Here is a 42,510-nt window from a genome sequence, read left to right on the forward strand (position 1 = left end):
AATGAAGCTATGGCCTGGTAGATCGTTAACGATTACCCCGGATAGGGGTAAAGAGTTTGCCAAAGTTCAATGTTTAACTGATAAGTTTGGTACGCCCTTCTACTTTCCCGATCCTCACTCTCCTTGGCAACGAGGAACTAACGAAAATACTAACGGCTTGCTTCGCGAATATTTGCCAAAAGGAACTGACCTTGATTCAATTACTGACCGCCGGATACAAGCATATGCAGAACAAATGAATAATCGTCCCCGTAAATGTCTCGGATGGAAAACGCCTTATGAAATATTCTTTAATGTAGTGTTGCACTTAATTTGACAATTCAAGTTTCAAATAAAGGGTGTGGAGATGAATCTATCATTTTAGAATTTTGTTATACCATTAGTAGATTTAACTTAGACCATTTATGATATAATGCTTTTGACCGTGAAGTTGTATACAGTTATTCTATGTAAAAACAATGATGATTGATTTGACGGTTAAAAATTAGTAAAATGGGTTTATAGAGGGTTGGGTTGATGAGAACGAACGATATAACGTCTCTTCCAGATGTGATTATCCCATTATTTCATGTTGATTCTGTTCAGCGCAATGCGAAGTTTGCATCAGGAGATTTCATGCCATCGTGTGAGGATGGAAAATGGTGTGGTAAGGGAATGTACTTCTGGGACAATTTATCCAATGTGAAGTATTGGATTAGAGATAAGCATCGCTAACATCCTAAATTAACGGTGGGTGTAGCAAAAGCATCTTTGGTTTGCTCACGAAGTGATGTTTTAGACTTGACAGATGAAGACACGAGTAAAAAGCTGAAGTCAACTGCTATTTTATATGCAAAAAAGTATGGAGTCACAATCAATATTAAAAATAATGGAAACGTCATTAATTTTATTCATGATGTCATTTGTCGAGAAAATAAGATAGCAAGCGCTGACGAGAAACAACCTATTTTTTCTGTCGTGAAAGTCGCTGGTTATTATAAAAACATTGATAAAGATGGCTTAGTGGCTTCCAACGAGAATTATAAGAAGATTTCAGCTACTGCACATATGAAGCTTATATATGCTGTAAGGGAATCCGCTTTGTTACAGAGGCGAAAAGTTATCAATCTAGCGGAGGAGGAAATTACAAATGTCTTTTAATTTTGACTTAAACAAAATTAAAAATTCTAAGGTAAAATTAAGCGATTCGGATATTAAGGATTTAAGACATCTATATAACGATGATTCACTTAACTGGGAACCCCCGTTTACTATGGATGGTTTTTATTTTTTGGATCCAACCGTAAATATGTTCGATGATTCTTGGAATCTTGTTAAAGACGATGTCAAAACAATATCTTTTCAGTTTGATGTCTCGCAAGAAGACATGAAAGTTAATGTCACAAATGGAAGTTTAAAGTTTGTGGCCAATAAAGATGGGAGCATAGCGGCATAATGGCAGTGATTGACTTCAAAAACTATAGAATCATCAAAATGTATTATGAGAGAAATAAAAGCTTTAAAAATATTGACAATGGAAAAAACACAATTTCACCTCAATTTTCTGTTCATATCAATGATTCAAGTAAAGATAAAGTAATCATTAAATTGTCAGTCAAAATTGATGAAAACAATTTTCCATTTAAACTTGAAGTTTCATTAGAAGGCATGTTTGCGTATAATTCTGATGAGGATGCAACTAATATTGGAAAAGAAGTGTTCTTTTCTAGAAATGCTGTTGCAATCCTATTTCCATATTTGCGTAGTTGTGTGTCGTCCCTTACCAATCTATCAAACGAAAATCGTGCCTTAATTTTACCTACTATGAATATCGTGGAGCTTTTAAAAAAACAGGGTAATTTAAAATAAACTTTTAAAAAAATTAAGCCCATCTCGTCAATTTGGGGTGGGCTTTTTAACAAAAATAAAGGTTATGTGGCAGTTATGTGGCAAGTATGTCCTGTAACACTATTAGTGTCGCTATTTGTCGTTACTACCCTTAAGTAATTCATTGCTTGGTGTATTGTTCCAAAGCTGTGTATCGACATTGTCGGTACGCAGCTTTTTTTGTGCACCTTTGTTGTGTGAAGTTCAATTAATTGGCATAATAGACAGCGAGTACATATTCAAAATGAAATGATGGTGGAACAATGATGAAACGTATCAAAGAATTCATCAACAAGCGAATGACCCTGATCAAACTGATCTTTGTTTTTTCAGTTCTGATTTTTGTCATTCGACAATTGGCTAAGATTATCCGCGAAGTTAACGGTGATCAGTTCAAAACGGTCCTCGCAAGCCAAAGTCGGGGGGCTTTACTGATAATGCTGGTGGCTGGCTTTATTTCCATTTTACCGATGCTGGTGTACGACTATTCAATCGTTCAATTCCTACCAACTAAGTTTTCGCCGGGCTACATCGTGAAGAGCGGCTGGGTGGTGAACACCTTTACCAATCTGTTGGGTTTTGGCGGTTTGTTAGGTGCCAGTTTGCGTGCTCACTTCTATGGTAAAGGGGCAACTCGAAAACAAATTCTCTATGCGATTTCAAAGGTTGCCTTATTCCTCATATCAGGATTATCTTTACTATGTTTTGTTTCACTCATCATGATCTTTGGCTTTGGAATTGGAACGGAATTTGCCCACTACTGGCTTTGGCTATTAGGCGGTGCCGTTTATTTCCCGACCATTATGATTTTTACCAAAGTGACCAATTCTCAGTTTTTTAGTGATCTTTCCATTAAGCAGGAACTGGTGATGACCGCCGGCTCGTTTCTTGAGTGGGGGAGTGCCCTTGGATTCTTCGTTTTAATCGGCTATCTCATGGATCTACCCGTTGACCTGCGATTGGTCGTTCCCATTTTTGTCGTCGCTAACGTTGCTGGGGTCGTTTCAATGATTCCCGGCGGCTTGGGGTCTTTTGATATCTTTGTCATTATCGGCCTCGGCTTCATTGGCGTTTCCCGTAGTGATGGACTGGTCTGGATCCTGCTATACCGACTGTTTTACTACCTGTTGCCTTTCATTGTTGGAACAGGGTTATTCATCCATGATACCGGTTCAAAACTCAATACATTTCTTGATGATCTGCCACGACTGTTTGTGCAGCGAATTGCCCAAATCTTCTTGAGTGGGTTTATGTATTTTTCCGGCATTATGATGTTACTCTTTGCGACAGTTCCGAACGTGGTGGTTGTCAACAAACTATACGTTAAACTACTACCATATTCGATTTTTTTCGTCAGCCACATTATGAATATCATTGTGGCGTTTCTGTTGATTGGTCTGGCGAGCGGCATTTGGACGCGAACCAAAAGAGCTTTTGCACCGACGGTATTCGTGCTGATTATTTCAATATTTAATACTTGGTTCAACGAAGCGTTTACTTGGCGGATGGTTTTACTTTTCGTTATTATTTTGGTTACGCTCTGGCTTTCGAAGACGGTTCTTTATCGGGATCGAATGGCTAACTCGTGGGGAGTCCTCCTGTTCAACAGTTCGATTTTTATCATCACCTTTGTTATTTACACACTGATTGGGATTGCGGCTAACAAAAATTCTCCTTTGCATTTTGATAAAGCCTATCTCTTTCCTTCTGCAGGAGCCTGGATCGTTGGATTTATCGGCTTATTGATCGCCTTAGCGGTTCTTGTGGCAATGAATGCCTATCTCACTGCCGGTCACCCAAAATGGCTGACAGAGCAGTTTGATGCCGATCGAGTTAATGCAGTCATTGATAAGTTTGGTGGCAACGAGGACAGCCACTTGGCTTTCTTACGCGACAAGCAAATTTATTTCTACACGAAAGATGGGCAAGATCAAGTTTTCTTCATGTTCAAAAAAGTGGCCGACAAGTTACTAATTATGGGCGAACCTGTTGGTAACCGCGCCCAATTTTCCGAGGCAATTGATAATTTTGTCAAACAAGCTGACAAATCCGATCTCAAACTCGTCTTTTATGAGATTGACGAAGAATTGACGATGAGCCTTCACGAAACTGGCTTTGATTTCATCAAGACTGGCGAAGACGGCTTAGTCGATTTGGATCAATTCACCCTTAGCGGCAAAAGACATCGAGGAGAACGTGCCTTGATGCATAAGTTTGAGCGAGAAGGCTACCAGTTTGAAATTCTGCAGCCACCATTTTCTGATGAGCTGATGGGGACCTTAAGACAAATTTCTGATGAATGGTTGGCCAACAAATCTGAAAAAGGCTTCTCCCTCGGCTTTTTTGACGACTACTATCTCCAGCAGGCACCAATTGCGGTCATGAAAGACAGCGCAGGCAAAATAGTGGCATTTGCCAACTTGATGCCTGACGGTAACAAAATGGTGACCTCAATTGATTTGATGCGGTCGGCTGATGATGCACCATCAGGTATCATGGACGGTATTTTGATTAATCTGTACGAGATGTCTCACGATAAAGGCTACAAATACTTTGATTTAGGGATGTCACCATTTTCAAACGTCGGGACTTCACGGTTTAGTTTCACACAGGAACGGATTGTTCACCTGATTTATCAGTATGGCTATAAACTCTATAGCTTTGAGGGGCTTCGATCCTATAAAGATAAGTATGTCGATAAGTGGGAGTCAAAATATATTGCCTATTATCGGCGGAGTGGACTGGTGTATGCCGTTTTGCAGATTATCCTGGTTGTTAATCAACCGAGAAATAAAAAGCCAGCGGGACTCTCGAAAGCACTTTGGTACATTATGGATGCCAATCAACCTAAATAAGCTTTAACGCTGTCATTAACCAATCGGCATCAGTTTAATCCAAAAAGTAGTGGTAATCAATGGAAGCTGGAACGTTATTCAAAAATGACGTTCCAGCTTTTTGTGTCGAATGGAGTACTAACGATTTTTCATTTGAAAAATGTTTACTGAAATTTACCTTGATGTAAAAGGCTTTGTTCGAAAACGATTGAAGCGTTTTCACCAAAACGATTGAACATTCACGAATCCTTCGATAATATCGGAATGATTCAAGCAGGACAAGGATTCTGAATTGTACCTTATAAGTGAGAAAATTGTGAAAGTTAAGGTTGACAACGCTGCCAAAATGAGTTAAATTTTGGTTAGTAAAGTTTACTAAAAATATATGCAGAGGGATGAAATTTATGATTTCTGATGACGTACAAAAGTTGTTTAACGACAAGTTTGGTTATGATTCAAGCAAAGTATTCTTCTCACCTGGTCGAATTAACCTGATCGGTGAACACACTGATTATAACGGTGGCCACGTATTTCCTTGTGCCATTAGCATGGGCATTTACGCTGCTTATGGCGAACGCCAAGATAACAAGATCCGCATGTTCTCAGGTAACGTTCCCGATGTTGGAATTGTTGAGTTATCGTTGGATAATTTAGCATACCGTAAAGAAGACGGCTGGACAAACTATCCAAAGGGCATGCTCGTTCAGATTCTCGAACACGGTTATAAGATTGGCCATGGTTTTGATCTCGCTGTTTATGGTAATCTTCCAGATGGTGCCGGACTATCTTCATCAGCATCTATTGAATTGTTAACTGCAGAAATTGTTAATGATGTCTTTTCACTGGGGATCGACGAACTTGACCTGGTTAAATATGGTCAACTGGTTGAAAATAAATATATCGGTGTTAATTCCGGTATCATGGACCAATTTGCTATTGGGATGGGGAAGAAGGATCAAGCAATTCTTCTGGACACCAATACCCTGCAGTACGATTACGTGCCCGCCAAATTGGGAGACCGGGTCATTGTGATCATGAATACCAAGAAACACCGTGAGCTCCAAGATTCCAAATATAACGAGCGCCGTGCTGAATGTGAAGAGGCTTTGAAGCGTCTCCAGGTGGGATTGTCAATTAAATCTCTTGGTGATTTGAGTGAAAGTGAATTCGACGAAAATAGTTACCTGATCAACGACGATGTCTTGATTCGTCGTGCCCGTCACGCGGTATTCGAAAATCAACGAACCCTTCAGGCAAAGGATGCTTTGGTCAATAATGACTTGAAGACCTTTGGTAAATTAGTCAATGCATCTCACGTTTCACTGCATTATGATTATGAAGTAACCGGTAAGGAACTGGATACGTTAGCTGAAACTGCCTGGAAGCAGCCAGGAGTTGTCGGAGCCCGAATGACCGGTGCCGGATTTGGCGGCTGTGCCATTGCGATTGTTGACCGTGATCAGGTTGATGCCTTCACCAAGAACGTTGGCGAAGTTTATGAGAAAGAGATTGGCCATCCTGCAGAATTCTACATTGCAGAAATTTCAGATGGTCCTAAAGAGATTAAGTAACGAATTGATTAGAAGGAGGATATTTAAATGGCAATTTTAGTACTAGGTGGAGCAGGTTATATTGGTTCTCACACTGTTGATCGATTGATTGAAAATGGTTATGACGTTGCGGTGGTTGATAATTTGGTGACCGGACATAAGGCGGCTATTAACTCGAAAGCCCGTTTTTATGAAGGCGATGTGCGCGATAAAGATTTCATGAACCGGGTCTTCGATAAAGAAGACATTGAAGGTGTGATCCACTTTGCCGCATTCTCCGTGGTTCCTGAATCCATGGAAAAGCCATTGAAGTACTTTGATAACAATACCGGCGGCATGATTAGCTTACTTGAGGTTATGAACGCTCACAATGTTAAAAAGATTGTCTTCTCATCGACTGCCGCTACTTATGGTGAACCAAAGCAGATTCCCATTAAGGAAACTGATCCCCAAGTACCAACCAACCCATATGGTGAAAGTAAGTTGGCAATGGAAAAGATCATGCATTGGAGTGACGTGGCATACGGCATCAAGTTTGTCGCTCTTCGCTACTTCAACGTTGCTGGCGCCAAGCCGGACGGTTCAATTGGCGAAGATCACCATCCTGAAACCCACTTGGTTCCAATCATTTTACAAGTTGCCGCGGGTGAACGTGATGAGTTGACGATCTTCGGTGATGATTACGATACGCCTGATGGCACCAACGTCAGAGACTACGTCCACGTGCTCGATTTGGCCGACGCTCATATCTTGGCGTTGAAATATCTGCAAGTAGGTCATGATAGCGATGCCTTTAACTTGGGCTCATCAACCGGATTCTCCAACAAACAAATGCTGGACGCCGCTCGTGATGTGACTGGCAAGCCAATTCCTGCCAAAATGGGTCCACGTCGTGCAGGCGATCCAAGTACTTTGATTGCAGCAAGTGATAAAGCTCGCAAGATTCTTGGCTGGAAGCCACAGTTTGATGATGTTCACGAAATCATTAAGACCGCCTGGAACTGGAAAGAAACCCATCCAAAGGGTTATGACGATCGGAAAGGAAATCAGTAATTATGAGCCAATCAGCAGTTGAAAAGTTTGTCGATTTAATTATCAAATCTGATTCACCCTATTCAGATGTTGACCGGATTTATGTGACCAACCTGATTTTCAGACTGATCGGTGACGGCTTCGGAGAACTGACGGCAGATTCCTCAGCCGTTGACTTAGCCAACGATCTTGTGGATCTGGCAATCGAACACAGCAAAGTCGAGGACTCGATTACCAACCGAGAAATTCTCGAAGACCAGTTAATGGATCTATTAACACCAATCCCATCGACTTTGAATCATATTTTTTGGAATAAATATCAACAATCTCCAGATCAGGCAACTGATTATTTCTATCACATGAGTCAGGATAATGATTACATCAAGACGCGTGCCATCACCAAAAATATTTCATACGAAACTAAGACGGATTACGGTAATCTGGAAATTACGATCAATTTGTCCAAGCCGGAGAAGGATCCTAAGGCGATTGCTGCGGCTGGTCGGGCAAAGTCGACAAGTTATCCAGTGGGACCACTAGCTATCGAAAATGAAGGCTATTTGGGCAGACTGGGTTATCCTGCAAGAAGTAATCACCGCGTTATTCGAATGATGATCAACGGCGAGCCATGGGGATTCCAGTATTCACCCTATGCATACTTCGGTGAGCATGCGATTTTCCTTAACCAAAAGCATGTGCCAATGTCAATTGACCAGCGGACTTTCGTCAACTTAACCGACATTATTAAGCAGTTCCCACATTATTTTGTGGGTAGCAACGCTGATTTACCAATTGTCGGTGGTTCCTTATTGGCTCAAGATCATTATCAGGGCGGCCGGCATACATTTCCAATGATGAAGGCCAAGATTGATCGCCCAGTTGATTTGGGGATTGATGGTTTGTCGGCAGGAATCGTCAAATGGCCAATGGCAACCATCCGCCTGTTAAGCAAGGACGCGGACAAAGTTGTTAATGCTGCTAATAAAATTGCTGAAACTTGGAAGGATTACTCTGATGAGTCGGTTGACATTCGCGCCTACACTGACGGCACTCGCCATCATACGGTGACCCCGATTGCCCGAATGAATAATGGCCAGTTTGAAATGGACATTGTTTTGCGGGACAACCAAACGTCTAAGGCCTACCCAGACGGCATTTTCCATCCGCATCAAGATGTGCAACACATTAAGAAGGAAAATATCGGTTTGATTGAAGTCATGGGACGGGCCATTTTACCTGCTCGTTTGAAGACTGAAATGAAAGAAGTCGAAAAATATGTCTTGGGTGAGGATAATCAAATTGCTGACTATCATCAACCTTGGGCAGATGAATTGATGAAACGCGATCACTTTACTAAGGACAATGTTGAAGCCGTTGTCGACGAAGAAGTTGGCAAAGCCTTTGGCAGAGTTCTGGAAGATGCCGGCGTCTACAAGTGGAACGACGAAGGCCAAGCAGCCTTTGACCGCTTCATTGATCAACTTAAATAATCCGGAATAGGGTGGGAGAGATACTTAGATGTATTTCCGGCCCTATTTTTTTACCCAAATTTTCTCGAGATAGCCGTGGAGGAAAGGTTGTGGTGGATTTTCCATCTGTTCGCTAACCCATCCTGATATTTTGTTTCAGTGATTATTTTTTGATAAAATGGAAGCGGAACCATATTTAAGCTGAAAATCATTAGGAGGCAACTATGAAATTTATTGTATATAACGTTCGCGATGATGAAATACCATTTATTGAGAAGGGGGGGAAGGATCACGGAATTGAGGTAAAATATACCACCACAACCTTAAATCAAGAGACGGTTGAAGAAGCAGCCGGCTTTGATGGTATTTCCTGCCTTCAAACGATTCAATATTCAGCTGAATTATTTGAATCATTCAGTCGCTTAGGAATGAAGTATCTGTCACTCAGAAACGTTGGTGTGGATAACATTGATTTACCAGCAGCCAAAGCCAATGGTGTGAAAATTACCAATGTACCGGCCTACAGTCCTGAAAGTATTGCTGAATTTGCCGTTATGATGTCACTGTACCTATCCAGAAAAGTGGGCTATATGCGCCAACAGTTGGATCAAAAACATGAATTTCATTTTTCACCTGACTTCATGGGTCGGCTGATCAGCGAACAAACCGTTGGCGTTGTTGGTACTGGTCGAATTGGCCAAGCGGCAATCAAATTGTTCCAAGGACTGGGGGCAAAGGTAATTGCCTATGACAAGTACCCGCAGAAAAACGTGGACAACTCATTTGTATACACCAAGAGTTTGGAACAAATCTACCAAGAGAGTGATATTATCTCAATTCATATGCCGGCAACTGACGACAATTACCACCAGTTTAACCATGAAGTGTTTGAGCAAATGAAAGACACAGCTATTCTGATTAATACTGCCCGTGGATCCATTGTCGATACCGATGATCTGACTTTTGCGCTGCAAAGCGGTGAAATTGCCGGTGCCGGGATTGATACAATTGAAAATGAATCTGCAGATCTTCAGGACTCAAGGTCGACCAAGAAAGTCAGTGATCCTGACGTTTTGAAAATGTCGATGATGCCAAACGTCTTAATCACCCCACATTCGGCTTTCCATACCAGTGAAGCGGTGAAAAATATGATTGATATCTCACTGGGGAATCTTGAAACGATGGTTACTGGTGAGACACCTAAGGATTTAGTGGATTAGTTATTATCATCTAAAACCAAAATAGAGCTGATGCATTCCGAATGGATGCATCAGCTCTATTTGCGTTGCTTTGATGTTGCTTAGCTACAAGCGAAAGTTAAATATCGTAATCTGAATCCTTCATCGACTCCACGTTCCCTAATAGGTAGCCGTTACCAACCTGTGAGAAAAAGTCGTGGTTAGCGGTTGATGTTGAAATCCCATTCATGACCACTGGATTAACGTCTTCCGCAGTGTCTGGGAAGAGTGGGCCCTGACCCAGATTCATCAATGCTTTATTCGCATTGTAACGGATGAAAGTTAGCACGTCTTCTGTCCAGCCGGTTTGATCGTACAGGATATGAGTGTACTTTTCTTCATTCCCATACAACTTGTACAAGAAATCATAGATCCAGTTCTTCATGTCTTCCTGCTTTTCCTTTGGCAATTGGTTATAGCCAATTTGGAATTTATACCCGATATAGGTTCCATGGACCGATTCGTCACGAAGAATCAATTTGATGATTTCAGCCACATTAGGAATCTTGTTATGGCCCAGGTACCAGAGTGGGGTGTAGAAGCCAGAATAGAACAGGAAAGTCTCCAAGAAAACACTAGCAACCTTTTTCTTCAGTGGATCAGGTTCATTGGCGTAGATGTCTCGAATTTTGAGCGCTTTATTCTGTAGGAATTCCTCGCTATCACTCCAGTCAAAGATTTCGTCAATTTGATCAGGGGTGTTCAGCGTTGAAAAGATTGATGAATAGCTCTTTGCATGGACGGATTCCATAAATTGGATATTATTCAAAACAGCCGTTTCATGTTGGGTTTGAACGTCTTTACGTAAAGATGCCATTCCTTCTTGGGACTGTAAGGTATCCAGTAAAGTTAAGCCGCCAAAGACGTGGCCAACGACCCACTGGTGATCTTGGTCCAAAGTCCGCCAGTCGGATAAGTCGTTTGACAAAGGGATTCGGGTATCCAACCAAAATTGCTCGGTCAATTTTTCCCAAGTGGCCTTGTCAATTTGGTCGTCAATAGCGTTCCAGTTAATTGCTTGATAATTCTCAGTCATGAATTTCTCCTTTAAATAACGCAGCTTTCACATTCGTTGGAACCAACTTCTTGTTGATCATCGGTGAAAGTTCGAATGTAGTAAATTGATTTGACACCTTTTTTGTATGCGTAGTTTCTCAAGATATTGAGATCACGAGTAGTCATCTTGTCTGTCCGACCATTCTTCCACTCATACAAGCCTTCAGGGATGGTTGAACGCATAAAGAGGGTCAGTGCCATTCCCTGATCAATATGCTGCTGTGCGGCTGCATAGATGTCAATCACTTTGCGCATGTCCATGTCATATGCTGAGGTGTAGTAAGGCATGGTGTCATTTGAAAGATATGGTGCTGGATAATAAATCTTACCAATCTTTGATTCCTGACGCTCTTCAATTCGGTTGATGATCGGATGAAGGCTGGCCGTCGTGTCATTAATGTAAGAAATTGAGCCATTTGGTGCAACCGCCAAACGGTTTTGATGGTATAAACCATCTTTCATGACCGATTCCTTGAGGCTTTCCCAGTCTTCCTTAGTCGGAATCCAGTCGTCTTTGAATAAGGCTTTCACTTCAGCAGATTTTGGTGCAAATGAACCGTCCAAGTATTTGTCAAAATAGCTGCCATCGGCGTATTTGCTGTTTTCGAAGTTGACAAAAGTTTCGTTGCGTTCCTTAGCGATCTTGTTAGATGCAACTAAGCTCCAATAGTTCAACAGCATGAAGTAAACACTGGTAAATTCAATGGATTCAGGTGACCCGTAGTACATATGGTGTTTGGCCAAGAAGCTGTGCAGGCCCATGCCGCCAAGCCCAATCGAATGGGATTCTTTATTTCCCTTTTGAATTGAAGGAACAACATCGATGTTGGAATGGTCAGTGACGAACGTTAATGCGCGAACCATGCTTTCAACTGAATGGCCAAAATCATCGCCGGCCATCATATTGTTAATGTTGGTTGATCCCAAGTTACATGAAATGTCTTTGCCCATTTTGATATAGTGCTGTTGGTTGTCAACGGTTGACGGCGTTTGAACCTGGAGGATTTCCGAGCATAGGTTGCTCATCACGATTCTGCCGGCAATTGGATTTGAACGGTTGGCCGTGTCAATATTGATGACGTATGGGTACCCGGATTCTTGCTGCAGCTTGCTGATTTCAGTTTCGAGATCCCGAGCCTTGATCTTTTTCTTCGAGATCTTGTCGTTGGCAACCAGGTTGTCGTATTCTTTGGTGATGTCCACGTAAGAAAATGGCACACCGTACTCGCGTTCAACATCGTATGGGCTGAACAAGTACATATCGGCGTCGGCTTTAATCAATTGGTAGAACTTGTCTGGAACTGTGACTCCCAGTGACAAGGTCTTTAGACGAATTTTTTCATCGGCGTTTTCCTTCTTGGCACCCAAAAATTCAATGATATCGGGGTGGAAGACCGAAAGGTAAACGACGCCGGCGCCTTGACGTTGGCCCAATTGGTTAGAGTAAGAAAAGCTGTCCTCAAGAAGTTTCATAACGGGAACGACACCAGAGGCAGCACCCTCAATATGCTTGATCGGGGCATCGGCTTCACGGAGATTGGAAAGGTTAATCCCAACGCCACCGCCAATTCTTGACAGCTGAAGGGCAGAGTTAATTGTTCGGCCAATGGTATTCATGTCATCGGTGGTTTGAATCAGGAAACAAGAAACAAATTCGCCACGGTTTTCCCGGCCAGCGTTCAAAAAGCTTGGTGTGGCGGGTTGGTAGCGCTGATGAACAATTTCGTCGGCTAAATCCATTGCCAACTGTTCGTCACCGTCAGCAAAGAAGAGGGCGTTGGCTGCGACGCGGTCCAAGAAACTCTCCAAGTACAGATCGTTGTCGTCTGTTTTGAGTGCATATTGGGCATAGAACTTGTAGGCTGCCATAAATGACTTAAAATGGAAATCCTGGTCATTTAAATATTGATATAACTTTTCAATGAATGATGGCTGATATTTGTGAACAAACTCGGCTTCATAATAATTATTTTTGATCAGATAATCGAATCGATCCTGTAAACTGTCAAATTTCATTAAGTTTGGCTGGACGTTTTCTTTTAAAAAGGCTTCTAAAGCTTGCTTATCCTTTTGAAGTGGAATCTGGCCGTTGACAGGGATGTTAATCTCGTTGTTCAAGTCGAAGTAGGTAACATCCTTAAGGTTGTGAAGTGACATATTTAGTACCACGCTTTCTTATAATTGCGAATAAAAGGGGCGAGACCTTTGTGGTTTCGCACGCTAATCTAAAATCAATATGTTAGAATGGATGAAGACAATTAGCCGGCAATCGATTGAAGCTGATCAGGTCGAAAGCCACTGAATGCTTGCTTACCATCAACATCGACAACGGGAACTGCCATGAAACCTCGTTGCTTCAGGTAATCAATATATTGTGGTTGCTCATTGATGTTGTGTTCCTCGAATTGAACATTGTGTTCTGAAAGGTAACGTTTTGTCATTTTGCATTGCATGCAGTTGTTTTTTGAATATAGCGTAATTTTAGCCATCTTTAACACTTCCCCTGTTTCGTTAAAATTTAATTTATGATTCAAGTTTACACTAAATAGTGTGAAATGCAACGATTAAAACACAATATATTGTGACAAAACTAATTGTAAGCACCAAATATTGATGATGAATATAAAAGGCTATTTAGGAGAATTTTATGACAGAACAATCATTTTATTATTCAAAGAATCCAAACGTTGAATCTGATCCGGTGACATGGAACTTTGCGTTACTTGGAAACAACTTAGTGTTCACTTCAGATAACGGTGTGTTTTCTAAACATACGGTGGACTATGGTAGTCGGGTATTAGTCAATAATATTGATTATGACCGCATTCCACAAGGCAAGCTACTAGATATGGGAACTGGCTACGGGCCAATTGGGATTTCAATTGCCAAAGCCTTTCCAGATCGTCAAATCGATATGGTTGACGTCAATCAAGTGGCCTTGGAACTTGCTAAAAAAAACGCAGCTGCCAATCGAGTTGACAACGTTCGTGTGTTTGCCAGCAATATCTATGAATCAATTACTGAAAAGTATGCGGCCATTATCACCAACCCACCGGTAAGAGCGGGTAAAAAGGTGGTTGATGAAATGCTTTCTGGCGCAGTCGATCATTTGGTTGCTAACGGAACCTTGACGGTCGTTCTCCAAAAAAAGCAGGGAGCGCCGTCCGCTAAAAAGCTTATGACTCAATTGTTTGGTAACTGTGAGATTTTGAAACGTGATAAAGGGTACTACATTCTTCAAAGCATTCAGAAATTGTGAGGGTTCAAAATGTTTCAAGCAGATAGCCGCTTCATGCAGGCCGCGATGGTCGAAGCACAAAAAGCATATTTGATCGGCGAGGTGCCAATTGGGGCCGTTGTGGTTCATAATGGGGCAATTGTCGGCCGCGGTCATAACTTGCGCGAGCATTTAAATGACGGCACTGCCCACGCTGAAATTTTAGCGATTGAGGAAGCTTGTCAAGCCCTGCACAGTTGGCGGCTGATTGACTGCAGTCTTTACGTGACCATCGAGCCGTGCTTGATGTGTGCCGGCGCGATTATTAATTCCCGGATCGATAATGTCTGTTTTGGTTCACGGGATCCTAAAGCCGGTGCCACTAAAAGTTTGTACGCAGTGCTGGAGGATTCACGATTGAATCACCAGGTCAACGTTGTTGAGGGGCTGCTTGGCAATGAGGCGTCACAGATTATGAAAGACTTCTTCAAGGCGGCCCGCAAGAAAAGAAAGAATAGGGCTGGCAATTCTTAGTCATTTAAGTTATGATAGATATTGCCGCAAGGCCCTGAGGCAAGGGTCGGGTTACGAACTGTGTCAGGTCCGGAAGGAAGCAGCACTAAGTATCATCAACCTTGTGCCTCTTGTACATAGAACTTTTGCTCTCAGCAACTTTGCTGGGAGTATTTTTTTGGAGAAAATTTTTGGAAGTCAATGGGTCGTTGATTGCACTCTTGCCTGATTCATCATATAATTATTTAGACGTTTCAATGGACGATTTTAAGAGTTTGGCATTCTATTTTGGAGGATTTGGTAATGAGCTATCAGGCATTGTATCGGGTTTGGCGGCCGCAGAGATTTGATGAAATCGTCGGCCAGTCGATTATCACTAGAACGTTAAAAAATGCGCTAATTACTAAACAGACGAGTCATGCCTATTTGTTTACCGGTCCACGGGGAACAGGAAAAACTTCGGCAGCCAAAATCTTTGCCAAAGCAGTGAACTGTCATTATTTAAAGGACGGCGAACCCTGCAACCAATGTGTGACTTGTAAGGCGATTAATGAGGGTAGCTTGAATGATGTCATCGAAATTGATGCGGCTTCTAACAATGGGGTCGAAGAAATCCGGGACATCCGGGATAAAGCGAAGTACGCGCCGACGCAAGCCGATTACAAAGTCTATATCATCGACGAAGTCCATATGCTCTCAACGGGGGCATTTAACGCTCTGTTAAAGACACTCGAAGAGCCGCCTGCTAACGTGATTTTTATTTTGGCGACGACTGAGCCGCACAAAATTCCGGCAACAATCATTTCGAGAACCCAAAAGTTTGATTTTAAGCGAATTAAACCACAGGATATTTTGGAACGCATGGCATATATCCTTGACCAGAAAGAGGTTGAGTATGATGACAAAGCGCTGAAGTTAATCGCCAAGGCCGCTGAAGGCGGGATGCGGGATGCCTTAAGCATTCTTGACCAGGCAATGTCTTATGGTGATAATAAAATTACTTACGAGAACGCCCTGCTGGTAACGGGTAGCGTGACCAATGAATTATTGACTACCTATATGCAGCAGGTTATTAATAAGGACACTAAGAGTGCCTTGATCACGATTCAAAAGATATTGGATGAAGGTAAAGACGCCAGTCGATTTATTGAAGATTTGACTAGTTACTGCCAAGATATTCTCTTATATCAGCAGGATCCTGGAATCGTTGAGGAAATGGAATTAGGCATTATTGACGATCAGTTTAAGACCTTGAGCGGCCAAATCAGTGATCAAAAAATTTATCAGATGATCAACGAACTGAACGACATTTCTAATTCGTTGCGATTTACCGCTCACCCCGATGTTTATCTGGAGGTTTTAACGGTTAAGATTACCCATTTGGACCCCACAGATCAGTCCAATCAAGCCTCGATGCCGCAGCCAAAGAGGGCTGTTTCGGCGGCTTCTACTCCGGAAGTTAATGCGGAGATTCAGGAGCTGACCCAACAAGTCGCTAAACTAAAGGCGGAAGTTGACGAATTAAGGCAAGGTTCGACGGCTCAGCCAACGCCAATTAGTACACCAGAGCCTGCTAAAGCAAGCGAGTCGCACTCAATGGACAACCATATTGAGCTGGCTAAGATCTACCCAATCCTTGGTAAGGCAACCCGAAAACAACTGAATCAGTTTAAATCGGTTTGGCCGGACTTGATGGATGCCTTGTCGGTGCCACAACGGTCAGTGATGCACGTATCATCGCCGGTTGCTGCCAGTGCTGGTGGGGTAATTGTGGCCTTTCAATACGCATTTTTGTACCAGAAGGCCCAGGCAGACACGGATTTAAAGGATGCCCTTGAAAATAATTTGGATCGCATTGTGGGAAAAGCTCCCCAAATTGTATTTGTCCCCGAAAACCAATGGCCCGATATTCGCCGTGAATATTTGACCAGCCACAAAGATCAGTTGAAAAAGACTGGCTCTCAGACAAAGGAAACAACTGACCCAAAAGCTGACGCGGCTGATGACGATTCTGAAGAAACACCCCAACCGGAAACGGACAGTCAACCAGTCGTAAAGAAAGCCGCCGAACTTTTTGGGACTGACATTTTAGATATTAAAGACGATTAATTGGAGGAAAAGACAATGATGAACGGTATGAACATGAATAAGATGATGAAGCAAATGAAGAAGATGCAAAAACAGCTGGGCGAAGAGCAGGAGAATCTTAAACAGCAAGAATTTAAGGGCGCTGCCCCTGATAGCATGGTTGAAGTGACTTTTGGCGGCGACAAAAAGATGAAAGATATCCAAATTAAACCCGAAGCGATTGATCCAGACGACCCCGAAATGCTGGGCGATCTGATTTTAGCAGCTGTCAATGATGGCCTTTCAAAGGTTGATAAGGCGACTGAAAGTACCATGGGTAAGTACACCAAAGGGATTCCAGGAATGTAGTCCGTAGAAAAAGGGGAAAGTATGCAATATCCTGAAGCAATTGCAAAATTAATTGATAGTTACATGAAATTACCGGGAATCGGCAGTAAGACCGCCACGCGACTTGCCTTTTATACTGTCGATATGAATGAAGATGATGTCAAAGCCTTTTCAAAGGCATTGGTTGCCACTAAGGATGATCTCCATTATTGTTCAATTTGTGGTAATCTAACCGATGAAGATCCCTGTGAAATCTGCCGCGACAAAACGCGTGATCAATCAACGATTTTAGTGGTTGAAGAGCCTAAAGATGTGATGGTCATGGAAAAGGTTCAAGAATATCATGGCCTCTACCATGTTCTGCACGGTGTCCTGTCGCCAATCGAAGGTAAGGGACCGGAAGACCTTAATATTAGTTCACTAATCAAACGACTTCAGCAAAACCAGGCGGTTAAAGAAGTGATTGTCGCAACTAATGCCACCCCAGAGGGCGAAGCAACTGCGATGTATTTGAGTAAATTAATTAAACCCGCTGGGATTAAAGTTACCCGTTTGGCCCATGGATTATCCGTCGGATCTGATATCGAATATGCTGATGAAGTCACGTTGTTTAAGGCAGTTCAAGGACGGACTGAAATTTAATTGGACAAGGTGGGATTTTTTCGAATGTTTTTTAGTCGATTAAGACGTCAAAATGTTAAACGCGAATATGACGATCGCTTGTTGGAACTCATTAACAGTCTGAAAGAAGAATGGGATCACGCTGCCCAAACACAAGAGGCGGTTGCTGACAGTGACATGGAAATGGAACAGGAAACGGCGTTGGCCCGTCAAAAATATTTCTTCATATATAGAGAGGCCCGAGTTCGAAAGATTAAGAATGATCAGATACAGCCATCAGTTATCAGCTATGATCACGACAATTTTGAATGATGGCAGCTACCTGACTGTGTGCTGATTAGACAGACAAATTAATATCAAGTACAATTAATCTAAATTAAAAGTGAGGAATTGTTTTGAGTGGTAAGTTTATATCCTTTGAGGGGCCGGACGGCGCAGGCAAAACTTCGGTGATGAATCGAGTGATTGCTGTTTTCAATCAAGAAATCGGTGATCAGCTGCTGGCGACACGAGAACCCGGCGGCAATAAGATTTCCGAAGAAATCCGCAAAGTCATTCTTGATCGTGAAAATACGGAAATGGATTACCGAACCGAAGCCCTGCTTTATGCGGCTGCTCGGCGCCAACATTTGGTTGAAACCATTTTACCGGCATTGAAACAAAACAAATTGGTTCTGTGTGATCGCTACGTTGACAGCTCAGTGGCCTATCAAGGTGCCGGCCGTCAAATCGGAATGGCACAAGTAGCGTCAATGAACGAGTTTGCAACAGAACAACTTTTACCGTTCAAAACGATTTATTTCGACATTCCAGTTGACGTTGGCTTGAACCGCATCGCTGAACATCGTGACCGTAGTAAAATCGACCGGTTGGATGTTGAAACCAATGAATTCCATAAACGGGTTCATAAAGGCTATATGAAAATTCGGGATGACAATGCCGACCGATTTATCAGTATTGATGCAACTCAGCCGATTAAACGAGTTGTTGATGATACAATTAAAATTATCCATCAAATTGCCAGTGAGTATTTTAAGGAGAGTTGATTATGAAATTAGTCATTGCGATCGTTCAAGATAAAGATGCTAACAAGCTGCGATCTGTTTTCGTTGCCCACAATATCATTGCAACCCGATTTTCAACCACCGGTAGTTTTCTGCGCGCAGGAAACACCACATATCTGGTAGCCGTTGATGATTCCAAAGTTGATTTAACCTTACAATTAATCAAAGAAACCTGTTCAGCTCGTCAACAGTTTATGACCCCGCCTGTTAGCCTGAATGGTGATACGGCGGAACATACTTTTCCGATTGAAGTTCAAGTTGGTGGAGCGACGGTCATGATTCTGCCGATTGAAGATTTCAAACAGTTCTAGAAGGGAACGTTATGGAACACGATATTGTTAACGTTGCTCAAACTAAACAGCCGACTATCTTTACCCAATTCATGAACCTCGTTCAAAACAACGAATTGTCACATGCATACTTATTTACCGGGGAAGATGGGGCTGGCCAATTTTCAGTCGCAATGGGAGTTGCCATGCGGCTTTTTTGTACGAATGTGCAAAATGGCGTGCCATGTGGGAAATGCCCTGAGTGCGTGCGAATTATGAACCATGATCACCCCGACGTCGTCATTACTGAACCTGATGGTCAAAGCATTAAAGTGGACCAGATTCGCCATGTTAAGAGCGAGTTTACTAAAAGTGCCATGGAAGGCTCCAAAAAGGTATTCATTATTTCCGAAGCCGAAAAAATGACCACCGGAGCCGCTAACAGTTTGTTAAAGTTTATCGAGGAACCCACCGGCAATGTGGTTAGTTTTTTGATCAGTAAAAACCGCAATTTGGTCCTGCCCACAATTATTTCCAGAACGCAGGTCGTTGAATTTCCCAGTCTTAGTAAAAAATTGATGGTTCAAGAACTGCAGAATAGTGGTGTTAAGCCAAGCGAAGTTAACTTGATGATTTCAATTACTAATAGCTTGGATCAAATTAACCAGTTGTCCAAAGACGACTGGTTTGCCTCAATGCAGCGGCTCTTGGAAAAATGGTTTACCTATTTGGTTCAGGAAGATAACATGGCAATGCCCTTTATTCAGATGTCATTAATGCCCTTGATTACCAACAAGGATCGACAACGGATTGTCATTTCAATGATGCTCAGCTTGTTTGACGACGTGTTGGAAATGAAGTATGGGACTTTGGCAGACGACCAGGTAAAGTACCCGGCGATTCTCGCAAAAACTAAGTTAGCCGCTGATCAATGGGACAACGACAAATTGTTAACGATGCTCGATGAGGTATTGGACATGAACAGCCGGATGGCAGTTAACGTGAATTTTCAGAATATAGTTGAAGATTTGACACTAAAGATACTCGCAATTGGGCAATCATAGTTTATTAAAGGGTGATAAAATCGTGGACAGTCAAAACTTATATGATGAACTAAAAGAAATGGATACGCAGTTGAATGCTAGTGCAAAAAACTTTTCTCACTTGCATGAATCGCTGATTAGTCTGATGGAAAAGAATGCTGAATTGGAGATTGAAAATCAGCATTTACGAGACCGAATTAACGAAATTACCGAAAAAATGGACAATAATTCTCCACGACTTTCAAAATCTCGAAAGAATCTGGAAAAGCTGTATAATGAAGGCTTTCATGTCTGCAGTTCCTACTATGGCAAACGACGTGAGAACGGTGAGGATTGTATTTTCTGTACAGATATTATCTATGGCAAACGCGATTAAGGGGTAAATATTGGAGACGCAAAAGAGTTTTGATACGTTAAGTGAATATGGCACGCTCTACTTGGTGCCAACGCCAATTGGCAACTTGGATGATATGACGTTTCGAGCGGTAAAGATTCTTCAGTCCGTGGACTTGATTGCCGCTGAAGATACCCGAAATACTCAAAAACTGCTGAATCATTTTGATGTCCAAACTAAGCAGATCAGCTTTCACGAGCACAATACGTCCGAGCGGATTCCCGAGTTGGTTGGCAAACTTAAACAGGGAATGACGATTGCCCAGGTCAGTGATGCCGGCATGCCATCGATTAGCGACCCTGGTCATGAATTAGTTGTTGCCTGCATTGATGAGCACATTAACGTTGTGCCGCTGCCGGGGGCTAATGCCGGCATTACGGCGTTGATTGCCTCGGGCCTTTCACCGCAGCCGTTTTACTTTTATGGCTTTTTATCACGGAAACCAAAGGAACAACGAGAAGAAATCGATGGCCTTCGCAATCGGGAAGAAACCATCATTTTCTATGAGGCTCCCCACCGATTGAAAAAGACGTTGAAGAACTTATTGACTCAGCTCGGAGGTGGAAGAAAAGCCGCCCTCTGTCGTGAATTGACCAAGAAGCACGAAGAGTTTATTCGCGGCACGCTGGAACAAGTGAATGACTGGGCCAATTCAACTGAAATTCGTGGAGAATTTGTTATTATAGTATCAGGCAACGACCAGCCACAAGTGGCTGCCAAGGACCCACTAGCTGGGCTGAGTGTTGATCAGCAAGTTGATTTTTACATTGAAAATGGCTTGACTGTTAATGAGGCGATCAAGAAAGTTGCCAAGGATCATCATTTAAAAAAACAGGTCATCTATAATCAATACCATGACATCAAATAGAAAGAAGTAATGTCCATGCCTGCTCATAGTTTCAGCGAATTGCATACGATTCCCTTTTACGAGTGTAACGTCAATAATCGCATTTCCATTCCAATGTTGATCAATATCTTAATCTTGGCTTCTGAACACCAGAACGAAAATTTAGGCCTTGATCAGACCTATTTAATTGATCACTATGACGTCGGCTGGGTGGTCACTTCTTATTCAATTCATATCAATCAATTGCCGCGGAAGGATTCAGTCGTCAAGATGACAACCAGAGGCACTTCGTACAACCGTTATTTTGCTTTCCGAGAGTTTTGGCTGCATGATCAGGATGGTCAAGAACTGGTGAAAGTGGAAAGCATTTGGGTCTTAATGAATGAACAGACGCGCAAGATTACACCGATTGATGATACGATTATTGCGCCATATCAGTCCGAGAAGGTTAAACGGGTCCCTAGATTGACACGTCCTGAACGGATTGAATCAGGTGCGGATGTCAGCGCAAAAGAATACCAAGTCCGTTGGAGTGACATTGATTTTAATGGTCACGTCAACAATTCCAGGTACCCGGAGTGGATGCTGGATTCGTTACCAATGGCCTTTTTGAACGAACACGAACCCGGAAATATTGACATTCGTTTTGAAAATGAGGTTAAGTATGGCAACCGGGTTACCAGTTCTGTGCTTGTCGATTCCTCAGATAATGCTAAAATTAAAACAGTTCACGAAATCAAATCAAATGATGTTCTTTCGGCGAGTGCAACAATTATCTGGAAGGAAATCAAAGCAAAGGGTAACGATCAATCATGAAAATCTTAGCAATTAACACTTCAAACCAACCGCTCTCGGTCGCAGTCTTGGATAACGACTGCCTGTTGGCCCAAACGACTTTGACAACTCATCGCAAACATGCGGAATTCTTGATGCTAGTCATTGAGGATTTAGTTCAAAAAGCTGATTTAAAACCAACTGATCTGGATCGGGTGGTGGTCGCCGATGGACCAGGTTCATACACGGGTATTCGAATGGCGACTACCGCTGCAAAGACGATTGCCAGTACGCTTGGAATCGAACTGGTTACAGTTTCCAGTCTCCTAAATCTGGCTTTGAATATTCAAGAAAAAGATACGCTGATTAACCCGATTTTTGATGGGCGTAACCAAAACATGTTTACGGGACTGTATCGCGTTAAAGATGGTGAGATGCAAAATGTGATTGCTGATCAGCACACTAATCTGACAAAGTGGTTGGAAGCTGTTAGTCACTATGACCAGCAGATCATCATTTTGGGAGATACCGATCCGTTTGAAGCCCCAATGCGTGAAGCTTTACATAGCCGTTTGGCCGTTGCCAATCCTTATTTAGGGATTCCCAGTGCAACATTATTGGGGCAGTACGGTTTGGACAAGTCACCAGTGTCATCCATTGATGCCGTTGTCCCACGATACTTGCGGTTGACTAAGGCTGAGGCTGATTGGAAAAAATTACATCCTAATGAGGATACGCATGATTATGTTGAAAAAGTTTAGAGAGTGGTTTAACCAACAATTTTATAACAAAGAAGTTCAGCTTCGCGAAAGATATCTTGATATTAAGAATCATGATGTTGAAATTAACGGAATTGAGTATTTCTTAGCCAAAGCCATGATTCCGGACATTCCTGAGATCTTAGGGATTGAGCGGGCGGTCTATGGTGGGCAGACTCCTTGGGATGATCGAGCCTTTCGAACGGAGCTGATGCGTAAAACAGACCGGCTGTATTTAGTGTTGCGTCGAAATGACTGGCTGGTGGCGTTCATTGGCTGTTCGTTAAACGATCACACCAAGGATTGTCATATTACGAATGTTGCCGTTGCCCCAAATTTTCAAAATCACGGTCTGGGGTATTTTTTGGTCACAACCATTATCAAAAAAGCTCGGCAGTTGCAATATGTTAAAGTGACACTCGAGGTGCGGGTCAGCAACACACGTGCTCAAAAATTATATCGAGATATTGGGTTTGTGGATAATGGCATCAAAAAAGACTATTACTTTAACGATCGTGAAGATGCTTTGAACATGGTTTTGGATATTACCAAAATCGGTTAGAAAAAAGGGATGGGATGAAATAAGTGGCCAGAGATTTAGTACTTTCATTTGAAACCAGCTGCGATGAGACATCGGTGGCAGTGATTGAGAATGGTAATCGGATCCTTTCGAATATTGTTGCAACACAAATTAAGAGTCACCAGCGGTTTGGCGGTGTTGTTCCTGAAGTTGCCAGCAGACACCATATTGAACAGATTACCAGCTGTATTGGGGATGCATTGCGCGGTGCAAACGTTACTTATGATGAGCTGACTTCAGTGGCCGTGACGTATGGCCCCGGCCTGGTTGGCGCTCTTTTGATTGGGGTGACGGCTGCGAAAGCAGTTGCCTGGGCGCATCACCTACCGCTCGTTCCGGTGAATCACCTGGCGGGTCATATCTATGCGGCCAGACTGGTGGAACCAATTGAATTTCCAGCGATGGCCCTGGTTGTTTCCGGCGGGCACACTGAACTGGTTTATATGCCTGAAGAAAATCAATTTCAAATTATTGGTGAAACTCGGGATGACGCGGCTGGTGAAGCCTATGATAAAATTGGCCGGGTCCTTGGAATTAATTATCCTGCTGGTAAACCGGTTGACGAATTGGCTCATAAAGGTCAAGATACCTTTCATTTTCCGCGGGCAATGGACGCTGACGACAATTTTGACTTCAGCTTCAGTGGATTGAAAAGTGCTTTTATTAATACAGTCCACCATGCAGATCAGATCGGTGAAAAGTTGAGTCATGAGGATCTGGCCGCCAGCTTTCAGCAGGCCGTCGTTGACGTTTTGGCAGATAAGACCAAACGAGCGCTCAAAGAATTTCCAGTTAAACAATTAATTCTCGCCGGTGGGGTTGCGGCCAACCAAGGTCTTCGAGACCGGTTAACCAAAGAAATTGCCGGGTTCAGTGATACTAAGCTTGAATTGGTGCCGTTGTCTCTGTGTGGGGATAATGCCGCTATGATTGGCGCTGCCGGTGAGATGCTGTATCGCCATGGCGTTCGTGGCGATGCCACTTTAAATGCTGATCCAGGTTTGGAGTTTGAGTGGCTGGTGGATGAAGCCAAATAACCGAGTCATCTCTTGAAGTGGTTATTGGAACAATTGGTCATTTTGAGATGAAGGATATTTGAAATATTAAATAAACAACAGCCTGAGTGAAGGATTTTGTCCTTTCACTCAGGCCATTTTTGGCTTGGTGTTTGTTTTGATTGGATGGGTTGCAAGTTCTTTCTAGTGGGTGCAAGTCAAGTTCTGAGGATGGAACAGCTCTCTTTCACTGTGGTTATATCATCATTCACTGTCTTCCAACTTCAAGCTTGCCGCTTCCCAACTGGACTCCGTCTTTGTGATTTGTGCATTCACCGTATCGAGCCGTTGTTGAAGATCCTGAAGTTTTCCCAGGTCGTTGAAAACGTCTGGCTGGGTCATTTCAGCTTCAATCTGATCTTTTGATTGAGTGAGTTCATCGAGCTTAGCTTCCAAAGCCGTAACTTCTCTGGTGAGTTTTCGACGTTCTTTTTGAGCTTGTTTGTTAATCTCGTAATTCTTTTTATCAGTGGTGGGCACGGCAGTAGGGGTTGGGTGATTTGCTGCCTGTTTTTCGGCCTCATGGGCTTTAATGGCTTCTTGCTCATCTTTTTTGTCAACGTAATAATCGTAGTTGCCAAGGTAAAGAGTGGTACCGTGTCTTGATAGTTCAACGACCGCTGTCGCAATTTTGTTGATAAAGTAGCGGTCGTGCGAGACAAATAGGATGGTGCCATCAAACTGATTGAGGGCTTTCTCCAATACTTCTCGACTGTCGATGTCCAGGTGGTTAGTCGGCTCATCCAAAATCAAAAAGTTGTTGTGCTGCATTGCCAGCTTGGTTAGCAGCAGGCGGGCTTTTTCACCGCCCGACAAATCATGGATCATCTTACTAACGTCGTCACCTGAGAAAAGAAAGCTTCCCAAAATGCTTCTGATGTCGCCCTCTGGGGTAGTTGGGTGATCGTCCCACAGCTCTTCGAGAACGGTTTTAGACGCATGCAATGTGGCCTGTTCTTGATCGTAGTATCCGGTATCAACGCCGGTACCAAATTGGGCTTGACCTTTCAAAAAGGGGATGATTCCAAGAATGCTTTTTAGAAGGGTTGATTTGCCAACACCGTTTGGGCCGACAATGGCAATTGCCTGGTGCCGTTTTATGTCTAGGTTAACCGGTTCACAAAGAACGGTGCTGTAGCCAACTGCGGCATTGGCAACGTTGAGGACATTATTGCCACTTTTTGATTTTGGTGAAAACGAAAAGCGAGCGGTTTTTGAATCAGCAGTTGGTTTTTTTAGCTTATCCATTTTTTCGAGCTGTTTTCGGCGAGCCTGTGCTTGTTTAGTGGTCGATGCGCGGACAATATTTTTGTCAACAAACGTCTGCAGCTTTTGAATTTTCACCTGCTGCTTGTCGTATTCTTTCCATTCCTGTTCAATTAACTGGTCCTTTTTCTTGGTATAATCCGTATAATTTCCAGTGAAGTGGTGGAGGGTACCTTGTGACATCTCGTAGACTTCGGTCACAATTCTGTCCAAAAAGTAGCGGTCATGTGAAATGATCAGGAGTGCACCGCTGTAGTTTTGAATGTAGCCTTCAAGCCAGGTGATGGTTTCCACGTCCAGATGATTTGTTGGCTCATCTAATATTAAGAGCTCCGGTTTTTCTAATAATAATTTTGCTAAAGCCAGCTGAGTTTTTTGGCCACCTGACAATTCGTTGATTGGCCGATCATAGTCGGCTTCTTCAAACCCAAATCCGTGGAGAACCCCACGGATTTCAGCATCGTAACCATAGCCGTTGTGTTGTTCAAAGTCCGCGCGGATATTATCATATTGAGATGAGATTGTTTCGTATTCTTCAGTATTGGTGTCCGTGGTTAAAGCGGCCATTTGTTTTTCCAATGAGTGGAGTTTGGCCTCCTGTTCTTTCAGGCTGGCAAAAACCGATGACATTTCGGCGTAGATGCTCTTATCTGAATTAAGGCCGGTATCCTGGGCCAAATACCCGATTGACAAATTCTTTTTGGTGCTGATTCGGCCGCCATCGACGGTTTGTTCGCCGATGATCATTTTGACCAGCGTTGACTTGCCGGCACCGTTACGGCCAACTAGGGCCACCCGGCTTTTTTCCTGGACGGCCAAATTAACTTTTGAGAAAATCGTTTCGCCGTTGAATCGTTTGGTTAGATCTTGTGCTTGTAAGATTATCAAGTATCTGGCCACCTTTCATTTTGTAATTACCAACAATCAATTTTATCATAATTTACAGGGTTTCAGGAATTATTTGTAAGTATTATTTGAAATATATTTCACAAGATGTCATCTTATGTTAGAATGAGGTGTAAATGGAAATTCACAAAGTTCTTTTAACTAAAATGATCAATAGGAGGAAATTTTCTTGACAGCTGAAAATATTCCACGCGCAACCGCTAAACGATTGCCGATATATTATCGATACTTAAATATTTTACATGATACGGGCAAGCAACGAATTTCATCAACAGAATTGGCGGAGGCGGTTCAGGTAGATTCAGCAACCATTCGTCGCGACTTTTCCTATTTTGGCGCGTTGGGAAAACGGGGCTATGGATATGACGTTGACAATCTGCTTGCATTCTTCAAGACGATCCTTAATCAAGAACATCTGACTAATGTGGCTTTAATCGGTGTCGGGAATTTGGGCCATGCACTCTTGAACTTTAATTTTCACAAGGACGGTAACCTCCGAATTTCCGCGGCTTTTGATACAGACGATAAGATTGTCAATACAATCGAAGATGGGGTTCCGGTCTACCCAATTGAGGAACTTTCACATCAATTGCACGACCAACAGATCAAAGTAATTATTTTGACCGTCCCTTCAAAGGTTGCCCAGTCGATTGCGGACGAGGCCGTTTCCGGGGGTGTTAAGGGTATTTTGAACTTTACACCGATTCGACTTCAAGTTCCGGAGAATGTTCTGGTTCAAAACGTTGATCTCACTAATGAGCTGCAGACGTTAATTTATTTCATTGAAAACTTTGGTAAGTAAAATAACGAACAAACTAATGGCGAAACGACCGGTGATTTTGAAAATGCCGGTCATTTCTTTTGCTTTTATTTACCCTTGAAAAGGTGATTGTGATGGAATCTGCCAATAAATGTGCAGAAATCCTTGCAATTGGTCTGAAAAAATAATATATTATAAACAGTGATTAGCACTTTTGTCATATGAGTGCTAATGTTGCTAAAAATTGTTGTAAACGGAGGGACTAACGTGTTAAAACCATTAGGAGATCGCGTCATTATCGAAACTGAAAAAGAAGAGGAAAAGTCGGTTGGCGGTATTGTTCTTGCTGACAACGCAAAGAAGAAGCCACAAGCAGGCACAATTGTTGCCGTGGGCGACGGCCGTGTGTTGGATAACGGTACGAAAGTCGCACCCGTTGTTAAAAAGGGTGACAAGGTGATGTTTGATAAGTACGCCGGAACTGAGATTGAGGATAATGATCAAACCTATCTCGTTCTTCATGAAAAAGACATCGTCGCAATTGTCGAATAAGGCTATTTTAACAAGATAATTGCTAATAAGTGAATTAATTTGAATCATTCAATTAATCAATAATCAAAAATATTTTTTGAGGTGAAATTTGAAATGGCTAAACAAGTAAAGTTTTCTGAAGATGCCCGCAGCGCAATGCTTAAGGGTGTTGATAAATTAGCAGATACGGTTAAAGCAACCATTGGACCAAAGGGTCGTAACGTTGTTTTGGAACAAAGTGCTGGTACACCGACCATTACTAATGATGGTGTCACCATCGCCAAGTCAATTGAATTACCAGATCATTTTGAAAACATGGGTGCCAAATTAGTTTCTGAAGTTGCTTCAAAGACTAACGATGTTGCTGGTGATGGTACGACTACTGCCACAGTCTTAACCCAAGCAATTGTGAATGAAGGTATGAAGAACGTCACTGCCGGTGCTAACCCAGTTGGTATTCGTCGTGGGATTGAACAGGCTACCAAGGCAGCCGTTGACGCGCTTCACAAAATGTCTCATGATGTTAAGACAAAAGATGACATTGCCCAAATTGCTTCAATTTCATCTGCCAACACTGAAGTTGGTAAGTTGATTGCCGATGCAATGGAAAAGGTTGGTCATGATGGTGTGATTACCATTGAAGAATCACGTGGTGTTGATACCAGCTTGGATGTCGTTGAAGGAATGCAATTTGATCGTGGTTACATGTCACAATACATGGTCACCGATAACGACAAGATGGAAGCTAACTTGGACAATCCATACATCCTGGTCACTGACAAGAAGATTACGAACATTCAAGATATTTTGCCATTGCTGCAAAAGATTGTTGAACAAGGCCGTTCACTTTTGATCATCGCCGATGATATTGGTGGCGAAGCCCTTCCAACTCTTGTATTGAACAAGATGAGAGGAACATTCAACGTGGTTGCTGTTAAGGCGCCTGGATTTGGTGATCGTCGTAAAGATCAATTACAAGATATTGCCATTTTGACTGGTGCAACCTTGATTACCGATGATCTTGGTTTGAACTTGAAGGATGCAACCCTTGAACAACTTGGCCAAGCAAACAAAGTTAACGTTACCAAGGATTCAACCACGATTGTTGATGGTTCCGGATCAAATGATGAAATTGCCAAACGAGTTGCTGAAATTAAGACTCAAATTGAAAAGACTACTTCAGACTTTGACCGTGATAAGTTAAAGGAGCGTCTTGCTAAGTTATCAGGCGGAGTTGCCGTTGTTCGTGTCGGTGCCGCTACCGAGACTGAATTAAAGGAAAAGAAGTATCGGATTGAAGATGCTTTGAATGCTACCCGTGCCGCTGTTGAGGAAGGATTCGTCCCTGGTGGTGGAACTGCTTTGATTAATGTCATTCCAGAAATCGCCAAGTTGGATGCTGAAGCTGGTGGTGACGAAGAGACTGGTATTCGAATCGTCCTTCGTGCGCTTGAAGAGCCTGTTCGTCAAATCGCTGAAAATGCCGGTGTTGAAGGCTCAGTGATTGTTGAAAAGCTCAAGGATGAAAAGCCTGGAATTGGTTACAATGCTGCCAACGGTAAATTTGAAGACATGATCAGTGATGGGATTGTTGATCCAACCAAGGTTACCCGTTCAGCCCTTCAAAATGCCGCTTCTGTTTCAGCCTTGCTGCTGACAACCGAAGCCGTTGTTGCTGACGAGCCAAAGGATGATACACCGCAAGCTCCAATGCCACAACCAGGAATGGGTATGTAATTAAGCGTTAAATCATTGATTTGAATGAAAGTATTGTACAATAAGCATCGATTCCAAATCGGGATTGGTGCTTATTTTGTGCTTGCGAAGTCACTCATTTCATATTAGAGTAGTGAGCATGTGGTTCGGATATTGCATTTCTTCTTTGAACTGAGTTAATTTAGTATCATTAGGCCTGGGTGGTGATTTACTGTGATCCTATTCAGGCGTACATATCAAGACTTGTTTTTAGTTGCCAGAAGGACTATCATTTTATGGTTCACAAGAATGGTAGATTATTAAATAAAGGAGTAACTATTTATGTGGCGCTATCTCAAACGGCTCCTTATTGGAAAGCCATTAAAGACCACTGATGAGGGTGGTCAATCTTTAACCAAATTTAAAGCACTGGCTTTACTATCATCCGATGCGCTCTCATCAGTTGCATATGGTACTGAGCAGATTACGACCATTTTGATAACATTGTCGGCAGCTGCGTTGATGTATCAAATTTGGGTTGCGGCCCTTGTTTTGATTCTGTTGGCTGCGATTACCTTGTCATACCAGCAAATTATTCACGCCTATCCCTCTGGAGGAGGTGCCTACGTTGTTGCCAGCACCAACTGGGGTGAGCAGGCGGGACTGATTGCCGGCGGCTCTCTATTGGTTGATTACATGTTGACCGTTGCCGTATCAACCACATCAGCGACCGAAGCGATTACATCAGCGATTCCGTCTTTATATTCGCACGGCGTGTTGATTTCCTGTCTGATTGTTGTCGGGATCATGCTTTTGAACCTTCGAGGCATTCGAGAGTCTGCTTCATTTTTGACGTTACCGGTTTACTTGTTCATCGTGATGATTATTGCAATGATCATTTACGGCGGTTACAACATCATGACCGGCAGCATCGAATACCATGCAGCCGCACACATTGGGGCGCCTGTTGAAGGAATGACCCTGGTGCTGTTCTTTAGAGCCTTCTCATCCGGATCATCTTCACTGACCGGTGTTGAAGCAATTAGTAACGCGGTACCAAATTTTAACAAACCCAAGAGTAAGAATGCTGCGGCAACCTTGGCTATCATGGCAACTATTTTAGCCTGCTTCTTTGGCGGGATTACCTTCCTGAGTTACTACATGGGGATTGTTCCTAACAGTCATGAAACCGTGCTGTCACAGATTGGTGAGTCCGTATTTGGCCACGGAATTGTCTACTATGTCCTTCAGTTGTCGACCGCTATGATTTTGGCGGTTGCTGCCAATACCGGATTTTCAGCGTTTCCAATTTTGGCTTATAACTTGGCCAAAGATAAGTTCTTACCCCATGCCTATCTCGACAAAGGAGATCGACTGGGTTACTCTAACGGAATTATTTCCTTAGCCGTTGGTGCGATTGTCTTAATTCAAATCTTTGGTGGCCGAACCAATTCACTGATTCCATTGTATGCCGTCGGTGTGTTCATTCCATTTACGTTGTCACAGTCCGGGATGATTATCCATTGGCGGAGAAATCGGGGGAAAAATTGGCAGATGAAGTCGGTCATTAACTTCATCGGAGCGTTTATTTCACTGACCTTGGTTACCTGCCTGTTCTTACTGAGGTTCCCAAATGTTTGGCCGTATCTGATTGTGATGCCGATTCTTTTGAGGATTTTCTACAAGATTAATCATCACTACAAGCGGGTTGCCGAACAGCTGCGAGTGGTAGAAGAAAATACTGAAATTGCCACAACTCACCATTTTGACGGCTCAACGGTGATCGTTTTGGTCAGTGGGGTTACCCGTGTGACGGCCAATGCGATCAGCTATGCACAGTCGATTGGCGATTATGTGATTGCCATGCACGTTTCCTTTGATTCTAATCCAGAGAAGGAGCACAAGACGTCTGAGCAGTTTAAGAAGGACTTCCCGGATGTTCGGTTTGTTGATATTCATTCGTCATATCGTTCGATTGCACAACCAACCTTACGATTCTGTGATGTGATTGCCAAACGGGCTGCTGATCGCAACTACTCAACAACGGTTCTGGTGCCACAATTTGTTCCACGGCACCGCTGGGAGAACGTTCTGCATAACCAAACTAGTTTGAGATTAAGAACCATTTTAAATTCACGACAAAATATTATTATTTCCACTTATAACTACCACCTGCGTGAGTAGTTGGACTGGTAAGAAAAGCGGAACATCCAATTCGGGTGTTCCGCTTTTTATCATTCTATGCACCAAGTGGACCTGATTATGAGTATCGGTTCCTGTACAGTCACTTGAGCTCAGTTGCAGGTAAGTAACTGTATTTGCGAAGAAAAGGCACACAAGTGAATTGGTCGGCTTGTGAAGGGGATCGATGGCAAAATAAAAGGGCCACTCAAATGAGTGACGCCTTTCAAGGAATGGAAATTATTTAACGATTCCCATAAAGTTAGCAAATGTTGGAACAACGATGTCAACAACGATTGAAATGATAACAACCGCAATGGCAGCCATGGCACCAGATACAGAACTTAATTGGATGGCCTTTGCTGAACCAACCGTGTGTCCGGCAGTTCCTAATCCAAGACCTTGGCCAATTGGTTCAGTCAAGTGGAACAGTTTGATTAACCAAGTTGCCAAAGCGTAGATCAGAACGGCGTTCAAGATACATGCCATAGCAGTGATAGCAGGAGTACCTCCGATAGCACCAGAGATAGGCATTGCAATAGCTGTAGTGGCAGCTTGTGGAAGCATTGAAGCAATTCCGTTGTTGTCCAAGCCGATGAGTTTTGAAACACCGTAGATGATGAACAGTGAGATGAACAAACCAATAATTAATGATAGCAGAATCTCTAACCAGAATCGTTTAACAATATCGTTACGCTTGTACAGAGGAACGGCAAACGCAATGGTTGCTGGGTTCAAGAACCAGAAGATGATATCTCCACCCGGCTTGTAGGCGTTAGTGTAGAACCAAGTAACGTCAACACCGAACATCTTAGCCATGAGCCAGAGAATGAAGATTCCGAGTACCATCCCAACGAACAGTGGTTGGAATAAGAAGAATCCTTTACCAATCTTGAATAGCCATTGACCAAACAAGAAAACAAGTAATGACAAGCAGATACCAAAAATTGGTGTCCCTAGATACGTGATGATAGTTGTTTGTGTAGCAGACATTTATATTCACCCCTTCGATTATTTTTTATCGACCGTTTCACTAACACTAATATCGCCGTGGAACACAGTCTTTCGGATCCAAATGAAGAATGATGTGGTGTAAGCAATAACAACCAGTAAGACAACTGTCGAAATAATAATAGCAACAATAAGCTGTACACCTTGTGCCTTCATGATATCAAGTGAAGCAGTCAATTGAATTCCTGAAGGAACGAATAGAAAAGCAATCATACCAATCATGAACGTTGCAAATTTATCTACCCATTCAACCTTAATAATATGGAACATTAATAGGAGATAAAGAAGAACTAATCCAATAACTGGTGTTGGTACTGGAAATGTTGGTGGAAATAGTGGTGAAATTAAACTGGAAACAAACAATACCCCGGCGAAGATACCCATTTGAATAAGAATGGGGGCATCTTTCGTCTCGGCTTGTGTAGTATTTGTTTTGTCAGCCATAATAAAAACTCCTTCCGTTTGTGAAATATAAAATATTTGAAACTGTTGTCTTACAATCTCTATTATAAATGTTTTTGTGAAATATGACAAGTGAAAACGATCGCATTTTTTTTGAAATGTGAAAACTCACACAATTGGTCCGGTTTAATTGTTTGAGTAGACACCTTTACTTTGTGAGGCAGGCATACCTTGTTTTTATGAATTGTCATTTGTATAATTGACTTAATATTGATTTGGAAGGAAATAAGTGAGGTTACAATTTTGAAATTCGAGATCATTGTGTCTTTATTTGCTACCATGATTCTTTCTGCAGTCTTAACCCCATTTATTCGGAAACTTGCTTTTGCCGTTGGGGCAGAGGATCGGCCAAATAAGCGGCGGGTTAATAAAATTCCAATGCCAACGATTGGTGGGTTGGCAATTTTTATTGCCTACACTTTTACGACCATGATTTTATTGCGGGACCAGTTTCCGACCAAAATCTTGTGGGGCGTGTACGGTGGGGAAGTCATCATCATTTTAACCGGAATTATCGATGATATTTTCGTCTTGAAGCCCCGCCAAAAAGTGTTGGGGATTTCAATCGCCGCCCTTTGGGTTTATTTCACCGCTGGCGTTAAAATGACCACCATTACACTACCATTTATCACAATTCATCTTGGTTGGCTGAGCTTGCCGGTTACTTGGATCTGGATTTTGGCGATTACCAACGCGGTTAATTTGATTGATGGCTTAGACGGTTTGGCCACTGGGGTTGCAATTATTGCACTCACCACAATGGGAATTACGGCAATGTTTTTCTTAAACGTGGGAAATATTTTTGTTGCCATTATGATTTTTACCCTGGTTGCCGCCTGCATTGGCTTTTTACCGTACAACTTTTTCCCGGCAAGAATTTATTTGGGTGATACGGGTGCGTTGTTCATTGGTTTCATGATGTCGGTCTTTTCACTGTTTGGATTAAAGAACGCGACCTTCATCACTTTGTTGATCCCTGTGATGATCCTGGGCGTGCCAATTACCGATACTGTGTTTGCGATTTTCCGGCGATTATTGAACAAGGAACCGATTACCCATGCTGATAAACGTCATTTACACCACCGATTGATGCAAATCGGCTTGACCCATCGGCAAACGGTTTTGGTTATTTATGGGATTGCCCTGATTTTTTCGTTTATCTCACTCCTTTATCCGATTTCAACCTTGTGGGGGTCAATTTTGCTGACAATCGCTGTGTTAATCGGCCTTGAATTGTTTGTGGAAACGATTGGCCTGGTTGGTGAAGATCGACAGCCGTTGTTGAATGGGATTAAGAAGTTGGTTAAAGATACGACTAGTAAAGATAATCACTAGCATGATAAAAAAGTCTGCCAAATCTTTGGCGGACTTTTTTGTTCGTTATTGGATTGTTTGGCAGGAAAGAGGCTGGGATAAAAATAATTATCGTCTCACCCAGACTTCTACAGTGTGAATATTCCATAGCAAAAACGTGGAAATTAAAGCAGTTTCCGGCCATATAAGCCAGCAGTCCAAATATCCAAACCCGGGATATTCGGACTGCTGGCTTATATTCTGGAAACTAACCGCTTTAATTTCCACTCTCATTTTGTCGCTTTTCACGGGAATAAGGAACTTCAAAGATTTGATAGCCACCTTTTTGATAAGAAAATTGGTCACTCAATAAATTCGTGATCTGAGTGATCAAGGAGTCAAAGTCCTCATCACTCACGGCGATTACCACTTGGATCTTAGCTGTATAGGTGGTCTCTTCAATGGGAATTGATTGGCTTTCGAGGAAATACTTCAATTTATCGAACTGATTATAATCAATGGTCAGGGTGATTTTTTGTTTATTAACCAGTTTAACGATCCCCAGCGAATCAACCGTTGTCGATGTCGCATTGCTATAAGCCCGAATTAGGCCGCCAGCACCAAGTTTGATGCCACCGAAATACCGGGTCACGACTGCTAAAACATTATGCAGTTCATTCATTTTGAGGACTTCCAAGATGGGAACGCCGGCAGTTCCGGACGGTTCGCCATTGTCGCTTTCACGCTGGATATGGTCATCGTCACCCAGCATATAGGCATAACAATTATGGTTGGCCTTCGGATTTTCTTTGGTTACTTGTTCGATGATGCCTTTTGCCTGATCCTCACTATCAATTCGTGCCATGTTGCAGAGAAAACGGGATTTTTTAATTTCAATTTCATGCGTACCGTTTGATTTAATGGTCAGTGATTCATTTTTCAAAAAGGATTCCTCCAGTATTTGCGTACTTATAGATTGAGGTGACAATCTATGATTAATGATATATCAGAGTTGTACGGCCGCCAAATCCCACAGCGTGACCTGGCGGCGTCGCTACAAAGGGCAGTGGACATTCACTTGCGTCCGGCCATCAGCCATGATCACGGATTGGTGTGTCAGCGTTGTGGGTCAAAACTACGCCGCTCACTTGCCAGCTTACCTAATCACCACTTTTATTGCTATGTGTGTATTCAGATGGGGCGGGTGGACACTTTGTCGCCATTGGCATATATGGAAGAGCCCAATCGTTTTTCCGATAATCAAAGCCCATTGTCTTGGTTGGGACAGCTGACTGAATTGCAAACCGAGTGTGCCAATAAAGTCATTGAGGTGTTTCAACGACGCCAACACCATTTATTATGGGCGGTCACGGGTGCCGGCAAGACTGAAATGCTGTTTAAAGGGATTAGCTGGGCGGTTGCAAACGGTCTGAGAGTTGGAATTGCTTCACCGCGTGTGGACGTGTGCATCGAACTGTTTCCACGAATTCAAGCCGCCTTCAATCAAGTTTCAATGGTCCTGCTGCATGGTAAGAGTGAACAACGCTACCAATATAGTCAGATTACGATCTGTACGACCCACCAACTGTTACGATTCTACCACGCCTTTGACGTCTTGATTATCGACGAAGTGGATGTTTTCCCATATTCGGGCAATCCGATGCTTCACTATGGGGTTCAAAATGCGATTAAGCCTGCTGGCGCCATGCTTTATTTAACGGCCACCCCCGATCAAGCCTTATTTAAAGCGATTTCCAGAAAAAAACTGTCAGTTAGTTACTTGCCGATTAGATATCATGGGCACTATTTGCCGGAAATTTCAGTCATTCGTGTTAAAAATCTTGCTCAACAGATTCAAACTTCCAAATTACCCAAGCAGATTTTAAGGATCATTGCCGAGTTGGTTGCAGAAAAGCAGCGATTTTTATTGTTCGTTCCCCACATCAAGGATTTGACCCGGGTGGCTGATGCCATCAAGAATGCTGGAATCATGGCAAAATTTGAAACCGTCTTTTCTGCCGACCCTGACAGGCTTGAGAAGGTGGCCTTAATGCGCAAACGGCAACTGGACTTTTTGATTACAACCACCATTTTGGAACGCGGCGTCACGTTTCCAGGAATTGATGTCCTGGTATTGAAGGCTGATAATGACATTTTCTCAGCAGCCGCACTGGTTCAAATCGCCGGACGGGTTGGTCGAAATACTGACCGACCGACGGGGCAGGTACTTTTTTATTGTGAAGTAAAAACGCCCAACATCAAATCATGTGACCGCCAGATTAAGCTGATGAATCGGAAGGCGGCTAAATTATGAAAGACTGCCTGTTGTGTGGGGCCGGACTGAGAAATGAAATGCCGCTTGGCGACCTGATTCGCCTAACACCATTACGCAAAAGAACGATTTGTGAACCCTGTTCTGCCGCTTTCTCTCCGCTTGAGTCCTTTCCCACCTGTTCTGGCTGCGGCCGGAAGCGAACAAAAGAAATGCCTGATCCGTGCTACGATTGCCAACGCTGGGAGAAGGACAGTCAGTTCAAATTTATCAACACTGCGTTGTTTGAATATAACCCAGCGATGAAGGATTATATGAAGCGTTACAAGTTTGCCGGTGATTATCGACTACGGCAAGTGTTTTCTGAACGGATTCATGAACAGCTAAGAAAGCAGTCGGCGATTATTGTCCCGGTCCCGGTGGGAGCAGATACCATGGCCACTCGCGGGTTTAATCAGGTGACCGGGCTTTTAGAAAGCGACCGCTACTTGGAACTATTAAACGTCCGACTTGATAAGAAAACGATCCGCCAATCGGAGAAGAATCGCCAAGATCGACTGATGTTGGGTCAACCGTTTGAAATGATGGCACCAGAAAAAAATCAAATTAAAAATCAGGCTGTTTTATTAGTTGATGATGTCTATACAACCGGTACCACCATTAGGCATGCGGCAGCTCTTCTCCTTCAAGCAGGCGCGGCTTCTGTGAGGGGATTGACCCTTGCAAGATAAAGAAATCCAGACCCAATGATTGTTAAAATGCGAACTTTCAATTATACTAAAGTTGTAGCCAGTAATGAAAGTGATTTCATTAGTGGACCATTAAGCCTTTAATGGTGAAGGGAGAGAACGCTATGCTAATTTTTAACATTCGTGGTGAAAACATTGAGGTAACCCAGGCGATCCGGGATTACGTTGAAAAACGGATCAGTAAACTGGAGAAATACTTTGAAAAGGATATGAAAAATACAGCTCATGTCAATTTGGAGGTTTATCCAGATAAGCAAGCAAAAGTTGAGGTAACCATTCCTTTGCCATACTTAACTTTGAGAGCCGAAGAAATGTCTAACGATTTGTATGCAAGTGTTGATCTGGTGACAGACAAGCTTGAACGTCAAATTCGTAAGTACAAGACCAAGGTTAACCGCAAATCTCGTGAAAAAGGATTTAAGAATCTTGAATTTGCACCTGCCGCAGATACTTCTGCCAGCGATTCAGATTCTGATGACGAATCCAAGTTCCAAGTTGTTCGTACAAAACAACTGGCTTTAAAGCCAATGGATAACGAGGAAGCCATTCTTCAAATGGACATGTTGGGCCATGATTTCTTCATCTATGAAGATGCAGAAACTTCAGGCATCAACATCGTCTACCGTCGTAATGATGGCCGTTATGGCTTGATTGAGACCGGCGAAGAATAATTAAGATAATCATTAGCGGCCATCATGATGCGCCGTTCAAAGGGTTGGGGATAAGTTGAACTTTAATTTATCCCCAATCTTTTAGTCTGTGAAAACATTTGCTGTCCAATATTACCTTTGACCTTTCATATCCACTCAAAATGTATTATTATGATTAAATGCCGCTGATGCATTGTTTTTTGTGTTTTCATGAGCGGCCTAAAATGTTACACTAAATAAGTATGTAGTCTACAAATACTAAGAACAATTACTAAGAGAAATTTGATCAGTATTTTATTTTAGAAGGGAATTTACTAATGGCTAATATTTTAAGAACATGGGTTGAAAGTGATACGCGCGAACAAAAACGACTCAGTAAAATTGCTGACAAAGTTGGTTCGTATGCTGAAGCGTATCGTCAACTCAGTGATGAGGAATTACAAGCCAAGACACCGGAATTAAAAAAACGTTATCAAGACGGCGAAACACTCGATGATTTGCTTCCGGAAGCATTTGCTGTTGCCCGTGAAGGTGCAAAGCGCGTCTTGGGTTTGTACCCATTCCACGTCCAAATCATGGGTGGAATTGTTCTTCATGAAGGAAATATTGCAGAAATGAAAACTGGTGAAGGGAAGACTTTAACCGCCACCATGCCAGTTTATTTAAATGCACTTGCAGGCGAAGGCGTTCACGTGGTCACGGTTAACGAATACCTTTCTCAACGTGATGCGACTGAAATGGGTGAGTTATATAACTGGCTCGGCCTGACGGTTGGGGTTAACACGACTGAAAAAGACGCTGATGAGAAGCGGGAAGCCTACGCTGCCGACATCACCTACTCAACCAACGGAGAAATCGGTTTCGATTATCTGCGTGATAACATGGTTGCTTATAAAGAACAAATGGTTCAACGTTCTTTGAACTTTGCGATTGTCGATGAAGTTGACTCGATTTTAATTGATGAGGCCAGAACCCCATTGATTATTTCCGGTCAATCAAGTGGTACTTCAGACCTTTACCAACGAACGGATCGATTTGCCAAAACCCTGCACGAGGGCGATGACTTTAAACTTGATCTGGAAACCAAGACGGTCTCATTGACCGATCAAGGAATTGAAAAGGCTGAGAAGTACTTTAACTTGAAAAACCTCTATGATACCGATAACACGGCTTTAACCCACCATTTGGACCAAGCATTGCGGGCCAACTTTATCATGCTTCGCGATAAGGATTATGTGGTTCAAGACGATGAAGTGAAGATTGTTGATTCCTTTACCGGACGAATCATGGAAGGCCGTCGCTTCTCCGATGGTCTTCACCAAGCCCTTGAAGCAAAAGAAGGGGTGACGATTAACGAAGAAAGTAAGACAATGGCAACCATTACTTACCAGAACCTTTTCCGGATGTACAAGAAGCTTGCCGGAATGACCGGTACTGCCAAGACTGAAGCTGAAGAATTCCGTGAGATTTATAACATGGAAGTTATTTCGGTTCCAACCAACAAACCGGTTGTCCGGGTTGATCATCCAGACGTTTTATACCCAACTTTGGAGTCTAAGTTTGAAGCGGTGGTTAATAAGATTAAGGAACTCCACAAAAAGGGTCAGCCAATGTTGGTTGGTACCGTTGCGGTTGAGACTTCTGAATATTTGTCACAACGACTCGATGAAGAAAAAATTCCTCACGTGGTGTTGAATGCCAAAAATCATGCTAAGGAAGCTGAAATTGTTGCTAACGCCGGTCAAAGGGGTGCCGTTACCATCGCCACCAACATGGCTGGTCGTGGGACAGATATCAAATTAGGACCTGGGGTTGTTGAACTTGGCGGTTTGGCCGTTATTGGGACTGAACGACACGAGTCACGACGGATTGATAACCAGCTGCGTGGCCGTTCAGGACGTCAAGGTGATCCCGGCTTGTCACAATTTTATTTGTCACTTGAAGATGACTTGATGCGTCGTTTTGGTTCTGAAAAGATCAAAAACTTCCTGGAACATTTAAATGTCGAGGGTGAAGACGCCGTTATTCGTTCAAGAATGATTACTAAGCAAGTTGAATCAGCCCAGAAGCGGGTTGAAGGGAACAACTACGATTCACGGAAGAACGTTTTGCAATACGATGACGTAATGAGACAACAGCGTGAAGTTATTTACGGTGAGCGTCGTGAAGTCATTGATGAGCAAAAGGACCTGAAGTGGGTTATCATACCAATGATTGAGCGAACCATTAACCGAATCGTTGATTTGCATACTCAGGGTGAAAAAGAATATTGGGATCTTCAAACTATCTTAGACTTTGCGATTAGCGCTATGGTCAGCCCAGACCAGATTTCTTTGGAAGACTTCCAAGGCAAATCAGCTGATGAAATCAAGCAAATGCTGATGGATTTGGCAAACAAAGAATATAAAGAAAAGCAAGAACAACTTTATGATGAATCTCAAATGCTTGAATTCGAAAAAGTTGTCATCTTACGAGTTGTCGATTCTCACTGGACCGATCACATTGACATTATGGATCAATTACGTCAATCAATTGGCCTCCGTGGTTACGGTCAACAAAACCCACTGGTTGAATATCAACGAGAAGGGTACAAGATGTTCGAAGAAATGATTGCTGATATTGAATATGATGCAACTCGTCTGTTCATGAAGGCCGAAATTCGTCAAAACATGCAACGTTAATATGTATTGGGAAAGAATCCGGCAATGATGATTGTTTGGATTCTTTCTTTAGAATTGGCAGAACTTTTAGAGGAGAATAATATGTCATTTGAATTAAGTGAAGCAAAAAAACAAATCGCTGAAATGCAAAAAGCCATCGATGGCTTTGGGAGGTCGCTTTGACCTCGATGCCTTAAGCGAAAGCATTGCCATTAATGAGGCGAAGATGGCTGAACCGGGCTTTTGGGATGATCAAGAATCCGCTCAAAAACTGATTGATCAAACCAATAAGTTGAAAAATAAGCGGGACGATTTTGTTGGCCTCAAAAATCAGCTGGATGATCTCAAAGTCACTTTGGAGTTGATTGAAGAAGATTCCCACTCGGGGATGGAAGGCGAATTTGAGAACGCCGAAAAGCTGCTCAAATCAAAATTGGATCGCTATCAGTTAAATTTGCTCCTCAATGGCAAATACGATCATAACAATGCCATTTTGGAAATTCACCCTGGAGCTGGTGGTACCGAAGCCCAAGATTGGGGATCAATGCTGCTTAGGATGTACACCCGTTGGGCAGAGGCTCATGGATTTACCGTCCAGACATTGGATTACCAGGTTGGGGATGTCGCCGGCCTGAATAGTGTCTCACTGTTGATCAGCGGTGAAAACGCCTATGGCTACCTGCGTTCCGAAAAGGGAATCCATCGACTGGTGAGACTGTCACCATTTGATTCTGCCGGCCGTCGGCACACTTCGTTTGCTTCAGTGGACGTGATGCCTGAATTAAACGATGACGTTTCAATTGACATTAATCCGGATGATCTGCGGATTGATGTTTATCGATCCAGCGGGGCCGGTGGTCAGCATATTAACAAGACTTCTTCAGCCGTTCGAATTACTCATTTGCCGACTGGAATCGTTGCTGCCAGCCAAGCTCAGCGATCACAACTTCAAAACCGGCAAACGGCAATGAACATGTTGAAATCAAAGTTGTATGAATTGGAAGAAGAGAAGAAAGCCGAAGAAAAGGCCAAAATTGAGGGTGAACAAAAAGAGATCGGCTGGGGGTCACAAATCCGCTCCTATGTCTTTCACCCGTATTCGATGGTCAAAGATCACAGAACCAACTATGAAACCGCCAATGTTAACGGCGTGATGGACGGCGATTTGGATCCGTTTATCAACGCTTACCTGCAGTGGCAATTGAGTCAAAACAATCCTGATTAGTGACGCTTGAAGTGATTTAGCTGCTGTTATCCGTCGCTGGTAGATTAAAAATATGCGAATCATCCACAGGCTGGGACATTAGTTGTTACGATAGTTTTTGTTGCAACTCTGATTACCACTTTTATATTGATAAAACTTGCGACGACGGCCAGCGTAGTTTGCCTAGCCTACATGGCAAACGGCTGATCCCCGCCACTTAACAAATAAACGCAGTCATTCCAAAATCCGGAATAACTGCGTTTATTTGGGTTCTT

At 42.8% G+C, this 42,510-nt stretch carries 41 protein-coding genes and 1 other RNA gene; 35 read left to right on the plus strand and 7 right to left on the minus strand.

Going from position 1 to position 42,510, the window contains the following annotated elements; genetic code table 11:
* From LPKJCM_RS00085 to LPKJCM_RS00130, 9 genes are all read left to right on the plus strand, one after another.
* A partial coding sequence (locus LPKJCM_RS00085) for an IS30 family transposase (RefSeq protein ID WP_014940898.1) occupies positions 1–316 on the plus strand: 316 nt, incomplete at its 5' end.
* 464 nt (positions 317–780) lie between these two features.
* Entirely contained in the window at positions 781–1,140 is a 360-nt protein-coding gene (locus LPKJCM_RS00095; protein ID WP_057962680.1) for a hypothetical protein, read from the plus strand.
* Positions 1,130–1,435, plus strand: coding sequence for a hypothetical protein (locus LPKJCM_RS00100; RefSeq protein WP_057962679.1), 306 nt, complete (start codon positions 1,130–1,132; stop codon positions 1,433–1,435). The genes LPKJCM_RS00095 and LPKJCM_RS00100 overlap by 11 nt, the downstream gene beginning before the upstream one ends.
* On the plus strand, positions 1,435–1,848 hold the full coding sequence (locus LPKJCM_RS00105) for a protein-export chaperone SecB (RefSeq protein ID WP_057962678.1): 414 nt from the start codon (positions 1,435–1,437) through the stop codon (positions 1,846–1,848). Before LPKJCM_RS00100 ends, LPKJCM_RS00105 begins: the two co-directional genes overlap by 1 nt.
* A 284-nt stretch (positions 1,849–2,132) precedes the next feature.
* Positions 2,133–4,721, plus strand: coding sequence for a bifunctional lysylphosphatidylglycerol flippase/synthetase MprF (mprF, locus tag LPKJCM_RS00110; protein WP_057962677.1), 2,589 nt, complete (start codon positions 2,133–2,135; stop codon positions 4,719–4,721).
* 383 nt (positions 4,722–5,104) lie between these two features.
* Positions 5,105–6,271 carry a galactokinase gene (locus tag LPKJCM_RS00115; RefSeq protein ID WP_174658989.1) on the plus strand — a complete coding sequence of 389 codons (1,167 nt, stop codon included), beginning with the start codon at positions 5,105–5,107 and terminating at the stop codon, positions 6,269–6,271.
* Between the two features lie 27 nt (positions 6,272–6,298).
* The gene (gene galE, locus LPKJCM_RS00120; RefSeq protein WP_057962675.1) at positions 6,299–7,303 is read left to right on the plus strand and encodes a UDP-glucose 4-epimerase GalE; all 1,005 of its coding nucleotides are present in this window, start codon (positions 6,299–6,301) and stop codon (positions 7,301–7,303) included.
* 2 nt (positions 7,304–7,305) lie between these two features.
* A complete protein-coding gene (locus LPKJCM_RS00125) occupies positions 7,306–8,772 on the plus strand; it encodes a UDP-glucose--hexose-1-phosphate uridylyltransferase (RefSeq protein ID WP_057962674.1) in 1,467 nt (488 codons plus the stop codon).
* 203 nt (positions 8,773–8,975) lie between these two features.
* A complete protein-coding gene (locus LPKJCM_RS00130; RefSeq protein ID WP_057962673.1) occupies positions 8,976–9,971 on the plus strand; it encodes a D-2-hydroxyacid dehydrogenase in 996 nt (331 codons plus the stop codon).
* Between the two features lie 97 nt (positions 9,972–10,068).
* On the opposite strand, the gene nrdF is transcribed toward LPKJCM_RS00130, so the two are convergent.
* The 3 genes from nrdF to nrdH all read right to left on the minus strand — a co-directional run bounded on the left by nrdF (position 10,069) and on the right by nrdH (position 13,534).
* Entirely contained in the window at positions 10,069–11,025 is a 957-nt protein-coding gene (nrdF, locus tag LPKJCM_RS00135) for a class 1b ribonucleoside-diphosphate reductase subunit beta (protein ID WP_057962672.1), read from the minus strand.
* An 11-nt stretch (positions 11,026–11,036) separates the two neighbouring features.
* The gene (gene nrdE / locus LPKJCM_RS00140; RefSeq protein ID WP_057962671.1) at positions 11,037–13,202 is read right to left on the minus strand and encodes a class 1b ribonucleoside-diphosphate reductase subunit alpha; all 2,166 of its coding nucleotides are present in this window, start codon (positions 13,200–13,202) and stop codon (positions 11,037–11,039) included.
* 101 nt (positions 13,203–13,303) lie between these two features.
* Entirely contained in the window at positions 13,304–13,534 is a 231-nt protein-coding gene (gene nrdH, locus LPKJCM_RS00145; RefSeq protein ID WP_013728176.1) for a glutaredoxin-like protein NrdH, read from the minus strand.
* 158 nt (positions 13,535–13,692) lie between these two features.
* Here nrdH and LPKJCM_RS00150 point away from each other — a divergent pair, with 158 nt between their 5' ends.
* The 16 genes from LPKJCM_RS00150 (at position 13,693) to tsaD (ending at position 24,577) form a co-directional block, all read left to right on the plus strand.
* The gene (locus LPKJCM_RS00150; RefSeq protein ID WP_057962670.1) at positions 13,693–14,304 is read left to right on the plus strand and encodes a class I SAM-dependent methyltransferase; all 612 of its coding nucleotides are present in this window, start codon (positions 13,693–13,695) and stop codon (positions 14,302–14,304) included.
* A gap of 9 nt (positions 14,305–14,313) precedes the next feature.
* The gene (gene tadA / locus LPKJCM_RS00155) at positions 14,314–14,796 is read left to right on the plus strand and encodes a tRNA adenosine(34) deaminase TadA (RefSeq protein ID WP_057962669.1); all 483 of its coding nucleotides are present in this window, start codon (positions 14,314–14,316) and stop codon (positions 14,794–14,796) included.
* A gap of 31 nt (positions 14,797–14,827) precedes the next feature.
* Positions 14,828–14,914, plus strand: an RNA gene (gene ffs / locus LPKJCM_RS00160) — signal recognition particle sRNA small type.
* 164 nt (positions 14,915–15,078) lie between these two features.
* Entirely contained in the window at positions 15,079–16,884 is a 1,806-nt protein-coding gene (dnaX, locus tag LPKJCM_RS00165) for a DNA polymerase III subunit gamma/tau (RefSeq protein ID WP_057962668.1), read from the plus strand.
* Between the two features lie 15 nt (positions 16,885–16,899).
* Positions 16,900–17,211: a YbaB/EbfC family nucleoid-associated protein gene (locus LPKJCM_RS00170; RefSeq protein WP_057962667.1), complete on the plus strand. Its 312-nt coding sequence runs from the start codon at positions 16,900–16,902 to the stop codon at positions 17,209–17,211.
* 21 nt (positions 17,212–17,232) lie between these two features.
* On the plus strand, positions 17,233–17,832 hold the full coding sequence (gene recR, locus LPKJCM_RS00175; RefSeq protein ID WP_057962666.1) for a recombination mediator RecR: 600 nt from the start codon (positions 17,233–17,235) through the stop codon (positions 17,830–17,832).
* Between the two features lie 24 nt (positions 17,833–17,856).
* Positions 17,857–18,123 (plus strand): YaaL family protein, encoded by a 267-nt coding sequence (locus LPKJCM_RS00180; RefSeq protein ID WP_057962665.1) that lies wholly within the window; start codon positions 17,857–17,859, stop codon positions 18,121–18,123.
* 83 nt (positions 18,124–18,206) lie between these two features.
* A complete protein-coding gene (gene tmk / locus LPKJCM_RS00185) occupies positions 18,207–18,857 on the plus strand; it encodes a dTMP kinase (RefSeq protein WP_057962664.1) in 651 nt (216 codons plus the stop codon).
* Between the two features lie 2 nt (positions 18,858–18,859).
* Entirely contained in the window at positions 18,860–19,186 is a 327-nt protein-coding gene (gene darA, locus LPKJCM_RS00190; RefSeq protein WP_057962663.1) for a cyclic di-AMP receptor DarA, read from the plus strand.
* An 11-nt stretch (positions 19,187–19,197) separates the two neighbouring features.
* Positions 19,198–20,208: a DNA polymerase III subunit delta' gene (gene holB, locus LPKJCM_RS00195; protein ID WP_057962662.1), complete on the plus strand. Its 1,011-nt coding sequence runs from the start codon at positions 19,198–19,200 to the stop codon at positions 20,206–20,208.
* A gap of 22 nt (positions 20,209–20,230) precedes the next feature.
* Entirely contained in the window at positions 20,231–20,563 is a 333-nt protein-coding gene (locus tag LPKJCM_RS00200) for a DNA replication initiation control protein YabA (protein ID WP_057962684.1), read from the plus strand.
* A 10-nt stretch (positions 20,564–20,573) separates the two neighbouring features.
* Positions 20,574–21,449, plus strand: coding sequence for a 16S rRNA (cytidine(1402)-2'-O)-methyltransferase (gene rsmI / locus LPKJCM_RS00205; protein WP_057962661.1), 876 nt, complete (start codon positions 20,574–20,576; stop codon positions 21,447–21,449).
* A gap of 15 nt (positions 21,450–21,464) precedes the next feature.
* The gene (locus LPKJCM_RS00210; protein WP_057962660.1) at positions 21,465–22,244 is read left to right on the plus strand and encodes an acyl-[acyl-carrier-protein] thioesterase; all 780 of its coding nucleotides are present in this window, start codon (positions 21,465–21,467) and stop codon (positions 22,242–22,244) included.
* Positions 22,241–22,963, plus strand: coding sequence for a tRNA (adenosine(37)-N6)-threonylcarbamoyltransferase complex dimerization subunit type 1 TsaB (gene tsaB, locus LPKJCM_RS00215; RefSeq protein WP_057962659.1), 723 nt, complete (start codon positions 22,241–22,243; stop codon positions 22,961–22,963). The genes LPKJCM_RS00210 and tsaB overlap by 4 nt, the downstream gene beginning before the upstream one ends.
* The gene (gene rimI, locus LPKJCM_RS00220) at positions 22,947–23,522 is read left to right on the plus strand and encodes a ribosomal protein S18-alanine N-acetyltransferase (RefSeq protein WP_057962683.1); all 576 of its coding nucleotides are present in this window, start codon (positions 22,947–22,949) and stop codon (positions 23,520–23,522) included. Before tsaB ends, rimI begins: the two co-directional genes overlap by 17 nt.
* Positions 23,523–23,545: 23 nt before the next feature.
* Complete coding sequence (tsaD, locus tag LPKJCM_RS00225) at positions 23,546–24,577, plus strand: tRNA (adenosine(37)-N6)-threonylcarbamoyltransferase complex transferase subunit TsaD (RefSeq protein WP_057962658.1); 1,032 nt, start codon at positions 23,546–23,548, stop codon at positions 24,575–24,577.
* A gap of 222 nt (positions 24,578–24,799) precedes the next feature.
* Here tsaD and LPKJCM_RS00230 read toward each other — a convergent pair whose 3' ends face one another.
* The gene (locus tag LPKJCM_RS00230) at positions 24,800–26,749 is read right to left on the minus strand and encodes an ABC-F family ATP-binding cassette domain-containing protein (protein WP_225364068.1); all 1,950 of its coding nucleotides are present in this window, start codon (positions 26,747–26,749) and stop codon (positions 24,800–24,802) included.
* A gap of 187 nt (positions 26,750–26,936) precedes the next feature.
* On the opposite strand from LPKJCM_RS00230, the gene LPKJCM_RS00235 reads away from it, so the two are divergent.
* The 4 genes from LPKJCM_RS00235 (at position 26,937) to kimA (ending at position 31,937) form a co-directional block, all read left to right on the plus strand.
* Entirely contained in the window at positions 26,937–27,569 is a 633-nt protein-coding gene (locus LPKJCM_RS00235; RefSeq protein WP_057962656.1) for a redox-sensing transcriptional repressor Rex, read from the plus strand.
* A 225-nt stretch (positions 27,570–27,794) separates the two neighbouring features.
* Positions 27,795–28,079 carry a co-chaperone GroES gene (groES, locus tag LPKJCM_RS00240; protein WP_174658988.1) on the plus strand — a complete coding sequence of 95 codons (285 nt, stop codon included), beginning with the start codon at positions 27,795–27,797 and terminating at the stop codon, positions 28,077–28,079.
* 93 nt (positions 28,080–28,172) lie between these two features.
* Positions 28,173–29,795, plus strand: coding sequence for a chaperonin GroEL (gene groL, locus LPKJCM_RS00245; RefSeq protein WP_057962654.1), 1,623 nt, complete (start codon positions 28,173–28,175; stop codon positions 29,793–29,795).
* 300 nt (positions 29,796–30,095) lie between these two features.
* Positions 30,096–31,937 (plus strand): potassium transporter KimA, encoded by a 1,842-nt coding sequence (gene kimA, locus LPKJCM_RS00250; RefSeq protein ID WP_057962653.1) that lies wholly within the window; start codon positions 30,096–30,098, stop codon positions 31,935–31,937.
* 237 nt (positions 31,938–32,174) lie between these two features.
* Here the strand turns inward: kimA and lrgB are convergent, their stop codons facing one another.
* Together lrgB and LPKJCM_RS00260 are read right to left on the minus strand one after the other, a co-directional pair.
* A complete protein-coding gene (lrgB, locus tag LPKJCM_RS00255) occupies positions 32,175–32,927 on the minus strand; it encodes an antiholin-like protein LrgB (RefSeq protein WP_087069488.1) in 753 nt (250 codons plus the stop codon).
* 18 nt (positions 32,928–32,945) lie between these two features.
* The gene (locus LPKJCM_RS00260; RefSeq protein WP_057962652.1) at positions 32,946–33,389 is read right to left on the minus strand and encodes a CidA/LrgA family protein; all 444 of its coding nucleotides are present in this window, start codon (positions 33,387–33,389) and stop codon (positions 32,946–32,948) included.
* Between the two features lie 261 nt (positions 33,390–33,650).
* Here LPKJCM_RS00260 and LPKJCM_RS00265 point away from each other — a divergent pair, with 261 nt between their 5' ends.
* Positions 33,651–34,742 carry a glycosyltransferase family 4 protein gene (locus tag LPKJCM_RS00265; protein WP_057962651.1) on the plus strand — a complete coding sequence of 364 codons (1,092 nt, stop codon included), beginning with the start codon at positions 33,651–33,653 and terminating at the stop codon, positions 34,740–34,742.
* A gap of 235 nt (positions 34,743–34,977) precedes the next feature.
* Here LPKJCM_RS00265 and LPKJCM_RS00270 read toward each other — a convergent pair whose 3' ends face one another.
* Positions 34,978–35,643 (minus strand): YigZ family protein, encoded by a 666-nt coding sequence (locus LPKJCM_RS00270; protein WP_057962650.1) that lies wholly within the window; start codon positions 35,641–35,643, stop codon positions 34,978–34,980.
* 48 nt (positions 35,644–35,691) lie between these two features.
* Between LPKJCM_RS00270 and LPKJCM_RS00275 the strand changes: the two genes are divergently transcribed.
* From LPKJCM_RS00275 to prfB, 5 genes are all read left to right on the plus strand, one after another.
* Positions 35,692–37,014, plus strand: coding sequence for an ATP-dependent helicase ComFA (locus tag LPKJCM_RS00275; protein ID WP_057962649.1), 1,323 nt, complete (start codon positions 35,692–35,694; stop codon positions 37,012–37,014).
* Entirely contained in the window at positions 37,011–37,703 is a 693-nt protein-coding gene (locus LPKJCM_RS00280) for a ComF family protein (protein ID WP_057962648.1), read from the plus strand. The genes LPKJCM_RS00275 and LPKJCM_RS00280 overlap by 4 nt, the downstream gene beginning before the upstream one ends.
* Positions 37,704–37,825: 122 nt before the next feature.
* Positions 37,826–38,392 carry a ribosome hibernation-promoting factor, HPF/YfiA family gene (hpf, locus tag LPKJCM_RS00285; RefSeq protein WP_057962647.1) on the plus strand — a complete coding sequence of 189 codons (567 nt, stop codon included), beginning with the start codon at positions 37,826–37,828 and terminating at the stop codon, positions 38,390–38,392.
* A gap of 296 nt (positions 38,393–38,688) precedes the next feature.
* A complete protein-coding gene (gene secA, locus LPKJCM_RS00290; protein ID WP_057962646.1) occupies positions 38,689–41,052 on the plus strand; it encodes a preprotein translocase subunit SecA in 2,364 nt (787 codons plus the stop codon).
* A gap of 81 nt (positions 41,053–41,133) precedes the next feature.
* Positions 41,134–42,256 (plus strand): peptide chain release factor 2 gene (gene prfB, locus LPKJCM_RS00295; protein WP_179286640.1). Its coding sequence is split into 2 segments (ribosomal slippage): positions 41,134–41,211 and positions 41,213–42,256, totalling 1,122 coding nucleotides; the frame shifts between segments, so codons are not numbered across the junction.
* The last annotated feature ends 254 nt before the right edge of the window (positions 42,257–42,510 follow it).

The organism is Lentilactobacillus parakefiri, from assembly GCF_002157585.1.
GTDB classification, from domain to species: domain Bacteria; phylum Bacillota; class Bacilli; order Lactobacillales; family Lactobacillaceae; genus Lentilactobacillus; species Lentilactobacillus parakefiri.

Bases quoted from the DNA above. Each gene is read 5' to 3' on its own strand.
- nrdE (WP_057962671.1), bottom strand. From the start codon at position 13,202: ATGTCACTTCACAACCTTAAGGATGTTACCTACTTCGACTTGAACAAC.
- tsaB (WP_057962659.1), top strand. From the start codon at position 22,241: ATGAAAATCTTAGCAATTAACACTTCAAACCAACCGCTCTCGGTCGCA.
- LPKJCM_RS00260 (WP_057962652.1), bottom strand. From the start codon at position 33,389: ATGGCTGACAAAACAAATACTACACAAGCCGAGACGAAAGATGCCCCC.
- darA (WP_057962663.1), top strand. From the start codon at position 18,860: ATGAAATTAGTCATTGCGATCGTTCAAGATAAAGATGCTAACAAGCTG.
- LPKJCM_RS00180 (WP_057962665.1), top strand. From the start codon at position 17,857: ATGTTTTTTAGTCGATTAAGACGTCAAAATGTTAAACGCGAATATGAC.
- nrdF (WP_057962672.1), bottom strand. From the start codon at position 11,025: ATGACTGAGAATTATCAAGCAATTAACTGGAACGCTATTGACGACCAA.
- LPKJCM_RS00170 (WP_057962667.1), top strand. From the start codon at position 16,900: ATGATGAACGGTATGAACATGAATAAGATGATGAAGCAAATGAAGAAG.
- recR (WP_057962666.1), top strand. From the start codon at position 17,233: ATGCAATATCCTGAAGCAATTGCAAAATTAATTGATAGTTACATGAAA.
- tadA (WP_057962669.1), top strand. From the start codon at position 14,314: ATGTTTCAAGCAGATAGCCGCTTCATGCAGGCCGCGATGGTCGAAGCA.
- LPKJCM_RS00275 (WP_057962649.1), top strand. From the start codon at position 35,692: ATGATTAATGATATATCAGAGTTGTACGGCCGCCAAATCCCACAGCGT.
- groL (WP_057962654.1), top strand. From the start codon at position 28,173: ATGGCTAAACAAGTAAAGTTTTCTGAAGATGCCCGCAGCGCAATGCTT.
- LPKJCM_RS00105 (WP_057962678.1), top strand. From the start codon at position 1,435: ATGGCAGTGATTGACTTCAAAAACTATAGAATCATCAAAATGTATTAT.
- LPKJCM_RS00130 (WP_057962673.1), top strand. From the start codon at position 8,976: ATGAAATTTATTGTATATAACGTTCGCGATGATGAAATACCATTTATT.
- secA (WP_057962646.1), top strand. From the start codon at position 38,689: ATGGCTAATATTTTAAGAACATGGGTTGAAAGTGATACGCGCGAACAA.
- LPKJCM_RS00115 (WP_174658989.1), top strand. From the start codon at position 5,105: ATGATTTCTGATGACGTACAAAAGTTGTTTAACGACAAGTTTGGTTAT.
- LPKJCM_RS00100 (WP_057962679.1), top strand. From the start codon at position 1,130: ATGTCTTTTAATTTTGACTTAAACAAAATTAAAAATTCTAAGGTAAAA.
- hpf (WP_057962647.1), top strand. From the start codon at position 37,826: ATGCTAATTTTTAACATTCGTGGTGAAAACATTGAGGTAACCCAGGCG.
- LPKJCM_RS00280 (WP_057962648.1), top strand. From the start codon at position 37,011: ATGAAAGACTGCCTGTTGTGTGGGGCCGGACTGAGAAATGAAATGCCG.
- nrdH (WP_013728176.1), bottom strand. From the start codon at position 13,534: ATGGCTAAAATTACGCTATATTCAAAAAACAACTGCATGCAATGCAAA.
- LPKJCM_RS00210 (WP_057962660.1), top strand. From the start codon at position 21,465: ATGCCTGCTCATAGTTTCAGCGAATTGCATACGATTCCCTTTTACGAG.
- LPKJCM_RS00125 (WP_057962674.1), top strand. From the start codon at position 7,306: ATGAGCCAATCAGCAGTTGAAAAGTTTGTCGATTTAATTATCAAATCT.
- lrgB (WP_087069488.1), bottom strand. From the start codon at position 32,927: ATGTCTGCTACACAAACAACTATCATCACGTATCTAGGGACACCAATT.
- holB (WP_057962662.1), top strand. From the start codon at position 19,198: ATGGAACACGATATTGTTAACGTTGCTCAAACTAAACAGCCGACTATC.
- kimA (WP_057962653.1), top strand. From the start codon at position 30,096: ATGTGGCGCTATCTCAAACGGCTCCTTATTGGAAAGCCATTAAAGACC.
- rimI (WP_057962683.1), top strand. From the start codon at position 22,947: ATGTTGAAAAAGTTTAGAGAGTGGTTTAACCAACAATTTTATAACAAA.
- galE (WP_057962675.1), top strand. From the start codon at position 6,299: ATGGCAATTTTAGTACTAGGTGGAGCAGGTTATATTGGTTCTCACACT.
- mprF (WP_057962677.1), top strand. From the start codon at position 2,133: ATGAAACGTATCAAAGAATTCATCAACAAGCGAATGACCCTGATCAAA.
- LPKJCM_RS00150 (WP_057962670.1), top strand. From the start codon at position 13,693: ATGACAGAACAATCATTTTATTATTCAAAGAATCCAAACGTTGAATCT.
- dnaX (WP_057962668.1), top strand. From the start codon at position 15,079: ATGAGCTATCAGGCATTGTATCGGGTTTGGCGGCCGCAGAGATTTGAT.